The organism is Stenotrophomonas sp. ZAC14D2_NAIMI4_6, from assembly GCF_003086875.1.
GTDB lineage: Bacteria > Pseudomonadota > Gammaproteobacteria > Xanthomonadales > Xanthomonadaceae > Stenotrophomonas.
Map to the genome: position 1 here is coordinate 3,246,683 of NZ_CP025996.1, position 57,671 is coordinate 3,304,353.

The window sequence follows — 57,671 nt, forward strand, 5'->3', positions numbered from 1 at the left end:
GCAGCGGCGGCTCGGGCAGCACCGGCTGCAGCGCGGCCAGTGCCTGTTCCAGCGCGATGGGCTCATGCAGGTCGGCCGGAGGCGAGTACAGGCCATCGGCCGGCACGTCATCGGCCCACGACAGCGCCTGGTCCAGGTGCGGCTGCAGCGCGGCATCCTGCGGCTGCGGCGGCGTGGACGGCAGGCCCGGTTCCAGTTGCAGGCTGGGCTCGTCTTCGGCGCCGGGCGGCAGTACCTGCTGGTGGCCGTGCAGCTTGGCCGCCAGGTGGCGGCCCCAGCGCTGGGCTTCCCAGCCGTCACGGCGCGCGGCCAGTTCGGCCTCGTCGAACACCAGGGTCAGCCCCGGCGCGGACAAGGCCGGCTCCAGGCGCTCCAGGGCGTCCTCGATGGCCGCCTCAAGGGCGATCACCACGAACTGCGGCTGTGCATCGGCCAGCGCCCGCGGTTCCAGGCCGCTGGGATCATCTTCCAGCACGATCTGCACATCGGCATGGGCCAGGGCTTCGCGCAGGCGCTCGCGCGCCGCGCCCGGGCGGGCCAGCAGGGCAACGGCCGGAACCGGATTCACATCACTCACGGACACGGGCGATCCCCAGCAGGTCGTACACGTTGCGCATCAGGTCCAGCTCCTGGTACGGCTTGCCCAGGTAGCGCTGCACGCCGATCTCGAAGGCGCGCTGGCGATGCTTGTCACCGCTGCGCGAGGTGATCATCACGATCGGCACGTCCTTGTAGCGCGGGTCGGCACGCATCGCGGTGGCCAGCTCGTAGCCATCCATGCGCGGCATCTCGATGTCCAGCAGCATCAGGTCGGGCACGCGCTCTTCCAGCTGCTCCAGTGCTTCCACGCCGTCGCGGGCCACGCTTACTTCGAAGTTGTGGCGTTCCAGGATGCGGCCGGTCACCTTGCGCATGGTCAGCGAGTCGTCGACCACCATCACCAGCGGCACCTGCCGTTCCTGGCGCGGTGCGTTGTCCTGCACCGGCACGATCGGGTTGGCCAGGTAACGGCGCACCAGCGGCGCCACGTCCAGGATGACCACCACGCGGCCATCGCCGGTGATGGTTGCACCGTAGATGCCCGGTACCGAGGCGATCTGCAGGCCCACCGGCTTGACCACGATTTCGCGGTTGCCCAGCACCTGGTCGATGGCCACGGCCGCGCGCAGGTCGCCGGCGCGCACCAGCAGCAGCGGCACCTGGTCCTGGCCATCGGCACGGGCCGGTGCCTGGCCGACCAGGCTGCCCAGGTCGTACAGCGGGAATTCTTCGCCGCTGTAGCGGTAGCTGCTGTCGGCCGCTTCGAAACGCTCGCGCGACAGGCGGCCGATACCACTGACCGAAGCCACCGGCACGGCGAAGGTGGTTTCGCCAATCTGCACGAACACGGCCTGGGTGACGGCCAGCGTCTGCGGCAGGCGCAGGGTGAAGCGCACGCCCTGGCCACGCACCGACTGGATGTCGACCGAGCCGCCGAGCTGGCGCACTTCGTTGCGCACCACGTCCATGCCCACGCCACGGCCGGCCAGCTGGCTGACCTGGTCGGCGGTGGAGAAGCCGGAGGCAAAGATCAGGTTGTCCAGTTCCTGCTCGTTGGGCTGCGCATCGGCGCCCAGCAGGCCACGGTCGATGGCGCGGCGGCGGATCGCTTCGCGGTCCAGGCCGGCACCGTCATCGGCCACTTCCAGCACGATTTCCGAACCTTCGCGGTGCAGGCGGATGGCAACCTCGCCTTCCTCCGGCTTGCCGGCGCTGCGGCGCTGCTCCGGCGCTTCCAGGCCGTGGGCCACCGAATTGCGCAGCATGTGTTCCAGCGGCGCGACCATGCGGTCGAGCACGTTGCGGTCCAGTTCGCCGTGGGTGCCTTCCAGGGTCAGGTGCACCTGCTTGCCGGTATCGATGCCGGCCTGGCGCACCACACGGCGCAGACGCGGCACAAGACCATCGAACGGCACCATGCGCGCGCGCATCAGGCCATCCTGCAGTTCCGAGCTGACGCGCGACTGCTGCTGCAGCAGCGAATCGTACTGGCGCGACAGATCGTCCAGCACGCCCTGCAGGCCGCCAAGGTCGGCTGCCGATTCGTTCAGCGCGCGGCTGAGCTGCTGCAGGGTGGAGAAGCGGTCCAGTTCCAGCGGATCGAACTTCTGATCGGCCTGGTCCTGTTCACGCTGGTAACGCGCGACGATCTGCGCTTCGGTTTCCAGGTCCAGTCGGCGCAGCTGGTCGCGCAGTCGCGCATTGGTGCGCTCCAGTTCGCCCATCGCACCGCGGAACGCCCCGAGCTGCTGCTCCAGGCGCGAACGGTAGATCGCCACTTCACCGGCATGGTTGACCAGGCGATCCAGCAGATCGGCGCGTACGCGCACCTGCTCCTGCTGCGGGCGGGCCAGCGGATCTTCGTCCGGCGTCCCTTCCACCGGCAGCGGTGCCGACAGCGGTGCATCGGCCAGGGCCAGCGGCGCCACGGGTACAACGTTCGATTCCGCTTCGCTGCTGGCAGCAACAACGGCGCTGCCGGCATCCACGCGGGTGCGGGCTTCGAATGCGTCCAGCAGGTCCTGCGCCGGCTCCACCGTGCGGTGTTCGCCGGTACGGGTCAGCAGCTGGTGCAGGCGGTCGAAGCCACGTTCCAGCAGGTGTACGTCGGGGCGTTCGATCTCGGTGCGGCCGGCGGCCACGGCTTCCAGCAGCGATTCGATGCTGTGGCCCAGGTCGCCGATGGCGTTGATGCCGGCCATGCGTGCGCCGCCCTTGAGCGTGTGCAGATCGCGCTGCAGGCCGGCCAGGGCCTCGCGGTCCTGCGGCGCTTCGCGCAGCTCGCTGATCAGCCCGTCGCAATGGTCGAGCAGGTCGTTGCCTTCTTCCACGAAGATATCGACCAGCTCGCGGTCGTACACGCTGAAGTCGAGCTGGTCGCTGGGGGCGTCTTCATGCCCGCTGCTGTCGGCGGCAGGCACGGCAGCGGTGACATCGGCGCCGGTCTCGACAACGGCTTCAACGGCCGCAGCCGCGTGCGCGCCCTGCCCCGGTGCGTCTTCCAGTTCGAACAACGGTGCCGGCGCGGGGGTAATCGCTTCGGACACGTCTGCATCCACCGTCGCCGGGGACGGCAGGTCGGCGCTCTCTCCTTCACCGACCGCCGCCTCCCCGCCGACGTCCGCAGCCTCGGCGAAGGCATCAGCCTCACCGGGCGCGAGTTCGCTGGCCTGCAGGCCGAGCACGGGCCAGTCGGCCCGCTCGTCCTGCGCGGGTTCCGGCTCGATCACATGCAGGCCGGCTTCAAGCGCCGCCTCCAGGGTGACCGGCTCGGCAAAGCCGGGCGCAGCCATATCATCGTGCAGGCTCGCCAGCGTGCTGTCGAGCGCCTGTTCATCTTCTTCGTCGTACAGCGCGATTTCGTCGTGCGCCTGCGCCGCTGCCACCGCGTCGATTACGTCAATCGACGCCGGTTCGGCCACGTCCTCAACATCGCTGTCGTCCACCGGCAACGCGCTGGCGTCCAGGTAGGGCGACAGATCATCAGCACCTGTCAGATCGGCGTCATCGGCGTCGGCCGGGGCATCGGGCAGCGTCGCCGTCACCTCTGCAACCACCGCCGCTTCCACTTCCGCGGGCTGCGCAGCGTCGACATCGGCGTCGGCGCTGGTTTCGCGCTCGAGTTCGGCCACATCGGCGCCTTCCGCGACCTGCGGCAGCGCGGGCCAGCCGGCATCGAAGAACGGCGAAAGATCTTCGCCACCGGTCAGTTCAACGCGTTCCAGCTCGGTTTCAACCGGCAGCACCGGTTCGATGTCGGCCAGCGCATCGGCCGACGTTTCGTCCGTCTGCGCCGGTGCCGCGTCGTCTGCATCGATGGCCAGATCGTCGGCGTCGTCATCCTCCATTTCCAGCACCGGCCAGCGCGCTTCGGGCAGCGCGGCAGCCAGCGCCTGCAGGCGCTGCGCCAGCGCATCATGCGGCACGATGCGCGGCTGTTCGGCCTGCAGTGCGGTCATGGTGCCGTCAATGGCCGACGCGGTGTCCAGCAGCGCCGACACGCCCTCTTCCGCTGGCACGGCCTGCGCGGCCAGGGCGCGCTTGATGTACGACTCGGCCGCCCCGGTGACGGCGGTGATTTCCGGCACCTCGGTCATCGCGAACGCACCGTTCATGGTGTGCACCGCGCGCAGCAGCGCGTCGGTCACCGCGTGCGGTGCCTGCTGTGCGTCCTGCAGCCAACCCTGCAACGTGGCCAGGTGCAGCTCCACCTCGGCTTCCAGGATTTCCTGCAGCACGCTGTCGATCTGCGCAGGGGTGCCAACGGCCTCGACCACCTCGGCAGCCGGTTCAGCGGCCTGCTCGGCAACGTCGCTGTCGAGCGCGTCCACCGGCACGGCGATGTCTTCGCTGGGCACGTCCGCCACCGGCGCTTCGGCGACCGGCGCTGCTGCGCCCGGCAACGGCACGTAGAAGGTTTCTTCACCGGCGCCGACGCGGTCGGCGATGGCCTGCATGGCCTGCAGATCGACGGTGATGCGCTGGCCGTGACGCAGCGCGGCGTTCAACTGCGGCAGCGCCGCGTGCGCGTGGTCGACCATGGCCAGCACCGCCGGCGTGGCCGGGCGGGTGCCGTCCAGTACGCGGTTCAGCAAGCCTTCGATCTTCCAGGCGAATTCGCCCAGCGTACGTGCACCGACCAGACGGCCGCTGCCCTTGAGCGTGTGGAAGATGCGGCGGATCGGCCGCAGCCGGTCCATGTTGTCCGGCTGCATGCGCCAGGGCGGCAGCAGCGTGCCCAGGTTCTGCAGTTCATCGTCGAACTCTTCCAGGAACACCTCGCGGATGTCCTGGTCGATGTTCTCGGCATCGTCTTCGAAGCCGCCTTCGATGCCGACCTCGGCAGCGCCGGTGGCAACGGCCACCGGTTCAACGGCCGGGGCCGCTTCCGGGTGCGGATTGAACTCCGCCGCCGCAGCGCTCAGTTCGGCCAGGAACTGCGCATCGGCCTCGCTGAAATCGATCGGCGCGATGGTGTCCACCTCGATGGTGGCCACGGCGACCGGTTCGGCGTCGGCGAGCACCGGCGCTTCGGCTTCGGCTTCGGCTTCGGCGACGGGCTCGGCTTCGATCAGGGCGTCGACAATCGCCGGCTCCGCGTCCTCGGCGGCCTCGGCCAGCGGCGCAGCGTCGACGATGTCCAGGGTTGCGTCCAGGTGGGGCGCTTCGTCCAGCGACAGCGTCTCCATCGCATCCAGCGACAGCACGTGCTCGGCATTGTCCAGTTCGCTGGCGTCGAAGTGGAACACCACGTCGTCGCCTGCCACGGCCAGGCCGTCCTGCTCTGCGGCCACCGGGTCGAACGAGGAAGCCACCGAGGACGACACCGCCGGGGCGTCGTCCCATTCGGCCAGGGCCACGCTGTCCTCGGCATCACCGTGGACATGCGCCGTGCCGTCGGCCACCTGCAGCGATGCAGCCGTCAGCGACCAGTGCGACGCGCTGGACGCATCGCCTGCATCTGCATCGGCTTCATAGCTGACTGGATCGAAGCTGGCGAAAGTCGGCGCACGCGCGTCCTCTTCGGGCATCGGCTCGGCGGGCACGCTGTCCGCGGCGTGGTCCAGGCTGCCCAGCTCCCACTGCGGCACTGCCGGCGGCGGTGCGCTGGATGCGGCGAACAGCAGCGGGGCGCTGTCTGCAGGCGCAGCGGCAGGCACGGCATCGGTATCGGCCAGTTCCAGCGCGCCGAATACCAGCGACTGGGCATCGGCTTCGGCAACCGGTTCTGCCGGCGGCGGATCGAAGGTGAAATCAGGCAGCGGCACCGGCACGTCGCCCGGCGCCGGTGCGGCGGGCTGCACCGCGATCTGCACCGGCTCGACCTGCAGGGCGGCCGCGGGCAGCGCGACGGCCTCGCGCAGCACCGGGTCGGGCTGGGCGTCAGCGGCCTCGGCAGCGGCCGGCGCAGTGCGCTCGGGCAGCGGCCAGTAACGCAGCGCCTCCAGGCTGCTGCGGGTGATGTCCAGGATGTCTTCGCGGCCCGGACGGCGGTCGCGCAGCGCTTCCAGGTAGTACTCCAGGCTGGCCATGGCATCGGCCAGGGTGTCCAGCTGGCGCCCGCTGGGCACGCGCTGGCGGCCGATCAGTTCGGCTTCGATGTACTGCTGCACACCGCGCAGGTAGTCGGCGGCAGTGCCCAGGTCGAGCATGCGCAGCGCACCGGACACGTCGCCCAGCAGGCGCGGCACGTCCTGCAGTTCGCCGTGGTTCCAGCTGGTCTCGATGAAGGCAACGAAATGCTCGCGCGCGGCGGCGAAGTTGGCGATGGCTTCGTGCGCCAGGATTTCCACCGTGCGGCGGTTTTCCACGGCGCTGGGATCGTCTTCGCCACTGCCACCGGCGCCCAGATGGGCGACCTGGTCGTCCAGCGATGCATCCACGTACAGCAGGGCACCGGCGATATCCAGCAGCAGGTCTTCATCGATCTGCTGGCGGCCTTCGACCACGCCCAGCAGTGCGTCGCGCTGCTGCACCACCACGCCACGCGCGGCGCCCAGGCCCATCATGCCCAGGGTATCGGCCACGGCACCCAGCTTGATCACCTGTTCCTGCAACTGCTGCGGCGCGCCGCCGGTGCGCAGGTGCAGGTCCAGTGCATCCTTCACCTGCAGCAGCTCTTCCTTCACCGCGCTGCCCACCGTATCCAGCAGCTCGCGGTTGCGCCCGCTCAGGCTGCCACGGGCGTGGTCCAGCTCGGCCTCGGTGGCGGTCACGCTGTCGGGTGCGAAGGCGAACAGCACGCTGTCATTGACGCCTTCTTCGCCACGCGCAGCGCGGATTTCGTTCAGCAGCGGCATCAGCACGATCGGAATATCGCGGTGGCCGTTCTGCAGGCGCTCCAGGTAGTCGGGCAGCAACACGCTGCCACGCATCAGGGTGGCGCAGGCTTCGTCGCGGTCGGCAACGCGGCCTTCGCCCACGGCCACGGCCAGCTGCTCCAGTTCCTCGGCCACCATCGCCGGTGCATACAGTTCGACCATGCGCAGGGTGCCCTGCACCTGGTGCAGGTAACCGGCGCAGATGCGCATGCGGCTGCCATCGGCCGGGTCTTCCACGAAGTACTCGACCTCGTTGCGCACCAGGCGCAGGGTCTCGTCCAGCTCGGGCTTGACCCAGCCCAGCGCTGCATGGCTCATGGCGTCGCGCAGACTGCTGCTCATCGGTGCGCTCCGGTCGCCGCCGCGCGCATACCGCGCGGACCGTGGCCTGGGGAATGGAAATGCTTCATCGACTGGTTCCTTGCTCGCCGCCCTGCCGCGGTCACGCCGGCAGCTTGAAGTCGGCCACCGAACGACGCAGATCGGCGGCCAGCTGTGCCAGGTGGCCGATCGATTCGGCGGTCTGGCCGGCGCCCTGCGAGGTCTGGCCGGTAATCTGCCGGATCACGCCCATGGTGCGGGTGATGTCCGAGGCCGCAGCGGACTGCTGCTGGGCGGCGATCGAGATGTTCTTGATGAGGGTGTTCAGGGCGTTGGACACGCGCTCGATTTCGGTCAGCGCCGTACCGGCGTCTTCGGCCAGGCGGGCACCGGACACCACTTCGGCGGTGGTCTGTTCCATCGAGGTGACCGCTTCGTTGGTATCGGCCTGAATGGCCTGCACCAGGTTTTCGATGCGTCGGGTCGCGCCCGAGGTACGTTCTGCCAGGCGCTGCACTTCGTCGGCCACGACCGCGAAACCGCGGCCGGCTTCACCGGCCGATGCGGCCTGCACGGCGGCGTTCAACGCCAGGATGTTGGTCTGTTCGGAAATGTCGTTGATCAGTTCCACGATCGAGCCGATTTCCTGCGACGACTCGCCCAGGCGCTTGATGCGCTTGGACGTTTCCTGGATCTGGTCGCGGATCTGGTCCATGCCCTGGATGGTTTCGCGCACCACGCCGGCACCTTCGGCGGCGATCACCACCGAGCGCTGTGCCACGTCGGCCGACTCGGCCGAGTTGCGCGACACCTGTTCGATGCTGGCGGCGATTTCGCCGATGCGGTCCGAGGCCGAGGTGATCTGGTTGGCCTGGTGGCCGGCCGCTTCGGCCAGCTGCATGGCCGTGGCCTGGGTTTCCTGGGTGGACACGGCCACCTTGGCCGAGGTGTCGTTGATGGTGGTCACCAGGTGGCGCAGTTCATCCACGGCGTAGTTGATTGCGTCTGCAATCGCGCCGGTCATGTCTTCGGTCACCGACGCCTTCACGGTCAGGTCGCCCTCACCGAGCGAACTGATTTCGTCCAGCAGCCGCATGATCGCCTGCTGGTTGCGGCTGTTGAACTCCACCTGGGTCTGGTAGCGCAGTTCCTGTTCACGCGAACGGCTGCGCACGTTGGTGGAGACGAAGCCGATGATCGCGATCAGCGACAGCGCACCCGATACCACGCCGATCCAGAAATTCGGGAACAGGCGGGTGTCGGACACCGAGCCGAACGAGGAGAATGCTTCGAACAGCTTGCGGCTGTCGTCGAGCATGCGCACCGAGCCCTGGCCCAGGGCCGTGGCGGCCGACTGCGCGGCAAACAGCTGGCGCGAGCTGGCCAGGATCGCGTCGGCGTCCTGCTTCATCGCCTCCCACTTCTGCTGCGACTGTTCCAGCGCAGCCACCGCGCCGGCGCCGCGCACGGCGGTGATGCCCAGCTCTTCGTTGCCGTTGCGCAGGCCGTCGAGCACCTGCGAGAACACGGTGATATCGCGAGCCAGCGCATCGCCGGCACTGGCGGCGCCACTGCCACCGGCGCGCATTTCGGTCACGCGGCGGGCCATGGTGCCAGCCACCACCACCTGCTGCAGCGCGCTGTACACCTGCGAAGCGGGGGCGCCCGAGGCGGACATCGCCCGCACCAGTTCATTGAGCTGCGCCTGCAGGCCCGGCACGGCGCCGGTGAAGTTGTTGGCGTTGCCGGCCAGGGCCAGCACCGCCGGTTCGCTGGCCACCAGCTGGCCGGCCTGCTTGCCCAGCGGCGCCCACGTCTCGGCCAGGGTGCCGATGGCCTTGGACACGCCCGGCTCGCTGCCGTAGCGGCCCTGCAGGGTGGACACGTTCTGTTCGATCGCGTTGCGGGTGGACTTGAAGGCGGTGAACGCCTGCGCGTTGCCGCCCACGGCATCACGGCCCTGGTTGGCCAGCTGCTGTGACAGCACCTGCAGGTCGGCGGCCTTGGAGCCGGCGTCGGCCAGGCGGCTGCCCTGCCAGGTGGCCACACCCGTGTTCAGGCCGAACAGGACCATGGACAGCAACAGCAGGGCCAGCCACAGGTTGCTGCCGCCCAGCCGCAGCTTGCCGGTCTTGGTGGCGTCCGAAGCAGTACTCATCGTTCAACCTCGAGGTTCAATACAGGGGGCGTTGCCCGGCCTCAGGCCGCGGCTTGCCGGAATTCAGGGGTGCGCGACAGCAACGAGAGCGAGAACACGCCCCATTCGTGGCCATCGGCGTGGAAGGCGCGATCTACGAAGTGGCCATAGCGGCCCTCGGCCAGGCGACCGGCATCGATCTGCTGGGCCAGCTCGAAGCTGCGCTGGCCGAACAGTTCATCGATGGTCAGGGCCACGTCGCCGCCGGCCTGGCGCATGATCAGCACGCGCTGGCCTTCCTGCTGCACGGTGCGCGCACCTTCCAGGAAGTACTTCAGATCGACCACCGGGAACAGGTTGCCGCGCAGGTTGCCCACGCCCAGCAGCCACGGCTGTGCGCATGGCACCGGGGTAACCGGCGGCATCGGCACGATTTCCACCACTTCGCGGAAATCGGACACCAGCCGGCGCTGGCCGACCCGGTAGCCCACGCCGCGCCACAGGTCCTGGGCGAACTGGCGTTCGGGCAGCTGCACCGCATGGGCCAGGCTGCGCCGCTCGTAGGCTTCAAGAATGTCGAAAGGCGAACGCATCAGGCCACCAGTTCGTTGATCCGCGCGATCAGCTCTTCTTCGCGCGGCGGCTTGACGATGTAATCGGCTGCGCCCTGGCGCAGGCCCCAGGCCTTGTCGGTTTCCATCGCCTTGGTGCTGACGATGATGACCGGGATGTGCTTGATCGCCGCATCGCGGGCCATGGCCCGGGTTGCCTGGAAACCACTCATGCCCGGCAGCACCACGTCCATCAGCACCAGCTGCGGCACCTGGTCGCGGACCAGCTGCAGGCCCTCTTCGGCATTGTCCGCTTCCAGCACCTCGTGGCCGGCACGGCGCAGCCACTGGGTGAACACCGCGCGGTCGGTCGGTGAATCCTCGATCAGAACGATACGAGCCATTGTGCCTTTCCCCCCTGGTCAGGCGTTGACGTATGTGCGGATGGCACCCAGCAGTTCTTCACGCGTGAAAGGCTTGGTCAGGTACTGCTCCGAGCCGACGATGCGCCCGCGCGCCTTGTCGAACAGGCCATCCTTGGAGGACAGCATGATGACCGGGGTGGACTTGAACAGCTGGTTGCCCTTGATCAGGGCACAGGTCTGGTAGCCATCCAGCCGCGGCATCATGATGTCGACGAAGATGATCTGCGGCTGCTGGTCGGCGATCTTGGCCAGTGCTTCGAAGCCATCGGTCGCCGTCACCACCTCGCAGCCTTCGCGCTTGAGCAGTGTTTCCGCGGTCCGGCGGATGGTCTTCGAGTCATCGATGACCATCACCCGGAGTCCTGCGAGTTCCCCGCCCGCAGTCATGTTTTCAGTCATTGCCATTCCCCAAGCGCGCGGCCCTTCTAGGTTGGGTGCCGCTGCGAAAGCGTATCTATATCGCACTTTCCGCGCCCGCTTCAAGGCCGTCCCACCGGGCTTGGCGTGGCGCCCGGCTGAACGTGACCGGTTTGGCAGACACTGCGCAGAACCGGGCCCGGCCGCCGGTTCGGGGACGCAGCGTTGCAGGCCACGGGGCAGGCACGGGGCGGGCGTTGCCGCTACCATCAGCGCCTTGCCTTGAAGGTGCGCCCATGCCGTTGAATGTCATCGTGGTGATGGATCCCATCGCCCACATCAAGATCGCCAAGGACACGACGTTTGCCATGCTGCTGGAAGCCCAGCGCCGTGGCCACGCCCTGCACTACGTGCAGCCGGGCGGGCTGGCCCTGGAAGGCGGCGTGGCGGTGGCCCGTACTGCCCCGCTGCAGGTGCGCGACGATCCGGCCGGCTGGTACGAGCTGGGCGCATTCAGCCGCACCGTGTTCGGGCCCGGCCAGGTGGTGCTGATGCGCAAGGACCCGCCGGTCGATGCCGAATTCATCTACGACACCCAGGTGCTGGACCTGGCCGCCGCCGCCGGCGCCTGCGTGGTGAACAACCCGCAGGGCCTGCGCGACTACAACGAAAAGCTGGCCGCCCTGCTGTTCCCGCAGTGCTGCCCGCCCACCCTGGTCAGCCGCGATGCCAAGGCGCTGAAGGCGTTCGCGCTGGAGCACGGCCAGGCCGTGCTGAAGCCGCTGGACGGCATGGGCGGCCGCTCGATCTTCCGCAGCGGCCAGGGCGATCCCAACCTGAACGTGATTCTGGAAACCCTGACCGACGGCGGCCGCAAGCTGGCGCTGGCCCAGAAGTTCATTCCCGACATCACTGCCGGCGACAAGCGCATCCTGCTGGTCGACGGCGAGCCGGTGGATTACTGCCTGGCGCGCATTCCGCAGGGCGATGAGTTCCGCGGCAACCTGGCCGCCGGTGGTCGTGGCGAAGGCCGCCCGCTGAGCGAACGCGACCGCTGGATTGCTGCCCAGGTGGGCCCGGAAATGAAGCGCCGCGGCATGCGTTTCGTCGGCCTGGACGTGATTGGTGACTACCTGACCGAAGTGAACGTGACCAGCCCGACCTGCGTGCGCGAACTGGATGCGCAGTACGGGCTGAACATCGCCGGCACCCTGTTCGATGCGATCGAGGCCGGCCTGCGCTGATGGAAGCCGTGTCCGCCGTGCTGGCCCCGCCGCCGCGCGAAGCACAGCGGCTGGCCGCCACCCTGGCCCTGTCGGTGCTGCTGCATGTGCTGCTGGTGCTGGGGGTGGGCTTTGCGGTGAAGGGGGATGCGCCACTGGTGCCCACCCTGGAGGTGATCTTCAGCCAGACCCGCACGGCACTGACGCCCAAGCAGGCCGATTTCCTGGCCGCCGCCAACCAGGAGGGTGGCGGCGAGCATGACCGCGCCCAGCGCCCGCGCGACAACCAGACCGGCGTGGTGCCGCAGGCGCAGGCGGGCGTGAGCCCGGTGCCGCAGCAGCAGCAATCGGCCGCAGCGGTGCCGCCGCCGCAGGCGCGGGTGGTGAGCAGCCGCAACGGCCAGGACCAGGTGGCGCAGGCGCAGGCCCGCCCCACCCCACTGGAACCGACCCCGGACGCGCCGATGACCGCGCGCGAGCAGCGCGATGCGGAAATGGCGCGGCTGGCTGCCGAGGTTCATCTGCGCTCGGCGCAGTATGCGAAGCGACCGAACCGCAAGTTCGTTTCGGCCAGCACCCGCGAGTATGCCTACGCCAATTACCTGCGCGCCTGGGTGGACCGGGCCGAGCAGGTCGGCAATCTGAATTATCCCGACGAAGCGCGGCAGCGCCGGCTGGGTGGCCAGGTGGTGATCAGCGTGGGCGTGCGCCGCGATGGCAGCGTGGAAAGCAGCCGCATCCTGAAATCCAGCGGCACGCCATTGCTGGATGAGGCGGCATTGCGGGTGGTGAAGCTGGCGCAGCCGTTCCCGGCGTTGCCGAAGACCGATGACGGCGTGGATATCCTGCAGGTAACCCGCACGTGGGTGTTCCTGCCCGGCGGCGAACTGCGCGACGACCGGTAGGGCTCTGTTGCCCGGGCCTGCGGCCCGGGACCCGCTGCAGAGCCAGGGTAACGGCAACAGCCAGAGCAGCGGTAGAGGGTCTGGGCTTGGCGGGGCGGTGTGGGCTTGCAGGACACGCCGTAAATCCATCCCTGGAGGCTCGTAGGCGCCATCCATGGCGCCTCCGGTCCTGCAAGCCCACACCGCCCCACCTCCGACAGATCGCGGCGCCTCATTGCTGTGGGTGGGTGTCGACCTTGGTCGACACGGTAGATCCACGCCATGCGTGGATGCGAGCGAAGCGATCCGCTTTTGACTTTGATTTTTCTTTTTTTTGATTTTCCGTGGCGGACGCACACGGAAACTGTCAAAGGCCGGGCGGGTGGGTTGCGCAGGGGCGCAGGCGCCATGGATGGCGCCTACGAGCTTACATGGACGTACTTGCAGCGTCCCCTGCGCAACCTACCCGCCCGGCCAAACTCGGCTGTTGCAGTCGACTGACAGTCGACTTTACCGATCCGCAGCCACGAGGGGCTCAGCCGTTGGCTTTCGCCTTCGCCTCGCGGGCGGCCTGCTGCTCGACCAGGGTCAGCGCTACGTTGTCGCGCAGGTACGCCGGTTCAACGCGTTCGGCGGCAATCGCTTCGCCACGCGCGAAGGCGGGTACCGCCAGGGTCAGCACATCGGACGCACGCGGCAATGCCGTTGCATCGAATCCGCGCAAGCCAGCACCCAGCTGCGCCACCAATGCGCCGTCGGCGGCAGCGAAGCCGCTGCCCACACCGTACGCCTGCAGCCCATCCGGCAGCGTCACAGCCGCGGGCGCGCACACGCGCTCGGCGTCGCAGGCCACCGGCAGGCCATCCACGCGCTCGAAGCGCGCGGCGTACACCTCGCCCATCCGTGCATCGATCACCGACAGAATCTGCGCTTCATCGGCCGGCGCGCGCAGCGCCAGCACCTGCAGCGTGGACACCGGCAGCAACGGGCGGTCCAGCGCCAGCGCAATGCCCTGCGCAATGGCGATGGCCAGGCGCACACCCGTGAATGCACCGGGGCCGCGACTGAGCGCGATGCCATCCAGCTGGCGGCGGCTGATGCCTGCCTCGGCCAGCAATGCCTCGGCCCAGGGCAGGCTCAGCTCGGCGTGCCGGCGCGGGGCGATCTCGAAGCGTTCCAGCACCTGCCCATCCACATGCAGGGCAACGGAACAGGCTTCGGTGGCGGTTTCAAAGGCGAGCAGTTTCATCGGGTCAGGTCAGAACAAGGGGAACGTGGCACCGGGGGCCGGCAGTGGGCCCGCAGCAGGCTCGGGCGCCGCTGTGGCCGGCGCCGGCGGGGCAGCGTCCTCGGCCACGGGCGTCCATTGTGGCGCAAAGAAGGCTTGGACATCGGCCAGCGCGCGGGTCTGCCGGAACGGCGGCAGCGAAGACAGGAACACGCGGCCGTAGCCCCGGTTCAGCAGGCGCGGGTCGCACAGCACCAGCACGCCGCGATCGGTCTCGCTGCGTATCAGCCGGCCCACGCCCTGCTTCAGCGCGATCACCGCCTGCGGCAACTGCTCGTCGCGGAACGGATTGCCCCCCTGGCTGCGGATCGCTTCCAGACGGGCCTCGTACACCGGGTCATCGGGGGCGGCGAAGGGAAGCTTGTCGATCACCACCACGCTCAGCGCCTCGCCCACCACATCCACGCCTTCGCGGAAACTGGCCGAGCCCAGCAGCACGCCGTTGCCCGATTCGCGGAAGCGCTGCAGCAGGGTCGCACGCGGCGCCTCGCCCTGCACGAACAAGGGCCACGGCCCATCGCGCAGCGCTTCGGCGGCCTCGCGCAACGCGCGGTGCGAAGCAAACAGCAGGAACGCCCTGCCCTGCGAAGCGCGCAGCACCGGCTGCAGGGCCTGGATCAAGGCGGTACCGAAGCCCCGCGCGGCCGGATCGGGCAGACCCTCGGGCAGGTAGCACAGCGCCTGCTCGGGCCAGTTGAACGGACTGGGCTGGACCAGCGTATGCGGATCATCCAGCCCCAGCCGCGTGGCGATATGGTCGAAGCCCCCGCCCACGGTCAGCGTGGCCGAGGTGAAGATCCATGCGGCGCGGCTGCGCTCGCGGTGCTCGCGCAACGGGCCGGACACATCCATCGGCGTGCGCTGGCAGCGGAAGCCGCGCGGGGTCAGCTCATACCACAGCACATCGGCTGCGGCCGGTGCATCGTTTGGGTCGGCATCGAAATCGAGCACCGGCTCGTCCTCGCCCAGCCAGCGCGCAAGACGCGAAACCGCTTCACGTGCCCGTGCATGGCAGGCATCCAGGCCCGCGGCGGCATCGCGCAACGGCTGCAGGGTCTGCTCCAGGGCCACCAGGCAGCTCATCACAGTGTCGAAGCCGTCGCGCACCTGCGGCATCGCCAGCGCACGCCACTGCGTGCCCCGTTGCGGCAACCCTTCCATGGCCAGGCGCAAGGCCAGCAGTGCCTGCTGCAACTGATCAACGCCGTCCTGCAGGCTGGCCTGCGCCCCGCCCACACCGCGCGCTTCGGCCAGACAGTCACGCCCCAGTTCCTGCCAGGGGCGCATGCCGAAGCCTTCGCCGAAGAACTGCGCCGCCAGTTCAGGCAACTGGTGGGCCTCATCGATGACGAAGGCCTGCGCGCCCGGCAGCAGCTCGCCGAAACCATCCTGCTTCAGGGCCAGGTCGGCCAGCAGCAGATGATGGTTGACCACCACCACATCGGCGGCCTGCGCGCGTTGCCGCGCGCGCACCACGAAACAGTCATCCCAGAACGGGCAGTCGGTGCCCAGGCAGTTGTCCACGGTGGAGGTGACCATGGGCAACAGCGGTGAATCGTCGGCCAGGCCATCCAGCTCGGCGATATCGCCGAATTCGGAGCGACCGGACCAGGCCAGGATGCGCTGGAACTGCGCGGCCTGTTCCGGGCTGGAAAAGCGCGGCTCGCCGCGCGCCTGCTGCAGGCGGTAGCGGCACAGGTAATTGGCGCGGCCCTTCAGCAGCGCACTGCGCAGGCCCACGCCCAGCGCCTGGCGCACGCGCGGCAGATCGCGGTGGTAGAGCTGGTCCTGCAGCGCGCGGGTACCGGTGGAAATGATGGTGCGCAGCCCGGACAGCAGCACCGGCACCAGATAGGCGAAGGTCTTGCCGGTGCCGGTACCCGCCTCGGCCAGCAGCAGATCGCGCTGCTGCAGCGCATCGGCGATGGCCTCGGTCAGGCGCAGCTGCGCAGGGCGCGGCACGAACGCATCCAGGTGCGAGGCGAGCGCGCCGCCGTCGCTGAGGGCCTCGCGGCTGGCGTGGACAAGGTCGGACATCAGAGGGAAAGGATACCGGGCCGGGCGCTGCCCGGCACCCGTTTCAAGCCAAAGCAACAGCAACAGCATGAGTGCCTGGCTCTGGGTTGCTGCGTGCTGGGCGGGGCGGACGGGAGAGGCAGGACACGCCGTAAACCCTTCCATGGGGGCTCGTAGGCGCCTTGCTCGCGTGCGCTGTCCTGCGCACACGGCAAGTCCGGGGTTGGGCGTCCTGCCAAACCCGCCCGAGGCATGCCTCGGGCCCATGGCGCCTGCGGTCCTGCCTCTCCCGTCCGCCCCACCCTCGACGGGTTCCTGGTGACGGACGGACATGCTTCGTAGAGTCGAGCTTGCTCGACTGGATCCAGAAGCGGTGTGAGTAACCGAAAAGAAGGGGTCGGAGCCGTTTTCCTGCGGAAAACGGATCCGACCCCCTGGCGAGTGCGCGCAGCGCGCGACCCGCTTTTGATCTGCTTTTTTCTTTTCCGTGGCTGGACGCACACGGAAACTGTCAGAGGCCGGGCGGGTGGGTTGCGCAGGGGCGCAGGCGCCATGGATGGCGCCTACGAGCTTACAGGGACGTACTTGCAGCGCCCCCTGCGCAACCCACCCGCCCGGCCAACCCTCAGTGTCAGTCGACTAACAGTCGACTCTACCGCCAGCCAGCCACGAGGGGCTGCGCCGTTGGCTGGAAACTCAGTACCGCTTGATCCCCGGCACGGTGCAGCCTTCCAGCTGCGCATGCGCCGATACCGCGTTTTCCTTCTCGCCACGCGCCAGCCGTGCCTGCTCGATGGTCGCCCAGTGGCGCCGGCACAGCGGCCCGGTCTTCGACCCCAGGTCCACCGCCTTGCGCGCGAACGTCTCAGCCTCGGCCCACTGGCCCTGCAGCAACGCGATCTCGGCACGTTCCTGCAGCACCGACGGGTCGCCGGCCACGATCTGCAGCGCCTGGTCCAGGCTGCCGGCCGCAGCGGCCAGATCATTGCCCTGGCGCTGTGCCAACGCCGCCTGGCGCAGGTCTTCCACCTGCGAATCACGCAGCGGCTGCACCGACAGTTCCTTGTCGTCCGGGCCCGCAGCCGCATCCACGGCGGCCAGACGCTGTGCCGGGGTGGTGGTGTCCACCGGCTTGACCACCTGCGGCGCACTGCTCATGCAGGCCGCCAGGGCAAGGCTCAGGGTGGCCACGGCCATCGGCGCATACAGGGTTCGAAGGTTCATCGGCATCACCGGCTGGGGGAAGGGGTCGTGGTGGCCGGGACAGCGGCCGGTTCGGCGGGCGGATCGGGCTTGCGGTCCAGGCCGAACCAGCTGCGCCAACCGCCACCTTCGCTTTCGCCGCCCTGCTCTTCGGGCACACTGGCCGGCGCACAGGGCGCGTAGGCCGGGGCATAGCCCACCACGAACGGGAAACGACGCGCGCCGGGGCAGCCTTCATCGGTGCTGTTGGTACCGGTGGCGGCCACCGGCTGCCAGTCCAGACCCTTGTTGCTGACCTTCAGCGGGGCACTGGGCAGGCGCTGGAAGATGCCCGACCACACCCGCATGGCGCCGGTCGCGCCGTACAGGCCGGCCTGCTCGTTCTTGTCGTTGCCCATCCAGATCACCGCCAGGTGGTCACCGGTGTAACCGGCATACCAGCTGTCGCGGCCATCGTTGGTGGTGCCGGTCTTGCCGGCCGGCTGCAGGCGGCCCAGGCCGTCGGCATTCAGGCGCTGGGCCGTGCCGCTGGCCACCACCTGCTGCAGGCCGATGCTGATCAGGTTGGCGGCAATCGAATCGCCTTCCTGCGCCGGCGCCGGGGTCTTGTCATAGCGCTTGAGCAGCTTGCCCTGCGGGTCCAGCACGCCACGCACGGCGTGCAGCGGCTGGATCTCGCCGCCCGAGGCCAGGAACTGGTACAGCTGGGCCATGGCGTAGGGGCTCTGGTCGGTCGAGCCCAGGATGACCGCCGGGTTGGCCTCGGCCTTCAGGCCGGCCAGCACGTGGATCAGCTGGGTCACCCGTTCCGGCCCCACCTGCATGCCCACGCGCACCGTGGCCTGGTTGTAGGAATGGGCCAGCGCGTCGATCAGGCGCACCGTGCCATGGCTGCGATTGTCAGCGTTGCCGGGGCTCCAGTTGCGGCCACGGCCCAGCTGCACGGTCACCGGTGAATCATCCACCCAGGTCGCCAGCGAATAGCGGTCCGGCTGGGCCAGCGCCAGCAGATAGACGAACGGCTTCAGCAACGAACCCACCGGACGCTGTGCCTCGATGGCGCGGTTGAAGCCGACCTCGGACACCTCGCGGCTGCCGATCACGGCCAGCACGTCACCGTTGTGCACGTCGGTCAGCACCATGCCGGCCTGCAGTTCCGGGCGGCGCTTGCTTTCCAGCGATTTGATGGTGCGCGTCACTGCGCCCTCGGCATACGCCTGGGCCGACGGTGACATGCCGGTCATCACGCTCAGCCCCGCGCCCTGCAGGGCCGCTTCGGGGTAATCGTGGCCCAGCTGGCGGCGCACCAGATCCACGTACGCCGGGAAGCGGTTGGCCGCCACCAGGCCAGGCGTCTTCGGTACGCCCAGCGGCGCCTTCAGCGCACGCTGGTACTCGGCGTCGTCGATCAGCGCCGCCTCGTGCAGCTTGCCCAGCACGAAGTTGCGGCGGTCCAGCGCGCGTTCCGGGTTGCGCCGCGGGTCGTAGTACGACGGGCCCTTCACCAGGCCGATCAGCAGCGCGACCTGTTCGGTTTCCAGCGACGACAGATCGCGGCCGAACCAGAATTCCGCGCCCGAGGACATGCCATGAATTGCCTGGCTGCCGCGCTGGCCCAGGTACACCTGGTTCAGGTAGGCCTCGAAGATGGTGCGCTTGTCGTAGCGCGCTTCCATGATGAGCGCGTACAGCACTTCATTGAACTTGCGGGTGACGGTCTGTTCCTTGCCGATGCCCAGCAGGCCGCTGCGGGCCAGCTGCTGGGTAAGCGTGGAAGCACCCTGGCGGCTCTGCCCGCCGGAACGGATCGTGACCCACACGGCGCGGGCAATGCCGGAAAGATCGATGCCGTGGTGGCGGTTGAAGTCCTTGTCCTCCACCGCCTGCAGGCCGGTCACCAGCAGGTCGGGCGCTTCATCCATGCGCACCAGGCGCCGTTCTTCCTGCTTCTGCCCGTACAAGGTGGCGATACGCGCCGGGTCCAGGCGCGCGGCCTTCAGCGCCTTGCGGCTGTCGGCGTCGCGCAGCGAGGCGATGCTGCCGCCGGACAGGGTCAGTTCCACCCGGCGCGGGGCCACGCGGCCATCCACATCGTTGTAGCCGCGGCTGGAAATGGTGAAGCGACCACCCTGCACCGCGTAGGTGGCCGGTTCCTTGCCCTGGCCGTCATCGCGGTAGGCCGAGGCCGCCAGTTCGGTCTTCAGGGTGGCCGCGTCCATCGCCTTGCCGGGCACCACGACCAGCGGGCGCGCGTACACACGCGTGGGAATCTGCCAGCGCAGTTCACCGAAACGCTGGGTCACCTGTTGGTTCAGGTACAGCGTGTACGGAATCAGGAAGCCCAGGCCCAGCGCGAAGGCGGCCATGCTCCAGGTGATCAGGCGGCTGCGCCAGGAGGGGCCGTCACCGGTCGGGGTGTCGTCGTCGAGATCGTCGATGTCGTCGGAATCGTAGCGTCGGGGCACGGGAATGCGACAATGTAGGGTCTGGCGAGTCTACCCCAGCCGCTGTGGCTGGCGAATTCCCGCCGATTCCCTGCTTAAGCTGGAGTTGTTACCGGATGGCGATGTCCCTGGCCGAATGGCGCTACCTGCTGAACCGCCTGACCGGCCTGGCGCAGCGCAGTCTGGCCAGCCTGCGTACCCGCGGCTGGCAGGCCACCTGGCAGCGCATCCGCGTGCACACCCAGCGCGCCGTGCCGGCACCGCGTACGCCCCTGTACCTGCCCGCGGCGCAGGCCTTCGCGCCGTTCAGCGTTCCCAGCAGCGATGCCCCGCAGGTCAGCATCGTCATTCCCGTCTACAACCATGTGCAGCACACGCTGGCCTGCCTGCGCGCACTAGCGGCGCACCCACCGGCGGTGCCCTGCGAGATCCTGGTGGTCGATGACGGCAGCAGCGACCAGACCACGCAGTGGATGCCCCGCATCAGCGGCCTGCGCTACGAAGTGCGCGCGCAGAACGGCGGCTTCATCGAAGCCTGCAACGACGGCGTGTCGCGTGCGCGCGGCGACCATGTGGTGTTGCTGAACAACGACACGGTGCCGCAGCCCGGCTGGCTGGACGCACTGCTGGACACCTTCCACAGCGTACCCGACGCGGGCCTGGTGGGCAGCCAGCTGCTCTACCCGGATGGCCGCCTGCAGGAATCGGGCGGGGTGATCTTCCGCGACGGCAGTGGCTGGAGCTACGGCCGCTTCGAAGCCGCCGACGATCCGCGCTACGCCAGCCTGCGCGATGTCGACTACTGCTCCGGTGCCGCGCTGATGCTTCAGCGCGCCCTGTGGCAGCAGCTGGGCGGCTTCGATACCCGCTACAAGCCGGCCTACTACGAAGACACCGACCTGGCCTTCCGCGTGCGTGCGCACGGCCTGCGCGTGCTGGTGCAGCCGGCCAGCCGCGTGGTGCATGACGAAGGCACCAGCAATGGCACCGACACCGGCAGCGGGGTGAAGGCCTACCAGGTACGTAACCAGGGCATTTTTGCCAGCAAGTGGGCCGCTGAACTGGCCACGCACCCGGCGGTGGGCGAGGTGCCCTCGCCGGCCCTGCTGCTGCGTGGTCGCCGCCAGGTGCTGATCCTGGATGAAGAAGTGCCCCGCCCCGAGCGCGATTCCGGCTCGCTGCGGCAGGTGAACCTGATCCGCCTGCTGCTGCAGGGCGGCGCCCACGTGGTGTTCGTACCGACCCGCCGCGAGCATGCCGGCGAGGCCACCGAAGCCCTGCAGCGGATGGGCGTGGAAGTCTGGTATGCGCCGTTCCTGGACGGCGTGGCCGGCTGGCTGCGTAGCCACGGCGCGCGTTTCGATGTGGTGATGCTGGTGCGCCACCATGTCGCCAACGCCTGCCTGCCGCTGGTCAAGCGCTACGCGCCGCAGGCACGCACCGTGTTCGACACGGTCGATCTGCACTATCTGCGCGAACGCCGCGGTGCCGAAGTGGCCGGCGATGCCGGCCTGCTGCGCAACGCCGAACGCACCCGCGCCAGCGAACTGGCGGTGATGGACCAGTGTGACGTGACGGTGCTGGTCAGCGCCGCCGAGCGCGAGCAGCTGCAGGCCGATGCGCCGCAGGTGCAGGTGGAACTGATTTCCAACCTGCACGAAGTCGCGGGTGCCGGCGCGCCCTGGGCCCAGCGCCACGATCTGGTCTTCGTCGGTGGGTTCGGCCATCCGCCGAACCTGGACGCGATGGAATGGTTCATCGGTGACGTGTTTGCCGTTCTGCGCGCGCGCTTGCCGCAGGTGCAGCTGCACGTGATCGGTGCCGGCGCCCCGGACAGCCTGAAGGCGCTGGCGGCCACCCAGCCGGGCGTGCAGATGCACGGCTTCGTGGAAGACATCACCCCGTACATGGACGGTGCGCGCATCGCCATCGCGCCGCTGCGCTTCGGCGCCGGGGTGAAGGGCAAGATCAACCTGAGCATGGCCCACGGCCAGCCCGTGGTCGGCACCACCTGCGCGGTGGAGGGCATGCACCTGCAGGCCGGCCGCGACGTGCTGGTGGCCGACACCGCCGAAGCCTTTGCCGACGCCGTCGCGCGCCTGTACCAGGACCCGCAGCTGTGGCAGCAGTTGTCCGACGCAGGGCTGGACAATGTCGCCCGGCATTTCTCGCTGGATGCCGCGCGCGCCACCGTGCAGCGCGTGTTCTTCAGCTAGTCCGCCTGGCCACCGGCCTGGCGCAGCCGCTGTTCGAAGGCGGTCAGTTCGGGCAGGTCCGGTTGCAGCCGCCGCACCTGCTCGACCGCGCCGGCGGCGAACTGCACATCGCCGCGGCCCAGGCGTTCGCTGCCGATCGCCAGCCAGCGCTGGGCCAAGCGCACCCGCGCGCCAGGCAAGGCCGATGCGGTGGGCGCCAGGGTCTGCCACGCCTGCAGGCAAGCCCCGGCAGCCTGCACGCGGTTCTGCCGCAGGTTGTCGTCGAAGCAGCGCTGGCTGGCCGGCAACAGCCGTGCCGCCGCCGCTTTCACGCGTGGATCGCGCGGCGCCAGTGACTGCGCCTCGCGCAATGCATCGTAGGCACTGTGCCCCGGCGGGCTGATCCACTGCTGCGCACGTTCAGCGCGTTCGATCCGGGCCAGATGCCCACGCAGCAGGCGCTCGCGCTGCGCACGCCCCTGCCCCGGCTGCTGCAGGGCCTGTTCGGCCTGGCGGGCGCGCTGCACGCGTTGCAGGTCCTGCTGCAGGGCCAGTGGCGAAGCGCCCAGCGCGGTGGCCAGGCCGCGATCATGTTCGGCGGCCTGGAACTGGAAATCTTCGGCATGGCGCTGGCTTCGCAGCAGCAGCGCCTGCAGGGTCTGCTCGCGGCCACGGATCGCCGCGGCATCATCAGCGGTCACCGCCAGCACGGCCAGGAAACCCTCGGCAGCGGCATCCAGCTGCTGCCGCTGCAGCGCACGCTGGGCCTGCCGCAGGCGTTGCTCGGTGGCCTGGGCCAGTGCCTCCTGGGTAGCGGGCAGGTCCGAGTGCCCGGGATCGAAACGGCGCGCCCGCTGCACGGTGTCCGACGCGGCGGCCAACGCGCCCTGCCCGGCCTGCACGCGCGCTTCCTGCAACAGATCGCTCAGCGCATCTTCGCGCCCTTCCAGCGCCGACAGATTGTCCGGCTGCAAGGCCAGCACCCGCTGGAACAGCGGCAGTGCGCTGTTTTCGCCCTCGTCCAGGCGCCCCGCCGCGAAGGCATTGAGGGCCTGCGCCAGCAACGCGCCGACGCCGGCCCCGGCACGCCGCCGCGCCAGCAGCTGCTGCGCCACCGCATCGGTCTGCGCCTGCGGCACCTGCAGTTCGCGGGCCAACGCCAGCAGCTGCGTACAACCGTCCAGATCACCGGCCTGCAGCCGCTCACGGGCCTGCTGCAGCGCGGCGGCACCGGTCTGTGCCAGCCCCTGCCGCGCCAACGGGCGGTCGCCATCGAGCGCCAGCACCGCCTGGTAGCGCTCGCGTGCGCCGCTGCCGTCGGCCGCTGTCAGGCGCCCGGCAGCCAGCGCGCGGTCGCCCTCGGCCAGCAACTGCTCGATCTGCGAATCATCCCAGAACCAGTCGGCCAACGGCCTGCGCACCAGCACCAGCAGCAGGAACACCGCCACGGCCGCCAGCAGCGCCCAGCGCCACACCCGGCGTGCATGCCGGGCCTGCAGCCACCACCAGCGCCCCTCGCGACGGACACGGTCCAGCGCCGGGTGCGCCGTGCCGTGTGCGGGGTGCGGGGGCTCGCGTTCCATGCGTGCAGGGTAGCCGGGGCAGCGTGAAGCTCAGCCCAGACGACGCGCCTCGCTCACGCCCGGCAGCGCATCCAGCTTGCCCAGCAGGTTGGACAGCTGGCCGTAGTCGGTCACCTTCAGGCGCAGCCGCAGATGCGCGCGGCCGCTGTTGCGCACGTTGTCGCTGTGGATATCCAGCACGTAGGCATCTTCCTGCGCGATCAGGTTGGTGATGTCCTTCAGCAGCCAGCGGCGGTCCACCGCATCAACCACCACGTCCACCTCGTAGCCACCGCCGGCCTGGCCCCATTCCACCGGCAGGATCCGCTGCGGACTGGTCGCGGCCAGTCGGGCCAGCGCCGCGCAGTCGGCGCGGTGCACGGTCACGCCACGGCTGCGGGTCAGGTAACCGACGATGGGTTCGCCGGCCACCGGCTGGCAGCAGCGCGCCAGCTGCACCAGCAGGTTGCCTACGCCCTGCACGGTGAACTTGGATTTGCCCAGGTTTTCCCGGCGAGCGGTCGGCCGCGGCAGGGCCGGCGCCGGGGCCGGCTGGCTGGCCGCACGTTCGGCTTCCAGCAATGCACGGCTGACCTGGTTGGGCCCGGTATCGCCCAGTGCCACCTGGATGTACAGATCGTCCACGCTGTCGGCATGGAACTTCTTCGCTGCGCCGGCCAGGTCGGCATGCTGCAGGCCCAGCCGCTTCAGTTCGCGTTCCAGCAGCTCGCGCCCGGCATGCACGTTGCGCGCCCGGTCCAGCTTGTGGAACCAGCTGCGCACCTTTTCGCGCGAGCGGTTGCTGGCCAGGAAGCCCAGCGCAGGCATCAGCCAGTCGCGGCGCGGGTCGGCCTCCTTGCCGGTGAGGATCTCGACACGGTCGCCGCTGCGCAGCCGGTAGGTCAGCGGCACGATGCGGCCGTTGACCTTCGCGCCACGGCAGCGGTGCCCGACCATGGTGTGCACCTGGTAGGCGAAATCCAGCGGCGTGGCGCCCTGCGGCAGGTCCAGCACTTCGTCCTTCGGGCTGAGCGCATAGACCCGGTCTTCGGTCAGTTCGGCATCCAGCGCCCCGGCCAGTTCATTGCCCTGGCCATCCTGCGCCTGCTCCAGCAGCTGGCGCATCCAGGTGATCTTGCGGTCGAAGGCCTTTTCCGCACCCTTGCCGCCTTCCTTGTACTTCCAGTGCGCGGCCACGCCCAGTTCGGCCTGGGCGTGCATGTCGTGGGTGCGGATCTGCACTTCGATCGTGCGCCCTTCCGGGCCCACCACGGCGGTATGCAGCGAACGGTAGTCGTTGGCCTTGGGCCGGGCGATGTAGTCGTCGAACTCGCTGGGCACCGGTGCCCACAGTGCATGCACCACGCCCAGCGCGGCGTAGCAGGCGGCCACGTCGTCCACCATCACCCGCACCGCGCGGATGTCGTACAACTGGTCGAAGGCCAGCCGCTTCTTCTGCATCTTCCGCCAGATGCTGTAGATGTGCTTCGGGCGGCCGCTGACTTCGGCCTGCAGGCCCTGCGCCGCCAGTTCGCGCGACAGCACCTTCTTTACGTTCTCCACGTACCGCTCGCGGGCGTTTCGGGTCTCGTCCACCTCGCGCGCAATGCGGCGGTAGGTGTCCGGCTCCAGGTGGCGGAACGCCAGGTCTTCCAGTTCCCACTTCAACTGCCAGATGCCCAGCCGGTTGGCCAGCGGCGCATGGATGTCGCGGGTCAGCTGGGCCAGCGCACGGCGCTGCGGTTCGTCCAGCTTGTCGGCCGCGCGCATGCGCGCCAGTTGCCGGGCCAGCAGGATCGGCACCACCCGCAGGTCGCGGATGATGGCCAGCAGCAGACGGCGCAGGCCTTCGCTGTTGCGGCCCGCTTCGCGCCCGGCGTGCAGCGCCCACACCGGATCGGCCGCGTCCTGGCCGTCCAGCAGCCCGGCCACGGCCGTGGCATGGTTGCCCAACGGCAACGCGTCCAGGTGCTCGCGCAGGGCCGGCAGATCGAACAACAGCGCGGCCAGCACCACGCTTTCATCCGAAGTGAGCATGGCCAGCGCATCCAGGGTGTCACCCAGCACCGACCAGTTGGCGCGCATGGACGGCTCTGCGTCCGCGCCCGGCCATCGCTCGCGCAGGGCCTGGCGCAGCGGGGCCGGCAGCACCGCTGCAGAGGGACGGTTCAACAAGGCATCCAGGCCGGGGACAGAAGCGCGGTTCACAGCATCGAACGTTGGACAATGAGGCCACTACACTAGCGCCGGCGCCGTTCAGGAACAATCGCCGCGCTGCGCACGACCGGGCATGAACACATGCCGTTACACTCGCGGTCATCCAAAACGAGAGTCCCGCCCATGGTTTCCCGCCCTCTTCCCCGTGCACAGCTGCGCCTGTGGGCCAGCGCCGCGTTGCTGCTGTCCCTGTCCACCCCTGCGCTGGCCCAGCGCGTGGTAGAAGGCGACCTGCAGCAGCAGATGAGCCCGGCCGAGTTCCAGGCCGCCGGCCTGGACAAGCTGTCCGCTACCGAGCTGGCCTCGCTGAACCGCTGGCTGCAGGGCAAGGTGGAAGCGGCCACCACCCAGGCCGTGGCCGCCGTACGCGAAGAGGCCCGCGAAGAAGGCCGCCAGGAAGTGATCGTGAAGAACCGCGGCTTCTTCGACTTCGGCAGCAAGGAGCCGATCAACGCGATCCTGCAGGGCGAGTTCCGTGGCTTTGGCAAGGGCCGGGTCTACGCACTGGACAACGGCCAGCAGTGGGAACAGATCGATGCCAGCAGCGTGAGCGGCGTGCGCAAGCAGAACCCGAACGTCAGCATCAGCCCCGGCATGATGGGCGTGTGGTACATGAAGGTCGAAGGCGTGAACACCCAGCCCAAGGTGCGCCGTACCAAGTGACGGCAGCGCCGGGCCTGGCCCGGCGCTATCCGATTACAGCTGGCGCAATGCGGTTACCCGCTGCGCCAGCTTCTTGGCTGAAATGCCGGTGCGTGCGCCCAGCTCCTGGGCGAACAGGGAAACACGCAGTTCTTCCAGATCCCAGCGCAGGGCCTGCCATTGCGGGCGCTCGCGCAGTCCTTGCTCCTCGCCGGTGCGCAACGCATCCAGGAATGGATGCAGTTCCAGCATGCGTGCCTGGTCGCGCGGCGGATCGCGCTTGGCGCGTTCGGTGCGCAGGATCATCGCTTTCAGGTAACGCGGGTACTGGGCCAGTGCATCGGCCGGCGTATCGCGCAGGAAGCCGGGGTGGATCAGGCCCACCAGCTGCGCTTCCATGTCATCCAGGTTGCCGCGCGCCCAGCCCATCAGCGGCGCCTCCAGCAGCGGCTTCAGTTCACCCACCAGGCCCAGGATGGTCTCGGCCAGTTTCAGCCGCTGCATCGCCTCGCCGAACAGCGCCTTGGCCACCTGCTCGCGTCGCTGCTCGAACGCGCCGGCATCGCGGATGTCTCCCAGACCCTCGGCCAACACCGCGTTCATTGCCGCATCCACCAGATCGCCACGCAGGCGTTCCTGCGATTCAATGGCCGCGTACAGCAGGCCGGTCTTGGCGCCCACCGGCAACTGCTTGCGGGCCTGCTTCACCTTGTCCGACAGGGCGATTTCCAGCAAGCGGCGCACGCCCAGCGGATGCGCTTCCTCGGCCTGCTGGCGGTCGGCGAAGATGCGCAGCGCCACGCTGTCCCCTTCATCCAGCAGCGCCGGGTAGGCGGGCACGCCGGCTTCACCGGGCACCTGCAACGGGATCGGTGTGGACGGGAAGCTGCGCAGGCCGTCGGCCGCCATCTCGCGCCCGGCGCGTGCAGCGAACGCATCGCCGGCACGGCTGCCGAACTTCGCGCGCAGCGCGTCCAGGTCGCGCGAACTGGCCAGTACCTTGCCCTGCTCATCGCGCAGCCGCAGGTTCATGTGCAGGTGCGGCTCGATCGAGGCGGGCTCGAAATCGGTGGCTGCCACCTGGGCGCCAGTGGCACGCGACAGGAAACGCGCCAGCTCACCGGTGATCGCATCGGCGCTGGGCTGCGGGAAGGCCTCGAAGAATGCCCGGGCGAAATCCGGTGCGGGCACGTAGTTGCGGCGCATGGCCTTGGGCAGGCTGCGGATCAGCGCGGCGGCCTTGTCGGCCACGAAGCCCGGCGCCAGCCAGCCCAGCTGCACCGGGTCCAGCGCGTTCAACAGGTGCAGCGGCACGTCCAGGGTTACGCCGTCGTCGTCGCTGCCCGGCTCGAAGCGGTAATGCAGCGGCAGCCGCGCCTGGCCCAGCGCCAGATACTTGGGGTAGCGCTCCTGTTCGCTGCCTTCGCCGGGCAACAGGTCGACCAGCGACCAGTGCAGCGTCTTGCGCTGTTCCGGCGGCAACGCCTTCCACCAGGTATCCAGGCCAGCGGCCGAATGGATCTGCGGCGGTACGCGGTCCAGGTACCAGCGCGCCTGCCAGTCCTCGTCGGCCACGATACCGGCACGGCGCAGCTTGGCCTCTTCCTCGCGCGCCTGTTCCAGCACCTTGTGGTTGTCGGCCACGAAACTGGCGCGGGTGTTGATTTCGCCGGTCACCAGCGCCTGGCGCACGAAGATGTCATGCGCCTCGCCCGGTTCGATGCGGCCGTAGTGCACCGGCTTCTTCGGCGCCAGCACCAGGCCGAACAGGCTGATCTGCTCGGAGGCCAGAACCTGGCCCTGCGCGCGCGACCAGTGCGGGTCGAAGTGCTTGCGCAGCAGCAGGTGCGGCAGTTCGGCAATCACCCAGTCCGGCTCGATGGCCGCCAGGGTCATGCCCCAGACCTTCTGCGTGTCCAGCAGGTTGGCCGCCAGCAGCCACGGCGGCGGGCGCTTGGACAGCGCCGAACCCGGGAACGGCAGGAAGCGGCGCTGGCGCGGCGCCTGGAAATCGCCCTTGTCGGTGCGGTGGCCCACCTGCGTGGGCAGCCCGGCGATCAACGCACGGTGCAGGGTCTGGTAGGCGGCCGCGCGCACACGCTCGCTGAAGCCACCACCGGCAGGCACTTCATCCTTCTGCGCATGCGCCGCCACCGGTGCCGACGCGGCTTCTGTCTTGCCCTCGCGGGCCAGGCGCGCAGCGCGGTGCAACTGGCCACGGGTGGCCTTCACTGCAGCCGCGTCGTCACGCGCCGGGGCCGGCGCACTGCTGCCGGCCAACAGCGGTGCCATCGCCGCATCGCTGGCTTCTTCCTTCCAGCCCAGTTCCTCGCACAACAAGCGCAGCTGGCGGTGCAGCTCGCGCCATTCACGCATGCGCAGGAAACCCAGAAAATGGCGGCCGCACCAGTCGCGCAGCTTCCATTGGGTCAGGTCTTCGTGGGCCGTGCGATAGCCGTCCCACAGGCGCAGCACGCCCACGAATTCAGAGCGCCCATCGGCAAACTGCGCATGCGCGCTGTCAGCCGCACCGCGCGCTTCGGGCGGGCGTTCGCGCGGGTCCTGGATGCCCAGGAACGAGGCGATCACCAGCATCGGCCGCAGGCAACCTGCCGCCTGCGCGGCCACCAGCATGCGCGCCAGCTTCACGTCCACCGGCAGGCGTGCCATCTGCTTGCCGATGGTGGTCATGCGCCGCTCGGCATCGATCGCGCCCAGTTCGGTCAGCTGCTGCCAACCATCGGCCACCGCGCGCTCGTCCGGCGCTTCCAGGAACGGGAAGTCCTCGATGCGGCCCAGGCCCAGCTGCAGCATGCGCAGGATCACCCCGGCCAGGCTGGAGCGGCGGATTTCCGGATCGGTGAACTCCGGCCGCGCCTGGAAATCGGCTTCGGCATACAGGCGGTAGCAGATACCCTCGGCAATACGGCCGCAACGGCCCTTGCGCTGGTTGGCACTGGCCTGCGAGATCGGCTCGATATGCAGGCGGTCCAGCTTGTTGCGCGGGCTGTAGCGCTTGACCCGGGCGAAGCCCGGATCGACCACGTAGCGGATGCGCGGCACCGTCAGCGAGGTCTCGGCCACGTTGGTGGCCAGCACGATGCGCCGGTTCGGGCCGGGGTTGAACACCCGGTCCTGGTCCTGGTTGGACAGTCGCGCGTACAGCGGCAGCACCTCGGTATTGCGGTACTTGCGGCGCTCCAGCGACTGGTGCGCGTCGCGGATCTCGCGCTCGCCGGGCAGGAAGATCAGCACGTCGCCCCGCGCATCCAGGCGGGTGATCTCGTCGATGGCCGACACGATGGCATCGTTCACCGTGCGCTCGCCCTCCTGTTCGCCCTCGCCTTCCAGCGCGCGGTAGCGCACTTCCACCGGGAAGGTGCGCCCTTCCACGCTGATCACCGGCGCATTGTCGAAATGCTGGGCGAAGCGCTCGGTATCGATGGTGGCCGAGGTGACGATCAGCTTCAGGTCCGGGCGCTTGCGCAGCAGCTGCTTCAGGTAGCCCAGCAGGAAGTCGATGTTGAGGCTGCGTTCGTGCGCCTCGTCCACGATGATCGTGTCGTAGTTCGACAGCCAGCGGTCACTGGCGATCTCCGCCAGCAGGATGCCGTCGGTCATGAACTTGATGCGGCTGTCGTCGCTGACCTTGTCGTTGAAGCGCACCTGGTAGCCGACCAGCTGGCCCAGTTCGCTGTGCAGTTCCTGCGCAACGCGGCTGGCCACCGCACGTGCGGCAATCCGTCGCGGCTGGGTGCAGCCGATCATGCCGGCCTGGCCACGGCCGGCAGCCAGGCACAGCTTAGGCAGCTGGGTGGTCTTGCCCGAACCGGTTTCGCCGGCGATCACCACCACCTGGTGGTCGCGGATCAGGCCGATGATCGCCTCGGCTTCACGCGCAATCGGCAGCTGCGGGTCCAGAGTAATGGATGGCTGCTGCTGCGCCCGTTGCTGGCGGCGCTGCACCGATGCCTGCAGGGCCTGCTCGAACGTGGCGGCCAGGGCCGCATCTTCGGGCTTGGCCTGGCAACGCGACAGCATGCCCAGCAGACGGCCCCGGTCGCGGCTCATGGCGCCATCGATGGCGGCGCGCTGTTGGCGCAGGCGGGGCGGCGGATTTTTATTGATAGCGTTCATCAATCGGTTCGTTCAAAACTTTGAAAGCGACCAGTCATCACGACTGATTTACTGTGAAGGCCAACGATTCCACAAGGAGGAACCCCATGGCGAAGACCAAGAGCACGACCAAGCCCAAGACCGGCAAGCAGAAGCTTGCGGCGGCGGCGCCGTCGGCACCCAACATCGATATCGGGATCACCCAGGGCAACCGCAAGAAGATCGCCGACGGTCTGTCGCGGTTCCAGGCCGATGCGTTCACGCTCTACCTGAAGACCCACAACTTCCACTGGAACGTGACCGGCTCGATGTTCAATTCGCTGCACACCATGTTCGAGACCCAGTACACCGAGCAATGGGCGGCTCTGGACGATGTGGCCGAGCGCATCCGCGCCCTGGGGTTCAATGCCCCGGGCTCCTACCGGGAATTCGCTGCGCTGACCTCGATTGCCGAGGAGCCGGGCCTGACCGACAGCGCGGACTGGCGTGAAATGGTACGCCAGTTGGTGGTCGCCAACGAAGCGGTGTGCCGTACGGCGCGTGAAGTGCTGGACGTGGCCGACGATGCCGACGACGCCCCGACCGAGGATCTGATGACCCAGCGCCTGCAGACCCACGAAAAATACGCCTGGATGCTGCGCTCGCTCCTCCAGTAAGGGTTTGGGGGGTTTTCGGCAGGGCTTGCAGCCCTGCCGACCCCCTGTAGAGTCGAGCCATGCTCGACTGAAGCAACGTCAAAGGCGGGTTTCCTGAGGGTTGGCGGGGTGGGTCCGGTTGAGGGGGACGCCGTAAACCCATCCATGGGGGCTTAGCCGCGCCATCCATGGCGCGGATACCCCCTCAACCGGACCCACCCCGCCTTCGACAGACCTGCGCGATCTGCCGGAACGGCCCAATGCTCTGGTAGGTGTCGACCTTGGTCGACACTGTAGAGCCACGCCACGCATGGATGATTCATTCGATATCTGACAGATGTGTCGACCAAGGTCGACACCTACCCACAGACGCCATCCATGGCGCCCACGCCCCCGCAACCGGACCCACCCCGCCTTCGACAGTTTCCCGCGATCTGCCAGCAAAGCTTGGGGTCAGATCCGTTTTCCTGCGGAAAACGGATCTGACCCCATTTGTTCATTCGATATCTGACAGATGTGTCGACCAAGGTCGACACCTACCCACAGCCGCGTGAACCTGTCAGAGGCGGGGCGGTGTGGGCTTGCAGGACCGCAGGCGCCATGGATGGCGCCTACGAGCCCCCATGGACGGGTTTACGGCGTGTCCTGCAAGCCCACACCGCCACGCCCAACCAGCACACACCCCGCTTTTGACGTTGCTTCAGTCGAGCATGGCTCGACTCTACAGCGGTGCAGGGCGCAGCCCTGCCGAACCCCTACCACCCCCGCCGGGGTAAACTAGGCTGATGGCTTCCCGTCCCGCGCACGATCTGCTCCAACGCGTCTTTGGTTACGACGATTTCCGTGGTCCCCAGCAGGACATCGTGGAGCATGTGGCTGCCGGCCATGACGCCCTGGTCCTGATGCCCACCGGCGGCGGCAAGTCGCTCTGCTACCAGGTTCCGGCCCTGCTGCGTGACGGTTGCGGCATCGTCATCTCCCCGCTCATCGCGCTCATGCAGGACCAGGTGGAAGCCCTGCGCCAGCTCGGCGTGCGCGCCGAATACCTGAACTCGACCCTGGATGGCGAAACCGCCGCCCGGGTGGAACGCGAACTGCTGGCCGGCGAACTGGACATGCTCTATGTCGCCCCCGAGCGCCTGCTGACCGGCCGCTTCCTGTCCCTGCTCTCGCGCAGCCACATCGCCCTGTTCGCCATCGACGAAGCGCACTGCGTGTCGCAGTGGGGCCACGATTTCCGCCCCGAATACCGCCAGCTGACCGTGCTGCACGAGCGCTGGCCAGACATTCCGCGCATCGCCCTGACCGCCACCGCCGATCCGCCCACCCAGCGCGAGATCGCCGAGCGCCTGGACCTTGCCCAGGCCCGCCACTTCGTCAGCTCCTTCGACCGCCCCAACATCCGCTACACCGTGGTGCAGAAGGACAACGCGCGCAAGCAGCTGACCGATTTCCTGCGCGGCCACCGCAGCGAGGCCGGCATCGTCTACTGCATGTCGCGGCGCAAGGTGGAAGAGACCGCCGAATTCCTCTGCGGCCAGGGCTTCAATGCCCTGCCCTACCACGCCGGCCTGCCGCCGGAAGTGCGCGCCAACAACCAGCGCCGCTTCCTGCGCGAGGATGGCATCGTCATGTGCGCCACCATCGCCTTCGGCATGGGCATCGACAAGCCGGATGTGCGCTTCGTGGCGCATACCGACCTGCCCAAATCGATGGAAGGCTACTACCAGGAAACCGGCCGCGCCGGCCGCGATGGCGAGGCCGCCGAGGCCTGGCTGTGCTACGGCCTGGGCGATGTGGTGCTGCTGAAGCAGATGATCGAGCAGTCCGAAGCCAGCGAAGAGCGCAAGCAGCTGGAACGGTCCAAGCTGGACCATCTGCTGGGCTACTGCGAATCCATGCAATGCCGCCGCCAGGTGCTGCTGGCCGGTTTCGGCGAAACCTATCCGCAACCCTGCGGCAACTGTGACAACTGCCTGACCCCGCCGGCCGCCTGGGATGCCACCATTCCCGCGCAGAAGGCCCTGAGCTGCGTGTACCGCAGCGGCCAGCGCTTCGGCGTGGGCCACCTGATCGATATCCTGCGTGGCAGCGAGAACGAGAAGATCAAGCAGCAGGGCCACGACAAGCTGAGCACCTACGCCATCGGCCGCGACCTGGATGCGCGCACCTGGCGCAGCGTGTTCCGGCAACTGGTGGCGGCCAGCCTGCTGGAAGTGGACAGCGAGGGCCATGGCGGCCTGCGCCTGACCGACGCCAGCCGCGCAGTGCTGACCGGGCGCCGCCAGATCAGCATGCGCCGCGATGCCGCCAGCGCCACCGCAGGCCGCGAGCGCAGCGCGCAGCGCACCGGCCTGTCGGTGCTGCCGCAGGACCTGGCCCTGTTCAACGCCCTGCGCGGCCTGCGTGCCGAACTGGCGCGCGAACAGAACGTGCCGGCCTTCGTGATCTTCCACGACAGCACCCTGCGCAACATTGCCGAACAGCGCCCGACCTCGCTGGATGAACTGGCCCGGGTGGGCGGCATCGGCGGCACCAAGCTCAGCCGCTACGGCCCGCGCCTGGTGGAGATCGTGCGCGAGGAAGGCTAGGCGTTCGGCGTTGGCGCGCATCGCCCTCGCCGCGGTGCTCGACGCCACCCTCGCCCTGCTCCAACCTTGAACACGCCATTCAGCAAGAAGTGCATCGCGCCCCGCTTGCCGCTAGATTGATGCCCATGTCCGTCGCCTCCACCCTGCTGCGTGTCGTGCTCATGCTCAGCCTGTTGCTCAACGGGGTGAACGCGGCCATGGCCAGTGGGCACGCGCAGATGGGCCCGATGGCGCATGACAGCGCCAGCGCGGCGGCAGATGAACCCGACTGCCACCACCATGCGGGCATGCAGGCCGAACCGGCCCCGGAAGCCCAGGCCCCGGCCCACGACAGCCACTGCCAGATGAAGGACTGCGTGCGCAGCTGTGCCCAGCAGCCCCTGTTGGCCGTGCAGCCGCTGGCCCTGCCGGTCGGCCCGGCCTGGTCGCTGGCACCGCCGCCGGTGCACGCCAGCGGCCGTCCCGCGCCGCCCCTGCCGCCCCTCTCACGCCCTCCCATCGGCTGATTCCGCGCGCCTGCGGGCGCATCGCGCTTCGCTGCCGGCCCCGTGCCGGTCGTACCCGTGTTCCGGAGTCACCCATGAATACCCGTATTCCCCCCGGCCCGGGCGCCCTGCCCATGCCGTCGCGCCGCCTGTTCGTACAGGGCCTGGCCGCTGGCGGCGTGGTCGCTGGCGCCACCGCCATCGGCGTGCCGCAGCGCGCGCTTGCCGCTGCCAGCGCCACGCCGCGCCTGGCCGGCGCACCGGCCGTGCTCACCGACACCCGCGTTGAACTGGCCATCGGCGAATCGCTGGCCAACTTCACCGGCCGCACCCGCCCGGCGATCACCGTGAACGGCTCGCTGCCGGCGCCGATCCTGCGCTGGCGCGAAGGCCAGACCGTGGACCTGTTCGTGCGCAACACGCTGGACCGCCACCCCACCTCCATCCACTGGCACGGCATCCTGCTGCCGGCCAACATGGACGGCGTGCCCGGGCTCAGCTTCAACGGCATCGGCCCCGGCGAGACCTACCACTACCACTTCCAGCTGAAGCAGTCGGGCACCTACTGGTACCACAGCCATTCGATGTTCCAGGAACAGGCCGGCCTGTACGGCGCGCTGATCATCGACCCGGCCGAACCGGCCCCGTACCAGCACGACCGCGAGCACGTGGTCCTGCTGTCGGACTGGACCGACATGGACCCGGGCGCGCTGTTCCGGCGCATGAAGAAGCTGGCCGAGCATGACAACTACTACAAGCGCACCCTGCCCGACTTCGTGCGCGACGTGCGCCGCGACGGCTGGTCGGCGGCACTGTCCGACCGCGGCATGTGGGGCCGCATGCGCATGACCCCCACCGATATTTCCGACGTCAATGCGCACACCTACACCTACCTGATGAACGGCACGGCGCCGGCCGGCAACTGGACCGGGCTGTTCCGCAGTGGCGAAAAGGTGCTGCTGCGCTTCATCAACGGCGCCTCGATGACCTATTTCGACGTGCGCATTCCCGGCCTGAAGATGACCGTGGTGGCCGCCGATGGCCAGTACATCCACCCGGTCAGCATCGATGAATTCCGCATTGCCCCGGCCGAGACCTACGACGTGCTGGTGGAACCCAGCGGGCAGGACGCCTTCACCATCTTCTGCCAGGACATGGGCCGCACCGGTTTTGCCGCCGGCACCTTGGCCGTGCGTCATGGCCTGCAGGCGCCGACTCCGCAGCGCGACCCGCGCCCCCTGCTGACGATGAGCGACATGGGTCATGACATGTCGGGGCATGACATGGCAGGCCACGGCGGGCATGACATGGCGGCCATGAAAAGCATGGAAGGCGGCTGCGGCGCCCACATCGACCACAGCGCACATGGCAGCGCTGCCGCCAGCAAGGCGCCGAAGCATCCGGCCAGCGAACTGGCCAGCCCGCTGGTGGACATGCGCAGCGGCGCCACCGAACCCAAGCTGGATGACCCCGGCATCGGCCTGCGCGACAACGGCCGCCAGGTACTGACCTACGGCGCCATGCGCAGCCTGTTCGACGACCCGGATGGCCGCGAGCCCGGCCGCGAGATCGAGCTGCACCTGACCGGGCACATGGAGAAATTCGCCTGGTCGTTCGACGGCGTTCCCTTCGCCAGTGCCGAACCGCTGCGGCTGAACTACGGCGAGCGCATGCGCATCGTGCTGGTGAACGACACCATGATGCAGCATCCGATCCACCTGCACGGTGTGTGGAGCGATGTGGAAAACGCCGCCGGTGAGTTCCAGGTGCGCAAGCACACCGTGGACATGCCGCCCGGCACCCGCCGCAGCTACCGCGTCCGTGCCGATGCACTGGGCCGCTGGGCCTACCACTGCCATCTGCTGTACCACATGGAAGCGGGCATGATGCGCGAAGTGAGGATCGAAGAATGAGCCGCCTCGTCTCCCGCAGTCTGTTGGCCGTGGGCCTGGCCACTGCACTGCCCGCCTTCGCGCAGTCGCACGCCGGCCATGACATGGCCATGCCCGCAGCGGCACCGGTCGATCATTCGAAGATGGACCATTCGAAGATGGACCATTCGAAGTTGGACCATTCGACGATGGACCACGCGCAGATGGACCACGCCGCGATGGGCCACGCCATGCCTGCGCCCAGCGAACCCCGCGAACCCATCCCGGTGCCTACCGACGCTGACCGCGCCGCGGCCTTCCCGCCCATCAATCACGATGCGATGGAACATGCCCCGCAGATCAACAGCCTGCTGCTGATCGATCGTCTGGAACATTGGGATGGCCAGGACGGCAAGGGCCAGGCTTGGGAAGCCAGTGGCTGGATCGGCGGCGACATCAACCGCCTGTGGCTGCGCAGCGATGGTGAACGCAGTGGCGGCCGCACCGAGTCCTCGTCGCTGGAAGCGTTGTACGGCCGCAGCGTCTCGCCGTGGTGGGACGTGCTGGTCGGCGTCCGCCAGGATTTCCGCCCCGCCGATTCGCGCACCTGGGCGGCGATCGGCATCCAGGGCCTGGCGCCGTACAAGTTCGAAAGCTCGGCCACGCTGTACCTGGGTTCCGGCGGGCAGGTGCTGGCCAAGGCCGAAGTGGAGTACGACGTGCTGCTGACCAATCGGCTGATCCTGCAACCGCTGGTGGAAGCCACGCTGGCGGCCAAGGACGAACCGGAGCACGGCATCGGCCAGGGCCTGAACAAGGTCGAGGCCGGGCTGCGCCTGCGCTACGAGTTCAGCCGCCGCTTCGCGCCGTACATCGGCATCAGCCACGAGCGCAGCTTCGGTGATGCCGCCGACCATGCCGGCGACCACGCGCGCGACACGCGCTGGGTCGCGGGTGTGCGTATGTGGTTCTAAGGCACTGCACGGCCCCGGTTCGCGCCGGGGCCGGCTACACTGCGCCACGCTTGATCACCGCCACCGCCATGTCCCTGCAGATCCGCCGCGCCACCCTGGCCGATGCCGAAGCGCTTTCGGCCATTGCCGTTGCCACGTACACCGAAACCTGGGGCGACTCCTACCCGCCGCAGGAACTGGACGTCTTCCTGCAGGAACACTACGGCCTGGCGCCGCAGCGCGAAGAACTGTGCGACCCACGCAGCGCCGTCTGGTTGCTGCTGGACGGCGAACAGGTGGTCGGCTATCTTGCGGCCGGCGCCAACACCCTGCCGCACGCCGAAGCGCGCGATGGTGATATTGAACTGAAGCGCCTGTACATCCTGGCCGCGCACCACAACCGCGGCCACGGCGCGCGCCTGATGGACGCCTTCATCGCCTGGCTGGACCAGCCGCAACGCCGCACCCTGTGGGTGGGCGTGTGGAAAGAAAACCTCGCCGCCCAGCGCTTCTACGCACGCTACGGCTGCGAAAAAGCCGGCGAGTACGACTTCATCGTCGGCAGCACCCGCGACCGCGAACACATCCTGCGCCGCCGGTAGAGTCGAGCTTGCTCGACTGCTCCTCGCCTTTCCGCTCTTTGTAGAGTCGAGCCATGCTCGACTGCTTCTCCTGCAGTCGAGCAAGCTCGACTCTACCTACCGTTCTCAGAAATCAAACAGCTCCGACAGGAAACTTTCCTTCTTCTTTTTCTTGTAACCCTGCCCATGCTGCCCGCGGCTGTCTTCATAGCGCTGGCCCAGATGGCGGGTATCACGATGCACCACCTGCGCGGCCACCTGCGGCTGCGCCTGCACCGGTGCCGGCGGCGGCACCGCAGCGCCTGCAGCAGCCCCGGCGCGCTCGATGATCTTGTCCAGTTCACCACGGTCCAGCCACACGCCGCGGCAGCTGGGGCAGTAGTCGATTTCAATGCCATGGCGCTCGGCCATCTGCAGGGTCTGGGTGGTGCACACGGGGCACTGCATGGGCGTCGCTCCTTTCAGTCTGTCCTTGACTGTACCTGTATCTCGATGACTGTTCGGCAACATGACCGATGACACAGGGACTAACGGGGCGCGCGCTCGCGTTGCCGGCCACACACACTGCAGGTTCATCCCGCAAGGAGCGCGCGCATGAATCCCGCTTCCCGCCTGCCCGCAGCCGGCCGCCTGTTGCTGATGCTGCTGGGCGTCGGCCTCGGCCTGAACCTGCGTGACCTCAGTGCGGCAGCGGGCCTGCCCATCCCCGCCTTGCCCATTCCGTATGGCGGCAGCCTGCTCGACAACGCCTTGGCGGTGCTGGTGGCGCTGCTGCTGGCGGCCCTGCTGCGCCCCCGTGGCGAGGGGCTGGCGGCCAGCCTGGGCCTGCGCTGGAACGGCGCGCGCGGCCCGCTCTGGGTGCTACTGGCCAGTCTCACGTGCTGGCTGGGTCTGGCGGCACTGGGCACACCCAACACCGCGCTGACCGCAGTGGACGCCACGATGCTGGCCGTGCTGTTTCCGCTGGCCGAGGAAGTGCTGTTCCGTGGCCTCGGCTTCGTTCTACTGGTGAAGATCGTGCGCGGCCCTTGGGCGCTGCTGGCGCTGCCGCAGGCGCTGCTGTTCGGGCTGGTGCACTGGCTGGGGTTTGGCGGTTTCGGGGGCGGCACCACCGCCCTGTTCGTCGGGGTGGTCATCGCGTTCGGCGGGTTCATCTTCGCCTGGCTCGACCATCTGGACGGCAACACCCTGTGGTGCGGTCTGGCCCTGCACGTATCGATGAACCTGGCCTGGAATGTGTTCAGCCTGGACGATGCGATGGCGCTGGGCTGGCAGGCCACCAGCCTGCGCATCGGCACCGCCCTGTTGGCCGTGGTCGTATTGGGCCTGCACGCACGCCGCAGACGCGCTGTAACGTTGTCTTAGCCCGTCCTGCACACGGATATCACCCTACGGTCGAGCATACTTGCGCGCCTTTTCACCGCTGCTGTCCGGAGTTGTCGCGTCATGTTGCTGTCCAAGCGCCACGTTGAACCGCGCGTCCTGCTGATCGAGGATGCCGAAGAAACCCGCGAGCTGAGCCGCATGGCGCTGGAAAGCCAGGCCTGCCACGTGGTGGGCGTCAGCAGCGCCGAGGCCGCGCTGGGCCTGCTGGCCGCCGGTGAACGCTTCGATCTGCTGTTCACCGACGTCAACCTGGGCCGGGTAAGCGGCATCGAGGCCGCCAACCAGGTGCGCGGGCTCTACCCGCAACTGCCGATCCTGGTCACCTCGGGCATGGACCAGCACAGCGTGCTGCCGCAGCTGCGCGCAGGCATCCATTTCCTGCCCAAGCCGTACAACATGAGCGAGCTGCTGGATGCGATCCGGCTGTGCTTCCGCCATGCCGACGCCGGCGTGCTGACCGGACCGGACGCGCAGGCGGCGTAAGGCATTCATCCACGCATGGCGTGGGTCTACGCCAGCCACGCATCCATCATGTCGTAGAGCGAAGGGAACAAGCATTCCACTTCGCCCTCTTCGTGCAGGTACAGCAGCACTTCACCCTGTGCGGTCACCAGCACGGGGTTCCCGGCACCGTCATCGGAAAGCACCACGGCGTCGCGCAGCTCATCCTGCAGCCCCTCACCATAGAAGTCGCGAAAGCGCAGCGTCAGCTCGGTCACCGTCTCGCGACCGACCAGCGAACCATTCGCAAACGCGTGCACGTCCACCCCGGCGAACGAGCCACCGAAGCGCTTGATGAATGCCACGTACTGCGGGTCGAACACCACGCCCAGCGTCTGCTGGGCCTCGGCAATCTGCGCGTCCGTGGCCGGCAGCCCACGCAGGCTGGGATGATCGGCATGCAACGCCTCCACCCGCGCAATCAGATCGGGCGGCATCTCATCACATCCACGATAGTCAGCCACCGGTGTAAGGACCCTCCCCCGGCAGCACGTCCAACAGCGCACGGGTGATCACCCGCGGGTAGACGGTCAGATGGTCTTCGCCGTCGATCACAACGTTGTCCACCTGCAGGTTGCGGCCAGGGCGCTGCAGCTGGGTGGTGAAATCGGCCGCCTGCCGCAGCATGTCATTGCCGGTGGAATAGCGCGGGCCGGGCTTGATGGTTTCGTAGCCGCCGACCGACAGCAGCACGCGGGTCGGCTGCGCGGGAATGACGGCGGCCTCCTGCAGGCGCGGCAGCAGTCCCTGGTCGAACCACAGCGAAGGGCTGGACAGGATGTAAGTGCTGAACAGGTCCGGCTGGGTGGTCAGCACATAGGCGCCGAACAGGGCGCCATAGGAATGCCCGGCGAACGTGCGCCGGGCCGCATCGGTGCGGTAGCGCGCATCGACCAGCGGCAGCACCTGCGTGGCCAGGAAATCGCGGTAATGCGCGGCGCCGCCGTAGGTCACATCACTGCTGTAGTAGTCGGCAGGAATGCGCGCCGGGTTGCTGGGTGTGTAGTCGCGCGAGCGGCTCTGCTTGGACGTCAGGCCTTCCTGCGGCGGCAACCCGACCAGGATGAAGTCCTCGATGTTCTGCCCCTGCTGCCCCACCAGGTTGCGCACGCTACGCACCAGCGGGAAGCTGTACAGCGCATCGGTCACGTACAGCACCGGGTAGCGCTTCTGCGGGTGTTCGGCATAACCGGCCGGCAAGGCCACCCAGATGGGATAATCGCGGCCCGCCGGATCGTGCACACGCAGCGTCTGGGTATCGGGCAGCGCTACATACGGCTGCGCCGACGCGACTTCGGCAACGGCCGGCGCTGCGGCGGGCAGCGGGAACAAGGTGCGCAGTGCCTGCAGCGCGGCCGGGTGGTAGATCGTGGCGTGGGTTTCATCCGGCAGCGGCTGGTACTTCACCAGCGGCGACGGCGAGGCCTGCTGCAGCAACGCGGCAAGTTTGGCGCTGGCATCGGCCAGTTCCGGCTGGCCACTGCTGGCCAGGAACACACGCGGGCCCGCCTTGGCCACGGCCGGCAAGCGCTTCGGCGCCGCCGCCAGCAGCGCGCCCTTGTTCCACCACAGGCTGGGGTCCAGCGCGATATAGCTGTTGAACAGCCCCGGTTCCTGCAGCAGGGTTTCCACCACGAACAGGCCGGCCAGCGATTCCCCCATCAGCGCGCGTTCGTCGGTGGTGGCGTAGCGCTGGCGCACCTGCGGCATCAGTTCGTCACGCAGGAAGCTGCGGTAGGCCGCCGAACCACCAATGCGCGGGGCAATCTTCTGGTCCTGCGGGTCGCTGCTGGGGCCGGTCATGTCGCGGCGGCGCTCGGTGTTTTCGATGCCCACCAGCAGGAACGGGCGCATGCTGCCGTTGCCGGTCAGCACCTGCACCAGCCCCGCCACGTGCAGGAAGTCTTCGCCGATGCCACCGTCGGGCATGTACAGCACCGGCAGCGGCGCCTTCGGGTCCAGCCCCCAGGGCTGCGGCCGGTAGACGTTGATGCGGCGGGTTTCGCCCAACGCCTTCGATTCGATCGTGAAGGTTTCGCCGATGGCCAGCGGCGCGGCGGCAGCCGACTGCGCGGGCGGCGCCGGTTCGGCCGCGTGCAGCGGTGCGGCACAGGCGGCCAGAAGCAGGAACGGAAGCACGAACAACCGCATGGTGGAATCCTTCACCGGAAATTCTTCGAGCATAACGGCCTGCGGCAGGACAGTGCTAGATTCGGCATTCGCCCCTGCGCCTGGAGTGCCCGCATGACCCGACTGACCGCCAAGGACTTTCCCGCCGAACTGCTGGAGCTGTACGACGGTTACGTGCATGGGCGCATGAGCCGCCGCGATTTCCTGGATCGCGCTGGGGCTTTCGCCGTCGCCGGTGTCACTGCCGGCACGCTGCTGGCCGCGCTCACGCCCGACTACGCGCTGGCGCAGCAGGTGTCCTTCACCGATCCCGATATCCACGCCGAATACCTCAGCTACCCCTCGCCCAACGGGCATGGCCAGGTGCGCGGCTATTTCGTGCGCCCGGCCAAGCTGGAAAAGCGCCTGCCCGCGGTGGTGGTGGTGCACGAGAACCGTGGTTTGAATCCCTATATCGAAGACGTGGCACGCCGCGTAGCCAAGGCCGGATATATCGCACTGGCACCGGATGGACTGAGTTCGGTAGGCGGTTATCCGGGCAATGATGATCGCGGCCGCGAACTGCAGAAGCAGGTCGATCCGCAGAAACTGATGAATGATTTCTTCGCGGCCATCGAATATCTGCGCGCGCATGCACAGGCTAGCGGCAAGGTCGGCATTACCGGTTTCTGCTACGGCGGCGGCGTCAGCAATGCGGCGGCGGTGGCCTACCCGGAACTGGACGCGGCGGTGCCGTTCTACGGGCGCCAGGCCGACCCGAAAGACGTGCCACGCATCAAGGCGCCGCTGCTGCTGCACTTCGCCGAGAAGGATGACAACGTCAATGCCACCTGGCCGGCGTACGAGGCCGCGCTGAAACAGGCCGGCACGCATTACCAGGCGCATGTGTACCCGGGTACCAACCACGGCTTCCACAACGATTCGACACCGCGCTACGACAAGGCCGCGGCCGATCTTGCATGGGAGCGCACGCTGGCGTGGTTCCAGCGTTATCTGGCGTGAGTGGATGTAGGGCGCGCATGTCGCGTTTGGACCGACGCGCCGCGCTCGCCACGCATCAGCGCCTTTGCTTGGATCATGGAAGGCGCTCACAGCAGTCGCGCATTACTTCGCGCTTTGCGACATGTTTGAGCGCATTCCACTAGCCACTGGCGCAGAAGCGTCCTGCGCTGTCGCGTGCTGCGCTGGCTGCACCTGCAACAATGCAGGTGCGCCTTGGGGTTGGATCTCTGTTTCAGACAATTCTGATTGAAACCCAAGCGCAGGCGTAACCAACATGCAGCGCCACCGACAACGGGTGGCACCGGGCCTGCAAGCCCGGAATGACAATCACGCTGTTGTTTACGCTCGCCCGTCGGCACCGTCTGTGGATGGTGCCGGCGGGTGATCCGTCGGCCTTCATGGTGGGCGGTGCGTGGGGGTTTTCGAACCCGCCGGTTACTAGCGTGATGTCATTCCGGCTTGCAGCCACGCACCGCCCGCCACCCGTCCTGCGCGGTGGCACGCCTGCCCTTTGCCGAGGACGCCGACATGACCCTACCGCCGCCGCATCCGCTGTACGCCCACCACGACAGCGTGAATGACGATGACAACCCCGCCCCCGAACTCAGCACCGTCTGGGGATGCTTGAAAGGCATTCGCCGTGGCGATGCCGCAGATGGGCAGCCGTGGCCGGAAACCGGCTTGCCGCCCGGTCGGCAGCAGGCGCTGGCGCGGACAGAACGTGCCGCCGTTGGGCTGCTGACCGTCGCCGAAGTACTGCATGCCGCCGAGCGCTGTCGGCTGGCCGGTACGCCTGGGCAGCACATGGATGAAGGTGTGGTGGACGGCTTGTTCCTGGCCCTGCGTGGCTTGGCGGAGAAAGTGTGTGGGGAGGTCCGGCCGCCCGAGTAGTGCTCGCGTCTCGGCACAGCCTTGGAGCCCTCACGGAGATCGAAGGCCACATGTGCAGCTCGCCAGAATGCGAAGCAATGGAAGGGTGCAGACGCGAAAAAGGCCGCGCCACATCGGTGATCTACCAGGCCTGATTTGTCTGTGCCACGATGACCGTGCGGACCTCATGGCGGGCCTTGAACTGATCTTGAGCGGCGTTGCGCGGCGGCTTGCCGCGCAACGCTGAAGCCTGGCGCGGGCTCAACCCGCCGAGCAGGCGACGTCCAATACCGCAGCATTCAGTGTGCCCGGATGCACCGGCACAGGATCGAGCGGCTTGGGTTCGCCCCCGAGATACTCGTTGTCTGCGCTGAGTTCCAGACTCGAGAGATGGGCCACGGTGTGCTTCTTGCAGTCATAGCGTGATCGAACATCCATGTATCGGGTCCGGGGGTGAACCTTGAGATCGTCGGGTACGTCATCAAGCACCTGGCGGATCGACAGCGTGACAGTGTCACCCTCGCGTTGCAGCTTCTGCTGCCTGTCGATATAGGTCTTGGATGACGCACTGCTGCCCAGGTAATACCAGCGCTCGGGTGATTTGACTCCGTCTGCTCTGGCTGATGCCTGCGTGCCTGCATTCCCCTGCGCTGCGCCCGCTTTTTCGGCTGCCTGGACCGAAGTACTGCCCAGGGCCACAGTGGCGAGAAGAATGGCGCCAACGCGTTTCAATTCAACAAACGTCATGTAATTTCTGCTCCTTGCTACGACATGGGGGGGGCAAGTATGCCGTTCGATCAAGCTTCGATTTCCACTCTTGCCTGAATAGGCTGCCTATCGAGTTCGCGGCGCGGCATGATCAATCTGCGCAGAAGCAGGTCAACGCACGCATGGCATCTGGGCTGCGCATCTTTGAACCGCTCGACGGAAATGACTCAGAGCGCGGGTTGGCGGAGAAGGTGTGTGCGGAGATCCGACCGACGTAGCCGCATGCGCCGCAAAGCGGGCCATACTTGGGCCGGGCCGTAACGCGCTCTATCTGCACCCTACAAGGAGGTACACATGTTGAATGTCTTGATCATGGCCGCGCTGGCCGCTGCTCCGTCCCCTTCCGCGCCCTACGGCGACTGCCTGCTCGGCAACATCCAGCCCGGCCTGTCCGATCGCGCGGTGAATCTGGTGCAGCAGGCCTGCGCCGCCAAGCACCCGGAGAGCTTCGCGGCTTCGCTGGAACTGGAGCGTCGCCAGGCTGCGCAGCGCCAAGTGCAGTTCGATGCGGATCGCATGGCTGCCCAGCGCGCAGCGGACGCTGCGGCCAGGGCGGCCGATGTGGCTGCTCACGCGGCGGCGGAGCGCGAGGCCGCGCGGGCCAAGCGCGCTGAGGCGAAGTAGTCGAAATGAAAAAGGCGCCCATCGGGCGCCTGAGTCATTGCTGCATTGGTGGGCCGTGATGGATTCGAACCATCGACCAAAAGATTAAAAGTCTTCTGCTCTACCGACTGAGCTAACGGCCCATGCATGCCCAACCTTTCGGCGGGGTCGGCATTTTACCCTACTTTGATGGCTTGGTGGGAAGGTAGTCGAGGTAGTGGCGGGTTGTGCCCGGCGAAGAGCAGTGCGAACCAAGGTTCGCACCTACCAATCGGGCGGTTCGCACCTACCCATCGGGTGGTCGCACCCGCCAGAGAGTGCGAACCGAGGTTCGCACCTACCCATCGGGCGGTTCGCACCCACCATTCGGGTGGTCGCACCCGCCAGAGCAGGGCGAACCAAGGTTCGCACCCACCCATTGGGCGGTTCGCACCTATCAGGATCAGGCGTAGAGGGTCGGGTCGGCTACGCCGGCGTCGGCGAAGCCCTGCGCGCGCAGGCGGCAGGCGTCGCAGTGGCCGCAGGCGGCGCCGTTGGCATCGGCGTTGTAGCAGGACACGGTCAGGCCGAAATCCACGCCCAGGCGCACGCCTTCGCTCACGATCTGCGCCTTGCTGAGGAACTGCAGCGGTGCGTGCACGCGGATGCCCGCGCCTTCCACGCCGGCCTTGGTGGCCAGGTTGGCCAGCGCCTGGAAGGCGGCGATGAACTCGGGGCGGCAGTCCGGGTAGCCCGAGTAGTCCACGGCGTTCACGCCGCAGAACAGGTCGTTGGCGCCCAGCACTTCGGCCCAGCCCAGGGCCAGCGACAGCATGATGGTGTTGCGTGCCGGCACGTAGGTGACCGGGATGCCCTCGCCGCCCGCTTCGGGCACGTCGATGTCGTCGGTCAGCGCCGAACCGCCGATGCTGCGCAGGTCCACGTCCACGGTCTTGTGCGCGACCACGCCCATGGCCTTGGCCACGCGCGCGGCGGCGTCCAGTTCAGAGGTGTGGCGCTGGCCGTAGCGCACGCTCAGGGCGTGTACGGCGAAGCCCTGTTCCTGGGCCATGGCGATGACGGCGGCTGAATCCATGCCGCCGGAGAGAAGCACGACTGCCTTCTTCATGGGGAAAACGTCCGGTTGGGAGGGGAAAGCCAGCACGCTGTCCCGCGCCGGAACTACATCAGGGCACCACGCCCGGGCTCATCGGCCCGGTTCGTCGTTCCACAGGATTTTATGCAACTGCATCTGGAAGCGCACCGGCAGGCGGTCTTCCACGATCCAGTCGGCCAATTGGCGGGCGGTGATCTCGCCCTTGCTGGGCGAGAAGAACACGGTGCAGCGCTTCACCAGATCGTGTTCGGCCAGCACGCCCTTGGCCCAGTCGTAATCTTCGCGGCTGCAGATGACGAACTTGATCTGGTCGCGGCGGGTCAGCAGCGGCAGGTTTTCCCAGCGGTTGCGCGCCACTTCGGCCGAACCGGGGGTCTTGATGTCGACCACGCGGGACACGCGCGGATCGACCGCGCTGACATCCAGCGCGCCGGAGGTTTCCAGCGAGACGTCCAGGCCGGCGTCGCAGAGCTTTTCCAGCAGGATCAGGCAGCGCTTCTGCGCCAGCGGCTCGCCGCCGGTCACGCAGACGTGGTGCACGCCCTGGGCCAGCACCTCGGCCACGATGTCGTCGATATCCCACCAGGTGCCGCCGTGGAAGGCGTAGGCCGTGTCGCAGTACTGGCAGCGCAGCGGGCAGCCGGTCAGGCGCACGAACACGGTCGGCCAACCGGCGGTATCGGCTTCACCCTGCAGCGAGGTGAAGATCTCGGTGATCTTCAGCCGGGGCAAGGGTGACTGCACGATCTCGCTGGGCGTGGCGACGGCGGCGGACAGGGGGACGGCGGTCATGGCGGGCACTTCTTCATGGGGCGGGCAGCCCGATGGATGGCCGGGCGCCACAAGCAAAGGCAGCCGAGCATGGCTCGGCTCTACAGGAACTACAACGCAAGCAGCCGAGCATGGGCTCGGCTCTACGGGTGACGCATTGTACGCCGGGGCAGCGGCTCAGCGGATCTGCTGGCCCAGGCGGATGGACTGCAGGCGGTCCTGGGCGGTGCGCGCGGCATCCGAACCCGGGTACTGCGCCACGACGGTTTCCAGGGTCTGCTGGGCCTGGTCAACCTTGCCCTCGCCATACTGCGAGAGGCCGACCTTCAGCAGCCCGCCAGACGCCTTGTCGTGGGTGGGATAGCGCGAGAGCAGTTCGCGGAACTGTGACTCGGCCATCGGGAAATTGCGGGTGGCGTAGTAGCTTTCGCCCAGCCAATACAAGGCATTGGGGGCATAGACGCCATTGGGGTACAGCTCGAGGAAGCTGAGGAACAGCTGCGCCGAATCGTCGTACTTGCCGGCCTTCAACGCGTCGAAAGCGACGTTGTAGGCGGTACGTTCATCGCCGGTAGTAGCCAGGCTGCCCGGATCGCCGTGCACCGATGGCGGCCGCTCGGAAGTGGCCGCTGCAGTGGGCTTGGCCGGGGCCGCGGGGGCCTTGGGCGCGGTGGAAGCACCCGCCGGAACGGGCGGCAGGGCCGGGGCGGCAGAGCCCCCTTCCAACCGGTTCAGGCGGCTGTCCAGATCCAGGTACTGGTCCTGGGCGGACTGCTTCAGCTGGGCATTGTCGTGCTGCAGTTGCTCGATGGAAGCCTGCAGGCTGGTGACCTGCTGGCGCAGCTGATTGATCTGGTTCAACAGGTCCTGGTTGGCACTGTTGTTGTACATCTGCTGCTCGAGCGCGCCGACACGATCGGCCAGGCTCTGTCGCTGTGCCTGCGCCGGTGCGGCAGCCACGAGGGCTGCCGCAACGACCAGCATCAGTTTGATGCCGATGCGCATGGATTACTGCGCGGTGTAGACGATTTCGACGCGACGGTTCTGCGACCAGCAGGACTCGTTCGACTCGGTGCAGACCGGACGCTCTTCACCGTAGGACACGACGGTCAGCTGCGAAGCCGAGCCACCGTTGGCCTGCAGGGCCGAGTTCACGCCGTTGCCACGACGCTCGCCCAGGGCCTGGTTGTACGCGCGCGAACCGCGCTCGTCGGTGTGGCCCTGCAGGGTGATGCGCGAGGACGGACGGTCACGCAGGTACTTGGCGTGGCAAGCCATGATGGCCTGGAATTCCGGCTTCACGTCTTCCTTGTCCAGGTCGAAGTAGACAACGCGCTGGCGCAGGCAAGCGTCGGTGTCCAGGTCGCCCGGGCCGTACAGGCCGGAGGTGGCCGGACCGGTCGGCTGGGTGGTCGAACCGGTGTCGACCGGGGCTGCCGGCTCTTCCTTCACCTTCTTCGAGCAACCGGCCAGGACGGCCACAGACAGCAGGGAAACAAGCAGAACGCGGGTGGTCTTGTTCATGGCAATACCTTTGTGGCTCCTAGGCCGATGAGGGGTTCAAAACAGCGGAAATATTAACACTCTTTTAGCGCTGGGTACGGTAGGGGGACCATGCCGGTTCGCGCACATCACCGTCAGCCAGGACCAGGCGCTGGCGCACCCGTGCATCGGCCGAAACGGCGTACAGCACACCACGGCCACCCTCGCGGGCGGCGTACAACACCATGCTGGCGTTCGGGGCGAAGCTGGGCGATTCGTCCAGCGAGCCCGGGGACAGGGTGCTCCAGCGCGGCGAGCCCAGCGAGCTGTCCATCATGGCGATCTTGTAGCTGTTGCCCGAACCCTGCGCCACCACGATCTTCTTGCCGTCGTAGGACACCGAGGGCTTGGCGTTGTAGTTGCCCTGGAAGGTGACGCGCTCGGCGCTGCCGCCGCCGGCACCGACCTTGTAGACCTGCGGGCGACCGCCACGGTCGGAGGTGAAGTACACCGCGCTGCCATCGGCGGCCCAGGTCGGCTCGGTATCGATGGCGAAGTGGTTGGTCAGCTGGGTCAGCTGCTTGCTGCCCAGATCCATCACGTAGATTTCCGGATTGCCCGAACGCGACAGGGTCAGGGCCAGCTTGCGGCCGTCCGGCGAGAACGCCGGGGCGCTGTTGATGCCACGGAAGCTGGTGACCAGCTCACGCGCGCCGGTGGAAATGTTCTGGATGTAGATGGCCGAATTGCCACGCTCGAAGCTGACGTAGGCCAGCTTGCCGCCGTCCGGGCTCCACGAGGGCGACAGCAGCGGCTCGGCCGAACGCACGATGGTCTGCGGGTTGTAGCCATCCGAATCGGCCACCATCAGCGCATAGCGCATGGCGTCGCCCTTGCCGCTGGCGGTGATGTAGGCGATGCGGGTCCAGAAGGCGCCGCGCACACCGGTGATCTTTTCATAGATGGCATCGGCCATCTGGTGCGCCACGTCGCGCATGGCATTGCCACGGGCGGTCATGGCCAGGCCCAGCAGGCGCTCGCCCTTGGGCACGTCGAACAGTTCGTATTCCACGCGGTAGGCGCCGGCACCGGCGTCCATCACCCGGCCGACCACGATGTAGTTCTGCTTCAGCGCGCGCCAGGTGGCGAACTGGATGTCGCCGCCACGGGTGGGCTTTTCCACGATCTGCGCTTCGGGCAGCGTGCGGAACTGGCCCGAACGCTCCAGGTCGGCGCGGACCACGCCGGCCACGTCGGTCTGCGGGGCACCGGCCGAACCCTGGTAAGGCATGGGCACGATGGTGATCGGCAGCGCGGAGGCATTGCCGCCGATGATTTCAAGGTCAAGGCTCCTCTGCTGCGCGAAGGCAGCGAAGGGCAGCAACAGGGCCGCAAACACGGCAAGCCAGCGAGGCATCTTCTTCATGGAGCGCTCAATGAGGGGAAACCGGTACGAGGGATAGCAAACGGCGAGTGAACCGCTTCGCAATCATGAACCAAGGGTACGTGAATTCCGGGTCAGTGCCAGCCCACGCCATCACGCGGCGTTGACCTGACGCCCCCGCCCGATGCTGCGGACGAGGGCATCTGTGCACACCCAGGGCTTAGTCCTGCGGGGTGAAGGTCAGGTTGAGCGTGCGTGCGAACACCTGTTCGAAGCCGCGGTACGGCAGCGGCTGGGCGTTGAGCACGGCGGCCTCGATCGAGCGCTTGCCGGCCTCGTCATACGGGCAGTTGGCACCCACCTTGGCCTGCAGCACCTGCCCACCCGGAATCTGGGTGATGGTGATCTGGCACTTCTGGCCCAGCGGCACGCTGTCGGGACGGGTCCACGAACCGCGGATCTTGTTCACCAGCGCGGCGGCGTACTTGGCCGACAGATCATCGCTGGTGCCACCACCGCCACCGGCCGGCTGCGCCTGGCCACTGCTGCCTGCATTGGCGCTGCCAGCGGCGTTGCGTGCGGCGGCCACCTGGCGCAGCTTCTGCTCGGCCAGCTTGGCCTCCTTTTCGGCCTGCTCACGCTTGGCGCGGATCTCGGCAATCTTCTTCTGCCGGTCCGCTTCGGCCTTGTCGGCCGCCACGCGCTGCTGCTCGGCAATCTTCTTCTTGGCGTCCTCTTCCTGCTGCTTGGCCAGGCGTGCCTTCTGCTCGGCCTCTTCCTGGCGCTTGCGCTCGGTCAGGTCGATCTGTTCCTGGCGGCGCTTGGCTTCCTGTTCCTGCTTGGCCTTTTCCTGCGAAATGGCCAGGGCATTGACCGCTTCCTGGTCCTGCGTATCCGGCTGGGCCACGCGCTCCTGCGCCTGTTGCTGCTGCGGCGTGGGCGCGTCCTGCGGGCGCGGTTCCTCGATCGGCTGCGGCGGCGGAATGGTGTCTTCGGGCACCGGAATGGGCTCGGCCACCGGCTCGGGCAGCTCTTCCAGCTTTTCCGACTGGCGCAGGGCCTGGCGGGCGGCGGCGGCTTCGGACGAAGACACGGCCAGGCTGGCCTCGACCGACGGATCGCCGGCGGCCGCTTCAGTGTTGCGCTGGGGCGACCACAGCCAGGCGCCGATGAAGACCAGCGCGACCAGCAGGTGCACCAGCACGGCCAGGACCAGGGGCAAGCCCCAGCCCGGTTCCTGCTTGTGCGGCGGTGGCAGGGCGTCAGCGTGCATCGGTGGCCAGGCCTACCTTGTCCACTTTCGAACGCTTGATCACGTCCATCGCGGCGATGACCTTTTCATAGGCCACGGCGCGGTCGGCGGCCACGATCACGCGCACGTCCTTGTCCTGCGCGGCAATGCCGGACAGGCGCCCTTCCAGTTCCTCGGCGGTGACGGCGGTGGGTTCCTTGGCGTCGGGCAGCTTCAGGCTCAGCTGGCCGTCCTGGCGCACCGACACGATGACCGGGTCCTGCTTGCTTTCCAGCGCCTTGGCGTTGGAGGTGGGCAGATCGACATCGAAACTGAGGGTGAGCAGCGGCGCAGTGACCATGAAGATGATCAGCAGCACCAGCATGACGTCGATATAGGGAACGACGTTGATTTCCGATTTCAGCTTGCGGCGCTTGCGGCGACCGATGGCAGCGGACATGGCTTGGACTCCCGGGTCAGGCGCTTACTCGTCGCCAGCGCTCTGGCGCTGCAGGATGGAGCTGAACTCCTCGGCGAAGGTCTCGAACCGCACCGACATGCGCTCAACGCGGGTGGTGAAGCGGTTGTAGGCCCACACCGCCGGAATGGCCACGAACAGGCCGATGGCGGTGGCGAACAGCGCTTCGGAAATACCCGGGGCCACCGAGGCGATACCGGCCTGTGCACCACTGCTGATCATGTCGTGCATGGTCACCATGATGCCGAACACGGTGCCGACCAGGCCCACGTACGGGGCGGTGGAGCCGATGTTGGCCAGCAGTTCCAGGTTGCGTTCCAGCTGGTCCACTTCGCGGGTGTAGGTGGTGCGCATGGCGCGCTGGGCGCCTTCCAGCTGCGCGCGGCCATCCAGGCGGCGCTTGTCGCGCAGGCGGGTGTATTCGCGGAAACCGGCTTCGAAGATGGCTTCCAGGCCGCCCACGTTGCGGCTGCGGTCGGTGGCCGAGCTGTACAGCTTGCCCAGGTCGGCACCGGACCAGAAGCGGTTCTCGAACTCGTCCGCCTCGCGGGTGGCCTGCTTGAACACGCGGGCCTTGCGGAAAATGATGACCCAGCTGACGAACGAACCGATCAGCAGCAGCAGCACGATGATCTTCACCGGCAGGCTGGCCTTGGCCATCAGTTCGAGGTAGTTGATGCCGCCGCCGGTGGTGGCCTGGGCAAGGGTCTGGGTCGCGGCGTTGCTGACGTCTGCCGGCAGTGCCTCGGTGACCGTGGCCTGCAGGGCCAGGAGCGTTGCGATCATCCGTTGTTCCTCAGTGTTCGGATTCAGGGTGGAGGTGGGGGTGCAGCGCGGCCAGGACGGCATCGTCCATGCCACGCGGGCGGAAACTGGCCGCGTCCAGTGCGGCAATGCGGACCTGCGCGGACAGCAGCAGCTGGCCCTCGCGCAGGACCTGCTGGTCGAAGACCATGCTGGCCTTCTTCAGCTGGACCAGGGTGGCGCTCACCTGCAGGGCATCATCCAGCCGGGCCGGCTTGATGAAGTCCATCTGCATCGAACGCACCGCAAAGACCAGCCCGTGTTCGGCACGCATGCGCTCCTGGCCGTAGCCCAGTGCGCGCATCCATTCGGTCCGGGCCCGTTCCATGAAGGCCACGTAGCGGGCGTGGTAGACCACCCCGCCAGCGTCCGTATCTTCCCAGTAAATGCGTGTCGGCCAACTGAATCGCGGTTCAACCGACATCGGGAACCTCCGCGAACAGGTCCTGCGGCGGGTTTTTCGGCTTCAGCCCCATGTGCCGGTAGGCCTTGTGGGTGGCCATGCGGCCGCGCGCGGTGCGCACCAGGAAGCCCTGCTGGATCAGGTAGGGTTCAACCACGTCTTCCAGCGTGCCGCGCTCTTCGGACAGCGCCGCGGCCAGCGATTCGATGCCTACCGGGCCACCGTCGAAGTAGTCGACCATGGTTTTGAGCAGGCGCCGGTCCAGTTCGTCGAAGCCTTCCGGGTCGACTTTCAGCATCTGCATGGCGGCCTGGGCCACGGCTTCGTCGATATGGCCGCCGGCCTTGACCTGGGCGTAGTCGCGCACGCGGCGCAGCAGGCGGTTGGCGATACGCGGGGTGCCACGCGCGCGGCGGGCGATCTCTCCTGCCCCGTCGGCGGTGCAGTCGATGCCGAGGATGGCGGCCGAGCGGCGCACGATGCGGGTCAGTTCCTCAACGCTGTAGAACTCCAGGCGCTGCACGATGCCGAAGCGGTCGCGCAGCGGCGCGGTCAGCAGGCCGGCGCGGGTGGTGGCACCGATCAGGGTGAACGGTGGCAGGTCGATCTTGATCGAGCGGGCGGCGGGGCCCTCGCCGATCATGATGTCGATCTGGAAGTCTTCCATCGCCGGGTACAGCACTTCTTCCACCACGGGCGAAAGGCGGTGGATTTCGTCGATGAACAGCACATCGTGCGGCTGCAGGTTGGTCAGCAGCGCGGCCAGGTCGCCGGCCTTTTCGATCACCGGGCCGGAGGTGACCCGCAGGGCCACGCCCAGTTCGTTGGCGATCACGTGGCTCAGGGTGGTCTTGCCCAGGCCCGGGGGCCCGAAGATCAGCACGTGGTCCAGCGCATCGCCACGGGCCTTGGCGGCCTGGATGTAGATTTCCATCTGCTCGCGCACCGGCGCCTGGCCGAGGTAATCGGCAAGGCGCTTGGGGCGGATGCTGGCGTCGGCGGCGTCATCCTCGCGGGTGGCGCCGGCGCCAATGATGCGGTCGTCGGTCATACCGTGATTATGCGGCAAAAGTGCATGGGGTCGGATCCGTTTTCCGGCGGAAAACGGCTCTGACCCCGAACCGGGACACCGGCAACATGGGGTCGGATCCGTTTTCCAACGGAAAACGGCTCTGACCCCACTGCCGGATGCTCGACGCATGGGGGCAGAGCCCTTTCCTGCGGAAAGGGATCCGACCCCTGCGATCAGATTTCGACCTGCGCGCCGAGTTCGACCAGGCGGTTACCGGGAATGCGGAAGAAGCCGGTGGCCGGGGCGGCGTTGCGATGCATCAGCGCAAACAGCTTGTCGCGCCAGATCGGCATGCCGCGGTTGGCGGTGGCCACGATGGTTTCGCGGCTGGCGAAGAAGGTGGTGTCCATCGGGTCGAAGTAGATGCCGCCGTGGTCGCACGAGCGCATCAGCGCCAGCGGTACGTCCGGGGTTTCCATGAAACCGAAGCGCACGTAGACCCGGTAGAACTCATCGCCCACCGATTCGATCTTCAGCCGCTGCCCTTCCACCGCATACGGAATGGGCAGGGTTTCCACGTGCAGGAACACGTTGCGCTCGTGCAGCACCTTGTTGTGCTTCAGGTTGTGCATGAGCGCATGCGGGGCCACGGTCGGGTCGGCGGTCAGGAACACCGCGGTGCCCGGCACGCGCACCGGCGGCGCCAGCATCAGGCCCGGCAGGAAGGTGTCGATGCGGATACCGTCCTTGCGGATCTCATCGCGCAGCAGTTCGCGGCCGCGGCGCCAGGTGCGCATCATGGTGAACAGGAAGATGCCCAGCACCACCGGGAACCAGGCGCCCTGCAGCAGCTTGGCGCCATTGGCGATGACAAAGCCCAGGTCGATGATGAAGAACACCACGCACAGCGGCAGGATCCAGTTGCGCGCCTTGGGCCACAGCGAACGGGCCACCAGGGCCAGCAGCAGGGTGTCGATCAGCATGGTGGCCGACACCGAGATGCCGTAGGCCACGGCCAGGTTGGACGAACTGCGGAAGGCCAGCACCAGGCCGATCACCATCACCGCGATGCCCCAGTTGATGCCGGGAATGTAGATCTGGCCGATGGTGTCGTGCGAGGTGTGCTTGATGCGCATGCGCGGGATGTAGCCCAGCTGCATGGCCTGGCGCGACACCGAGAACGCGCCGGTGATGACCGACTGCGAGGCGATCACCGCGGCCATGGTGGCCAGGATGATCATCGGGTACAGGGCCCAGGACGGCACCGCTTCGAAGAACGGGTTCTTCACTGCTTCGGGGTGGTTGAGCACCAGCGCGCCCTGCCCCAGGTAGTTCAGCACCAGGCACGGCAGCACGAAGAAGTACCAGGCGTGGCGGATGGGCTTGGCACCGAAGTGGCCCATGTCCGCGTACAGCGCTTCGCCGCCGGTCACCGCCAGCACCACCGCGCCCAGGATGAAGATGCCGTGCCAGCTGTGGTCCATGAAGAAGCGGATGGCCCACCAGGGGTTGAACGCCTTGAGCACTTCCGGCGAATCGACGATGTTGTAGATGCCGATCGCCGCCAGCGAGATGAACCAGATCGAGGTGATCGGCCCGAACAGCTTGCCGATCTTTTCGGTGCCAAAGCGCTGCACCGCGAACACCGCCAGCAGCACCATCACGGTGATCGGCACGATGAACGCATGCAGGCCCGGCGCGGCCACTTCCAGGCCTTCCACCGCGCCCAGCACGGAAATGGCCGGCGTGATCACGCCATCACCGAAGAACAGCGAGGCACCGAAGATGCCCAGGATGCCCACCACGTAGGCCGAGCGCGACCCGTTGCGCAGGGTGCGCTGGGTCAGCGCCATCAGCGCCATGATGCCGCCTTCGCCATCGTTGTCGGCACGCATGATGATAGTCACGTACTTCAGGGTGACCACGATGTTCAGTGCCCAGAACGCCAGCGACAGCACGCCCAGCACGGTGTCGTGGTCACTGGTGAGCCCGTAGTGCGGCGAGAACGCCTCTTTCAGGGTGTACAGCGGGCTGGTGCCGATATCGCCGAACACCACGCCGATCGCACCGATGATCAGCGCCAGACCCCCAGCGGGGGGAGCGTGACCGTGGCCGCCGTGGGCGGCATCGTGCGGAGTTTGACTGCTGGACATGGGGCTCCTGGCGGGGCTCAGGCGTGGTGTAGGGGATGGAGGACGCGGCTCAGCGCAGCGCCGATTGCAGGGCCTTGCGGATGACCGTGGCCACTTCGTCGCCTTCATTGAAGGCATCGCGGGCCATGCGGGCCGCTTCGGTGGGCTTGTAGCCCAGCTGCTGCAGGGCCACGGTGGCATCGGCCAGCGGATCGGCCGGTGCCGGGCCACTGCCGGTGGGCAGCGCACCGCCGGCACCGAACTGGGCGGCGCGGTCACGCAGCTCCAGCACCATGCGCTCGGCGGTCTTCTTGCCGATGCCCGGAATGCGGGTCAAGGCGGTGATGTCGCCGGCCTGGACCATGCGCGCGAACTCTTCCACGGTGACCCCGGACAGCACGGCCAGCGCGATCTTCGCGCCAATGCCGCTGACCTTCTGCACATCGCGGAACAGCCGGCGCTCGCCCTCGCGCAGGAAGCCATACAGCGAAACGCTGTCTTCCTTCTGCGAATAATGGGTGTACAGGATGACCTCGCGGCCGAGTTCGGGCAGGTCGTAGAAGGTGCTCATCGGCGCCTCCAGCTCGTAGCCCACCCCGTTCACATCCACCACCAGCCACGGCGGCGCCTTGTAGGCGACGATCCCGCGCAGTCGACCGATCATTGCGTGCAGCTCCTCATTTGCGGCCCCACGCCTGGCGGGCACTGAGCCCCAGGCGGTTGGCCGTTGCCCTTACGTGGGCATGGGTGATGGCTACCGCCAACGCGTCGGCCGCGTCGGCCTGCAGCTTGGTTTTCAGGTTCAGCATGAGCCCGACCATGTGTTGGACCTGTTGTTTTTCCGCGCCGCCACGGCCGACCACGGCCAGCTTGATCTCGCTGGCCGCGTATTCGTGCACCGGCAGGTCGCGCAGCACCACCGCGGAAATGGCCGCGCCGCGGGCCTGGCCCAGCTTCAGCGCCGAATCCGGGTTGCGCGCCATGAACACTTTTTCGATCGCCACTTCCTGCGGCTGGAACTCCTGGCACAGATCGGCCAGGCCCAGCACCAGCAGCTTCATGCGCTGGGGGAAATCGTCGGCGCCCAGCAGCACCAGCGGCTGGTGGTGCACATGGCTGACCTTGCCGGCGGCGTCGACATCAATGATGCCGACCCCGGTCCGCTGGGAACCGGGGTCGATGCCGAGGATGCGGGTCATGCGGCACTCCTGGCCGGGTGGAACGGGAAGCGCTGGCAGGCGTATGGGCTCATGACTGTCCGCGGTGACCGTTCAACGGCCCGCGCCCAGACCGTCGAAGACGGCTCAGGCGTAGGCGTCGGCGCCGAGTTCGGCGTTGGAATACACGTCCTGCACGTCGTCCAGGTCTTCCAGCATGTCCAGCAGCTTCTTCACCTGCAGGGCCACATCGCCTTCGACCTTGATGTCGTTGTCGGCGCGGAAGGTGATTTCCGCGTGCCCGGGCACGTGCCCGGCAGCCGCCATCGCGTCCTTGACCGCGTTGAACGCGTCAGGGCTGGTGACCACGTCGATCGAGCCGTCGTCCGGGTAGACCACGATGTCGTCGGCGCCGGCCTCGATGGCCGCCTCGGTGATCGCCTCTTCGTCGGCGCCCGGGGCGAAGCTGAGCACGCCCAGGCGCTTGAACATGAAGGCGACCGAGCCTTCGGTGCCCATGTTGCCGCCGCACTTGCTGAACGCGTGGCGGACATCGGCCACGGTACGCACGCGGTTGTCGGTCAGGCAGTCGACGATCACGGCCACGCCACCGGGGGCGTAGCCCTCGTAGCGGATTTCCTCGTAATCGACGCCTTCCAGTTCACCGGTGGCCTTCTTGATGGCGCGTTCGATCACGTCCTTGGACATGTTCACGCCCAGGCCCTTGTCCATGGCCACGCGCAGGCGCGGGTTGTTGTTGGGGTCGCCTCCACCGCCGCGCGCGGCCACGCCGATCTCGCGGATGATCTTGGTGAAAATCTTGCCACGCTTCGCGTCGGACGCGTTCTTGCGGGCTTCGATGGAGGGGCCTCTACCCATGGGTGCTACCGTCTGGCTGCTTCAG

46 protein-coding genes, 1 tRNA gene and 1 pseudogene (1 of these 48 cut by a window edge) are annotated in these 57,671 nt (G+C 67.8%); 15 read left to right on the forward strand and 33 right to left on the reverse strand.

The genetic code is table 11. The features are described 5' to 3' along the window. From C1933_RS14980 to pilG, 6 genes are all read right to left on the reverse strand, one after another. On the reverse strand, window positions 1–583 hold the 5' end (the start) of the coding sequence (locus C1933_RS14980) for a chemotaxis protein CheB (RefSeq protein ID WP_108753891.1). Its footprint begins 761 nt before the window's first position; the window shows 583 of its 1,344 coding nt (coding positions 1–583); its start codon is at window positions 581–583; the stop codon falls past the left edge of the window. Then, a complete protein-coding gene (locus C1933_RS14985; protein ID WP_108753892.1) occupies window positions 570–7,202 on the reverse strand; it encodes an Hpt domain-containing protein in 6,633 nt (2,210 codons plus the stop codon). The genes C1933_RS14980 and C1933_RS14985 overlap by 14 nt, the downstream gene beginning before the upstream one ends. Before the next feature lie 100 nt (window positions 7,203–7,302). Further along, window positions 7,303–9,339 carry a methyl-accepting chemotaxis protein gene (locus C1933_RS14990; protein WP_108753893.1) on the reverse strand — a complete coding sequence of 679 codons (2,037 nt, stop codon included), beginning with the start codon at window positions 9,337–9,339 and terminating at the stop codon, window positions 7,303–7,305. A 41-nt stretch (window positions 9,340–9,380) separates the two neighbouring features. Further along, window positions 9,381–9,911, reverse strand: a complete 531-nt coding sequence (locus C1933_RS14995) for a chemotaxis protein CheW (protein ID WP_108750815.1) — start codon at window positions 9,909–9,911, stop codon at window positions 9,381–9,383. Beyond that, window positions 9,911–10,273: a response regulator gene (locus tag C1933_RS15000; protein WP_049466295.1), complete on the reverse strand. Its 363-nt coding sequence runs from the start codon at window positions 10,271–10,273 to the stop codon at window positions 9,911–9,913. Before C1933_RS15000 ends, C1933_RS14995 begins: the two co-directional genes overlap by 1 nt. Before the next feature lie 18 nt (window positions 10,274–10,291). Next, complete coding sequence (gene pilG / locus C1933_RS15005) at window positions 10,292–10,693, reverse strand: twitching motility response regulator PilG (RefSeq protein WP_042614342.1); 402 nt, start codon at window positions 10,691–10,693, stop codon at window positions 10,292–10,294. A 254-nt stretch (window positions 10,694–10,947) separates the two neighbouring features. Here pilG and gshB point away from each other — a divergent pair, with 254 nt between their 5' ends. Further along, window positions 10,948–11,895, forward strand: a complete 948-nt coding sequence (gene gshB / locus C1933_RS15010; protein WP_108753894.1) for a glutathione synthase — start codon at window positions 10,948–10,950, stop codon at window positions 11,893–11,895. Next, a complete protein-coding gene (locus C1933_RS15015) occupies window positions 11,895–12,779 on the forward strand; it encodes an energy transducer TonB (protein ID WP_108753895.1) in 885 nt (294 codons plus the stop codon). Before gshB ends, C1933_RS15015 begins: the two co-directional genes overlap by 1 nt. 514 nt (window positions 12,780–13,293) lie before the next feature. Here C1933_RS15015 and tsaB read toward each other — a convergent pair. From tsaB to mrcB, 4 genes are all read right to left on the reverse strand, one after another. Continuing rightward, a complete protein-coding gene (tsaB, locus tag C1933_RS15020) occupies window positions 13,294–14,007 on the reverse strand; it encodes a tRNA (adenosine(37)-N6)-threonylcarbamoyltransferase complex dimerization subunit type 1 TsaB (RefSeq protein ID WP_108753896.1) in 714 nt (237 codons plus the stop codon). A 9-nt stretch (window positions 14,008–14,016) separates the two neighbouring features. Next, window positions 14,017–16,083, reverse strand: a complete 2,067-nt coding sequence (locus C1933_RS15025) for an ATP-dependent DNA helicase (RefSeq protein WP_108753897.1) — start codon at window positions 16,081–16,083, stop codon at window positions 14,017–14,019. Between the two features lie 675 nt (window positions 16,084–16,758). After that, window positions 16,759–17,292, reverse strand: a complete 534-nt coding sequence (locus tag C1933_RS15030; protein WP_108753898.1) for a hypothetical protein — start codon at window positions 17,290–17,292, stop codon at window positions 16,759–16,761. Next, entirely contained in the window at window positions 17,292–19,730 is a 2,439-nt protein-coding gene (gene mrcB, locus C1933_RS15035; RefSeq protein WP_108753899.1) for a penicillin-binding protein 1B, read from the reverse strand. The genes C1933_RS15030 and mrcB overlap by 1 nt, the downstream gene beginning before the upstream one ends. A 95-nt stretch (window positions 19,731–19,825) precedes the next feature. Here mrcB and C1933_RS15040 point away from each other — a divergent pair, with 95 nt between their 5' ends. Beyond that, the gene (locus tag C1933_RS15040) at window positions 19,826–21,925 is read left to right on the forward strand and encodes a glycosyltransferase (protein ID WP_108753900.1); all 2,100 of its coding nucleotides are present in this window, start codon (window positions 19,826–19,828) and stop codon (window positions 21,923–21,925) included. On the opposite strand, the gene C1933_RS15045 is transcribed toward C1933_RS15040, so the two are convergent. Then, window positions 21,922–23,487 (reverse strand): hypothetical protein, encoded by a 1,566-nt coding sequence (locus tag C1933_RS15045; RefSeq protein ID WP_108753901.1) that lies wholly within the window; start codon window positions 23,485–23,487, stop codon window positions 21,922–21,924. The genes C1933_RS15040 and C1933_RS15045 overlap by 4 nt on opposite strands. A gap of 30 nt (window positions 23,488–23,517) precedes the next feature. After that, a complete protein-coding gene (locus C1933_RS15050) occupies window positions 23,518–25,674 on the reverse strand; it encodes a bifunctional (p)ppGpp synthetase/guanosine-3',5'-bis(diphosphate) 3'-pyrophosphohydrolase (RefSeq protein ID WP_108753902.1) in 2,157 nt (718 codons plus the stop codon). A 132-nt stretch (window positions 25,675–25,806) separates the two neighbouring features. On the opposite strand from C1933_RS15050, the gene C1933_RS15055 reads away from it, so the two are divergent. Next, window positions 25,807–26,346 carry a hypothetical protein gene (locus C1933_RS15055; protein ID WP_108753903.1) on the forward strand — a complete coding sequence of 180 codons (540 nt, stop codon included), beginning with the start codon at window positions 25,807–25,809 and terminating at the stop codon, window positions 26,344–26,346. Window positions 26,347–26,379: 33 nt separating this feature from the next. Here the strand turns inward: C1933_RS15055 and hrpA are convergent, their stop codons facing one another. Further along, entirely contained in the window at window positions 26,380–30,462 is a 4,083-nt protein-coding gene (hrpA, locus tag C1933_RS15060; RefSeq protein ID WP_108753904.1) for an ATP-dependent RNA helicase HrpA, read from the reverse strand. Between the two features lie 86 nt (window positions 30,463–30,548). On the opposite strand from hrpA, the gene C1933_RS15065 reads away from it, so the two are divergent. The 6 genes from C1933_RS15065 (at window position 30,549) to C1933_RS15090 (ending at window position 37,578) form a co-directional block, all read left to right on the forward strand. Next, complete coding sequence (locus C1933_RS15065) at window positions 30,549–31,097, forward strand: Dps family protein (protein WP_108753905.1); 549 nt, start codon at window positions 30,549–30,551, stop codon at window positions 31,095–31,097. A 764-nt stretch (window positions 31,098–31,861) separates the two neighbouring features. After that, window positions 31,862–33,667, forward strand: a complete 1,806-nt coding sequence (gene recQ / locus C1933_RS15070; RefSeq protein ID WP_108753906.1) for a DNA helicase RecQ — start codon at window positions 31,862–31,864, stop codon at window positions 33,665–33,667. 125 nt (window positions 33,668–33,792) lie between these two features. Then, window positions 33,793–34,173: a CopL family metal-binding regulatory protein gene (locus C1933_RS15075; protein ID WP_108753907.1), complete on the forward strand. Its 381-nt coding sequence runs from the start codon at window positions 33,793–33,795 to the stop codon at window positions 34,171–34,173. A gap of 74 nt (window positions 34,174–34,247) precedes the next feature. Continuing rightward, entirely contained in the window at window positions 34,248–36,065 is a 1,818-nt protein-coding gene (locus C1933_RS15080) for a copper resistance system multicopper oxidase (RefSeq protein ID WP_108753908.1), read from the forward strand. Then, complete coding sequence (locus C1933_RS15085) at window positions 36,062–36,997, forward strand: copper resistance protein B (protein WP_108753909.1); 936 nt, start codon at window positions 36,062–36,064, stop codon at window positions 36,995–36,997. The genes C1933_RS15080 and C1933_RS15085 overlap by 4 nt, the downstream gene beginning before the upstream one ends. A gap of 68 nt (window positions 36,998–37,065) precedes the next feature. Next, the gene (locus tag C1933_RS15090) at window positions 37,066–37,578 is read left to right on the forward strand and encodes a GNAT family N-acetyltransferase (protein WP_108753910.1); all 513 of its coding nucleotides are present in this window, start codon (window positions 37,066–37,068) and stop codon (window positions 37,576–37,578) included. Window positions 37,579–37,683: 105 nt separating this feature from the next. Here C1933_RS15090 and C1933_RS15095 read toward each other — a convergent pair whose 3' ends face one another. After that, window positions 37,684–38,004: a zf-TFIIB domain-containing protein gene (locus tag C1933_RS15095; protein WP_108753911.1), complete on the reverse strand. Its 321-nt coding sequence runs from the start codon at window positions 38,002–38,004 to the stop codon at window positions 37,684–37,686. Window positions 38,005–38,151: 147 nt separating this feature from the next. Here C1933_RS15095 and C1933_RS15100 point away from each other — a divergent pair, with 147 nt between their 5' ends. Both C1933_RS15100 and C1933_RS15105 read left to right on the forward strand, forming a co-directional pair. Then, window positions 38,152–38,922: a CPBP family glutamic-type intramembrane protease gene (locus C1933_RS15100; RefSeq protein WP_108753912.1), complete on the forward strand. Its 771-nt coding sequence runs from the start codon at window positions 38,152–38,154 to the stop codon at window positions 38,920–38,922. An 81-nt stretch (window positions 38,923–39,003) separates the two neighbouring features. Then, window positions 39,004–39,426 (forward strand): response regulator, encoded by a 423-nt coding sequence (locus C1933_RS15105; RefSeq protein ID WP_108750836.1) that lies wholly within the window; start codon window positions 39,004–39,006, stop codon window positions 39,424–39,426. 26 nt (window positions 39,427–39,452) lie between these two features. Here the strand turns inward: C1933_RS15105 and C1933_RS15110 are convergent, their stop codons facing one another. The 3 genes and pseudogenes from C1933_RS15110 to C1933_RS20395 form a co-directional block, all read right to left on the reverse strand. After that, window positions 39,453–39,881 carry an SMI1/KNR4 family protein gene (locus C1933_RS15110; RefSeq protein ID WP_108753913.1) on the reverse strand — a complete coding sequence of 143 codons (429 nt, stop codon included), beginning with the start codon at window positions 39,879–39,881 and terminating at the stop codon, window positions 39,453–39,455. Window positions 39,882–39,900: 19 nt separating this feature from the next. After that, entirely contained in the window at window positions 39,901–40,767 is an 867-nt protein-coding gene (locus tag C1933_RS15115) for an alpha/beta hydrolase-fold protein (RefSeq protein WP_325051513.1), read from the reverse strand. Then, window positions 40,768–41,595, reverse strand: a pseudogene (locus C1933_RS20395) (alpha/beta hydrolase-fold protein); the annotation flags it as partial. Between the two features lie 93 nt (window positions 41,596–41,688). Here C1933_RS20395 and yghX point away from each other — a divergent pair. After that, window positions 41,689–42,576, forward strand: coding sequence for a YghX family hydrolase (gene yghX, locus C1933_RS15120; RefSeq protein ID WP_108753914.1), 888 nt, complete (start codon window positions 41,689–41,691; stop codon window positions 42,574–42,576). Between the two features lie 495 nt (window positions 42,577–43,071). After that, window positions 43,072–43,467: a hypothetical protein gene (locus C1933_RS15125; RefSeq protein WP_325051503.1), complete on the forward strand. Its 396-nt coding sequence runs from the start codon at window positions 43,072–43,074 to the stop codon at window positions 43,465–43,467. Between the two features lie 240 nt (window positions 43,468–43,707). On the opposite strand, the gene C1933_RS15130 is transcribed toward C1933_RS15125, so the two are convergent. Next, entirely contained in the window at window positions 43,708–44,193 is a 486-nt protein-coding gene (locus tag C1933_RS15130; RefSeq protein WP_108753915.1) for a surface-adhesin E family protein, read from the reverse strand. A 315-nt stretch (window positions 44,194–44,508) separates the two neighbouring features. Here C1933_RS15130 and C1933_RS15135 point away from each other — a divergent pair, with 315 nt between their 5' ends. After that, window positions 44,509–44,838, forward strand: a complete 330-nt coding sequence (locus tag C1933_RS15135; protein WP_108753916.1) for a hypothetical protein — start codon at window positions 44,509–44,511, stop codon at window positions 44,836–44,838. Window positions 44,839–44,884: 46 nt separating this feature from the next. Here C1933_RS15135 and C1933_RS15140 read toward each other — a convergent pair. The 15 genes from C1933_RS15140 to C1933_RS15210 form a co-directional block, all read right to left on the reverse strand. Then, window positions 44,885–44,960 (reverse strand) — tRNA-Lys (locus tag C1933_RS15140). Window positions 44,961–45,259: 299 nt separating this feature from the next. Next, on the reverse strand, window positions 45,260–45,925 hold the full coding sequence (gene queC / locus C1933_RS15145; RefSeq protein WP_108750841.1) for a 7-cyano-7-deazaguanine synthase QueC: 666 nt from the start codon (window positions 45,923–45,925) through the stop codon (window positions 45,260–45,262). A 78-nt stretch (window positions 45,926–46,003) separates the two neighbouring features. Continuing rightward, a complete protein-coding gene (gene queE, locus C1933_RS15150) occupies window positions 46,004–46,705 on the reverse strand; it encodes a 7-carboxy-7-deazaguanine synthase QueE (protein WP_108753917.1) in 702 nt (233 codons plus the stop codon). Window positions 46,706–46,861: 156 nt separating this feature from the next. Beyond that, complete coding sequence (ybgF, locus tag C1933_RS15155) at window positions 46,862–47,689, reverse strand: tol-pal system protein YbgF (RefSeq protein WP_108750843.1); 828 nt, start codon at window positions 47,687–47,689, stop codon at window positions 46,862–46,864. A 3-nt stretch (window positions 47,690–47,692) separates the two neighbouring features. Continuing rightward, on the reverse strand, window positions 47,693–48,208 hold the full coding sequence (pal, locus tag C1933_RS15160; protein WP_108750844.1) for a peptidoglycan-associated lipoprotein Pal: 516 nt from the start codon (window positions 48,206–48,208) through the stop codon (window positions 47,693–47,695). Between the two features lie 64 nt (window positions 48,209–48,272). Beyond that, window positions 48,273–49,592 (reverse strand): Tol-Pal system beta propeller repeat protein TolB, encoded by a 1,320-nt coding sequence (gene tolB, locus C1933_RS15165; RefSeq protein WP_108753918.1) that lies wholly within the window; start codon window positions 49,590–49,592, stop codon window positions 48,273–48,275. 178 nt (window positions 49,593–49,770) lie between these two features. Beyond that, window positions 49,771–50,823 carry a cell envelope integrity protein TolA gene (gene tolA / locus C1933_RS15170; protein WP_108753919.1) on the reverse strand — a complete coding sequence of 351 codons (1,053 nt, stop codon included), beginning with the start codon at window positions 50,821–50,823 and terminating at the stop codon, window positions 49,771–49,773. After that, on the reverse strand, window positions 50,813–51,241 hold the full coding sequence (tolR, locus tag C1933_RS15175; protein WP_108753920.1) for a protein TolR: 429 nt from the start codon (window positions 51,239–51,241) through the stop codon (window positions 50,813–50,815). Before tolR ends, tolA begins: the two co-directional genes overlap by 11 nt. 24 nt (window positions 51,242–51,265) lie before the next feature. Continuing rightward, complete coding sequence (gene tolQ, locus C1933_RS15180) at window positions 51,266–52,045, reverse strand: protein TolQ (RefSeq protein WP_108750848.1); 780 nt, start codon at window positions 52,043–52,045, stop codon at window positions 51,266–51,268. A 10-nt stretch (window positions 52,046–52,055) separates the two neighbouring features. Then, window positions 52,056–52,487, reverse strand: a complete 432-nt coding sequence (gene ybgC, locus C1933_RS15185) for a tol-pal system-associated acyl-CoA thioesterase (protein ID WP_108753921.1) — start codon at window positions 52,485–52,487, stop codon at window positions 52,056–52,058. Further along, window positions 52,477–53,517 (reverse strand): Holliday junction branch migration DNA helicase RuvB, encoded by a 1,041-nt coding sequence (ruvB, locus tag C1933_RS15190; protein WP_108750850.1) that lies wholly within the window; start codon window positions 53,515–53,517, stop codon window positions 52,477–52,479. The genes ybgC and ruvB overlap by 11 nt, the downstream gene beginning before the upstream one ends. A 194-nt stretch (window positions 53,518–53,711) precedes the next feature. Continuing rightward, window positions 53,712–55,631, reverse strand: a complete 1,920-nt coding sequence (locus tag C1933_RS15195; RefSeq protein ID WP_108750851.1) for a potassium transporter Kup — start codon at window positions 55,629–55,631, stop codon at window positions 53,712–53,714. A gap of 49 nt (window positions 55,632–55,680) precedes the next feature. After that, a complete protein-coding gene (ruvA, locus tag C1933_RS15200) occupies window positions 55,681–56,274 on the reverse strand; it encodes a Holliday junction branch migration protein RuvA (RefSeq protein ID WP_108750852.1) in 594 nt (197 codons plus the stop codon). Window positions 56,275–56,287: 13 nt separating this feature from the next. Then, the gene (gene ruvC, locus C1933_RS15205) at window positions 56,288–56,809 is read right to left on the reverse strand and encodes a crossover junction endodeoxyribonuclease RuvC (protein ID WP_108753922.1); all 522 of its coding nucleotides are present in this window, start codon (window positions 56,807–56,809) and stop codon (window positions 56,288–56,290) included. 105 nt (window positions 56,810–56,914) lie between these two features. Beyond that, on the reverse strand, window positions 56,915–57,646 hold the full coding sequence (locus tag C1933_RS15210) for a YebC/PmpR family DNA-binding transcriptional regulator (protein WP_108753923.1): 732 nt from the start codon (window positions 57,644–57,646) through the stop codon (window positions 56,915–56,917). Window positions 57,647–57,671: the final 25 nt, after the last annotated feature.

Excerpts from the sequence above, each read along its gene's own strand:
- ruvB (WP_108750850.1), bottom strand. The coding sequence starts at position 53,517 with ATGACCGACGACCGCATCATTGGCGCCGGCGCCACCCGCGAGGATGAC.
- C1933_RS15075 (WP_108753907.1), top strand. The coding sequence starts at position 33,793 with ATGTCCGTCGCCTCCACCCTGCTGCGTGTCGTGCTCATGCTCAGCCTG.
- ybgF (WP_108750843.1), bottom strand. The coding sequence starts at position 47,689 with ATGCGCATCGGCATCAAACTGATGCTGGTCGTTGCGGCAGCCCTCGTG.
- queE (WP_108753917.1), bottom strand. The coding sequence starts at position 46,705 with ATGACCGCCGTCCCCCTGTCCGCCGCCGTCGCCACGCCCAGCGAGATC.
- C1933_RS15110 (WP_108753913.1), bottom strand. The coding sequence starts at position 39,881 with ATGCCGCCCGATCTGATTGCGCGGGTGGAGGCGTTGCATGCCGATCAT.
- C1933_RS15090 (WP_108753910.1), top strand. The coding sequence starts at position 37,066 with ATGTCCCTGCAGATCCGCCGCGCCACCCTGGCCGATGCCGAAGCGCTT.
- C1933_RS15055 (WP_108753903.1), top strand. The coding sequence starts at position 25,807 with ATGGTTTCCCGCCCTCTTCCCCGTGCACAGCTGCGCCTGTGGGCCAGC.
- ruvA (WP_108750852.1), bottom strand. The coding sequence starts at position 56,274 with ATGATCGGTCGACTGCGCGGGATCGTCGCCTACAAGGCGCCGCCGTGG.
- C1933_RS15135 (WP_108753916.1), top strand. The coding sequence starts at position 44,509 with ATGTTGAATGTCTTGATCATGGCCGCGCTGGCCGCTGCTCCGTCCCCT.
- C1933_RS15105 (WP_108750836.1), top strand. The coding sequence starts at position 39,004 with ATGTTGCTGTCCAAGCGCCACGTTGAACCGCGCGTCCTGCTGATCGAG.
- hrpA (WP_108753904.1), bottom strand. The coding sequence starts at position 30,462 with ATGAACGCTATCAATAAAAATCCGCCGCCCCGCCTGCGCCAACAGCGC.
- ruvC (WP_108753922.1), bottom strand. The coding sequence starts at position 56,809 with ATGACCCGCATCCTCGGCATCGACCCCGGTTCCCAGCGGACCGGGGTC.
- C1933_RS15085 (WP_108753909.1), top strand. The coding sequence starts at position 36,062 with ATGAGCCGCCTCGTCTCCCGCAGTCTGTTGGCCGTGGGCCTGGCCACT.
- yghX (WP_108753914.1), top strand. The coding sequence starts at position 41,689 with ATGACCCGACTGACCGCCAAGGACTTTCCCGCCGAACTGCTGGAGCTG.
- C1933_RS15080 (WP_108753908.1), top strand. The coding sequence starts at position 34,248 with ATGAATACCCGTATTCCCCCCGGCCCGGGCGCCCTGCCCATGCCGTCG.
- C1933_RS15130 (WP_108753915.1), bottom strand. The coding sequence starts at position 44,193 with ATGACGTTTGTTGAATTGAAACGCGTTGGCGCCATTCTTCTCGCCACT.
- C1933_RS14995 (WP_108750815.1), bottom strand. The coding sequence starts at position 9,911 with ATGCGTTCGCCTTTCGACATTCTTGAAGCCTACGAGCGGCGCAGCCTG.
- C1933_RS15100 (WP_108753912.1), top strand. The coding sequence starts at position 38,152 with ATGAATCCCGCTTCCCGCCTGCCCGCAGCCGGCCGCCTGTTGCTGATG.
- pilG (WP_042614342.1), bottom strand. The coding sequence starts at position 10,693 with ATGACTGAAAACATGACTGCGGGCGGGGAACTCGCAGGACTCCGGGTG.
- C1933_RS14985 (WP_108753892.1), bottom strand. The coding sequence starts at position 7,202 with ATGAGCAGCAGTCTGCGCGACGCCATGAGCCATGCAGCGCTGGGCTGG.
- gshB (WP_108753894.1), top strand. The coding sequence starts at position 10,948 with ATGCCGTTGAATGTCATCGTGGTGATGGATCCCATCGCCCACATCAAG.
- C1933_RS15000 (WP_049466295.1), bottom strand. The coding sequence starts at position 10,273 with ATGGCTCGTATCGTTCTGATCGAGGATTCACCGACCGACCGCGCGGTG.
- C1933_RS14990 (WP_108753893.1), bottom strand. The coding sequence starts at position 9,339 with ATGAGTACTGCTTCGGACGCCACCAAGACCGGCAAGCTGCGGCTGGGC.
- C1933_RS15195 (WP_108750851.1), bottom strand. The coding sequence starts at position 55,631 with ATGTCCAGCAGTCAAACTCCGCACGATGCCGCCCACGGCGGCCACGGT.
- tolA (WP_108753919.1), bottom strand. The coding sequence starts at position 50,823 with ATGCACGCTGACGCCCTGCCACCGCCGCACAAGCAGGAACCGGGCTGG.
- queC (WP_108750841.1), bottom strand. The coding sequence starts at position 45,925 with ATGAAGAAGGCAGTCGTGCTTCTCTCCGGCGGCATGGATTCAGCCGCC.
- C1933_RS15015 (WP_108753895.1), top strand. The coding sequence starts at position 11,895 with ATGGAAGCCGTGTCCGCCGTGCTGGCCCCGCCGCCGCGCGAAGCACAG.
- tolQ (WP_108750848.1), bottom strand. The coding sequence starts at position 52,045 with ATGATCGCAACGCTCCTGGCCCTGCAGGCCACGGTCACCGAGGCACTG.
- recQ (WP_108753906.1), top strand. The coding sequence starts at position 31,862 with ATGGCTTCCCGTCCCGCGCACGATCTGCTCCAACGCGTCTTTGGTTAC.
- C1933_RS15065 (WP_108753905.1), top strand. The coding sequence starts at position 30,549 with ATGGCGAAGACCAAGAGCACGACCAAGCCCAAGACCGGCAAGCAGAAG.
- C1933_RS15045 (WP_108753901.1), bottom strand. The coding sequence starts at position 23,487 with ATGGAACGCGAGCCCCCGCACCCCGCACACGGCACGGCGCACCCGGCG.
- ybgC (WP_108753921.1), bottom strand. The coding sequence starts at position 52,487 with ATGTCGGTTGAACCGCGATTCAGTTGGCCGACACGCATTTACTGGGAA.
- C1933_RS15040 (WP_108753900.1), top strand. The coding sequence starts at position 19,826 with ATGGCGATGTCCCTGGCCGAATGGCGCTACCTGCTGAACCGCCTGACC.
- pal (WP_108750844.1), bottom strand. The coding sequence starts at position 48,208 with ATGAACAAGACCACCCGCGTTCTGCTTGTTTCCCTGCTGTCTGTGGCC.
- tsaB (WP_108753896.1), bottom strand. The coding sequence starts at position 14,007 with ATGAAACTGCTCGCCTTTGAAACCGCCACCGAAGCCTGTTCCGTTGCC.
- tolR (WP_108753920.1), bottom strand. The coding sequence starts at position 51,241 with ATGTCCGCTGCCATCGGTCGCCGCAAGCGCCGCAAGCTGAAATCGGAA.
- tolB (WP_108753918.1), bottom strand. The coding sequence starts at position 49,592 with ATGAAGAAGATGCCTCGCTGGCTTGCCGTGTTTGCGGCCCTGTTGCTG.
- C1933_RS15030 (WP_108753898.1), bottom strand. The coding sequence starts at position 17,292 with ATGCCGATGAACCTTCGAACCCTGTATGCGCCGATGGCCGTGGCCACC.
- C1933_RS15025 (WP_108753897.1), bottom strand. The coding sequence starts at position 16,083 with ATGTCCGACCTTGTCCACGCCAGCCGCGAGGCCCTCAGCGACGGCGGC.
- C1933_RS15095 (WP_108753911.1), bottom strand. The coding sequence starts at position 38,004 with ATGCAGTGCCCCGTGTGCACCACCCAGACCCTGCAGATGGCCGAGCGC.
- C1933_RS15210 (WP_108753923.1), bottom strand. The coding sequence starts at position 57,646 with ATGGGTAGAGGCCCCTCCATCGAAGCCCGCAAGAACGCGTCCGACGCG.